The sequence below is a fragment of the Salegentibacter tibetensis genome, from assembly GCF_020164485.1.
Taxonomy (GTDB): domain Bacteria; phylum Bacteroidota; class Bacteroidia; order Flavobacteriales; family Flavobacteriaceae; genus Salegentibacter; species Salegentibacter tibetensis.
On the sequence record NZ_JAIQZA010000029.1, the window covers coordinates 1 to 53,808 of the forward strand.

General features: G+C 39.2%; 42 protein-coding genes. 25 read left to right on the forward strand and 17 right to left on the reverse strand.

The window, feature by feature from the left end:
* Positions 1–113: 113 nt before the first annotated feature.
* Positions 114–749, reverse strand: a complete 636-nt coding sequence (locus LB467_RS13960; protein WP_224474666.1) for a diheme cytochrome c-553 — start codon at positions 747–749, stop codon at positions 114–116.
* Between the two features lie 76 nt (positions 750–825).
* On the reverse strand, positions 826–1,656 hold the full coding sequence (locus tag LB467_RS13965) for a universal stress protein (RefSeq protein WP_224474667.1): 831 nt from the start codon (positions 1,654–1,656) through the stop codon (positions 826–828).
* A gap of 118 nt (positions 1,657–1,774) precedes the next feature.
* On the opposite strand from LB467_RS13965, the gene LB467_RS13970 reads away from it, so the two are divergent.
* The 3 genes from LB467_RS13970 to LB467_RS13980 all read left to right on the forward strand — a co-directional run bounded on the left by LB467_RS13970 (position 1,775) and on the right by LB467_RS13980 (position 4,823).
* Positions 1,775–2,230, forward strand: coding sequence for an RNA methyltransferase (locus tag LB467_RS13970; RefSeq protein WP_224474668.1), 456 nt, complete (start codon positions 1,775–1,777; stop codon positions 2,228–2,230).
* Between the two features lie 167 nt (positions 2,231–2,397).
* Positions 2,398–4,344 carry a M1 family metallopeptidase gene (locus tag LB467_RS13975; RefSeq protein WP_224474669.1) on the forward strand — a complete coding sequence of 649 codons (1,947 nt, stop codon included), beginning with the start codon at positions 2,398–2,400 and terminating at the stop codon, positions 4,342–4,344.
* Positions 4,345–4,499: 155 nt separating this feature from the next.
* On the forward strand, positions 4,500–4,823 hold the full coding sequence (locus LB467_RS13980) for a TraR/DksA family transcriptional regulator (RefSeq protein ID WP_224474670.1): 324 nt from the start codon (positions 4,500–4,502) through the stop codon (positions 4,821–4,823).
* Between the two features lie 126 nt (positions 4,824–4,949).
* Here the strand turns inward: LB467_RS13980 and LB467_RS13985 are convergent, their stop codons facing one another.
* Positions 4,950–6,389: a TonB-dependent receptor gene (locus tag LB467_RS13985; RefSeq protein WP_224474706.1), complete on the reverse strand. Its 1,440-nt coding sequence runs from the start codon at positions 6,387–6,389 to the stop codon at positions 4,950–4,952.
* A 36-nt stretch (positions 6,390–6,425) separates the two neighbouring features.
* A complete protein-coding gene (locus LB467_RS13990; RefSeq protein WP_224474671.1) occupies positions 6,426–7,970 on the reverse strand; it encodes a SulP family inorganic anion transporter in 1,545 nt (514 codons plus the stop codon).
* Positions 7,971–8,327: 357 nt separating this feature from the next.
* Here LB467_RS13990 and era point away from each other — a divergent pair, with 357 nt between their 5' ends.
* The 3 genes from era (at position 8,328) to LB467_RS14005 (ending at position 13,704) form a co-directional block, all read left to right on the forward strand.
* Positions 8,328–9,209, forward strand: a complete 882-nt coding sequence (gene era, locus LB467_RS13995) for a GTPase Era (protein ID WP_224474672.1) — start codon at positions 8,328–8,330, stop codon at positions 9,207–9,209.
* 317 nt (positions 9,210–9,526) lie between these two features.
* The gene (gene der, locus LB467_RS14000) at positions 9,527–10,834 is read left to right on the forward strand and encodes a ribosome biogenesis GTPase Der (RefSeq protein ID WP_224474673.1); all 1,308 of its coding nucleotides are present in this window, start codon (positions 9,527–9,529) and stop codon (positions 10,832–10,834) included.
* A gap of 104 nt (positions 10,835–10,938) precedes the next feature.
* Positions 10,939–13,704, forward strand: coding sequence for a TonB-dependent receptor (locus tag LB467_RS14005; protein WP_224474674.1), 2,766 nt, complete (start codon positions 10,939–10,941; stop codon positions 13,702–13,704).
* Between the two features lie 321 nt (positions 13,705–14,025).
* Here the strand turns inward: LB467_RS14005 and LB467_RS14010 are convergent, their stop codons facing one another.
* Genes LB467_RS14010 through LB467_RS14030 form a run of 5 tightly spaced genes read right to left on the reverse strand, consistent with a single transcriptional unit; the run spans position 14,026 to position 17,172 of the window.
* Complete coding sequence (locus LB467_RS14010) at positions 14,026–14,820, reverse strand: TPM domain-containing protein (protein WP_224474675.1); 795 nt, start codon at positions 14,818–14,820, stop codon at positions 14,026–14,028.
* Positions 14,821–15,261, reverse strand: coding sequence for a TPM domain-containing protein (locus LB467_RS14015; RefSeq protein WP_224474676.1), 441 nt, complete (start codon positions 15,259–15,261; stop codon positions 14,821–14,823). It abuts the gene before it with no gap.
* Between the two features lie 5 nt (positions 15,262–15,266).
* Positions 15,267–15,863 (reverse strand): LemA family protein, encoded by a 597-nt coding sequence (locus LB467_RS14020; protein ID WP_224474677.1) that lies wholly within the window; start codon positions 15,861–15,863, stop codon positions 15,267–15,269.
* A 2-nt stretch (positions 15,864–15,865) separates the two neighbouring features.
* Positions 15,866–16,195, reverse strand: a complete 330-nt coding sequence (locus tag LB467_RS14025; protein ID WP_057480627.1) for a MerR family transcriptional regulator — start codon at positions 16,193–16,195, stop codon at positions 15,866–15,868.
* On the reverse strand, positions 16,195–17,172 hold the full coding sequence (locus LB467_RS14030) for a M23 family metallopeptidase (protein ID WP_224474678.1): 978 nt from the start codon (positions 17,170–17,172) through the stop codon (positions 16,195–16,197). The genes LB467_RS14025 and LB467_RS14030 overlap by 1 nt, the downstream gene beginning before the upstream one ends.
* Positions 17,173–17,303: 131 nt before the next feature.
* Between LB467_RS14030 and alaS the strand changes: the two genes are divergently transcribed.
* The 3 genes from alaS to LB467_RS14045 all read left to right on the forward strand — a co-directional run bounded on the left by alaS (position 17,304) and on the right by LB467_RS14045 (position 21,819).
* Positions 17,304–19,913: an alanine--tRNA ligase gene (alaS, locus tag LB467_RS14035; RefSeq protein WP_224474679.1), complete on the forward strand. Its 2,610-nt coding sequence runs from the start codon at positions 17,304–17,306 to the stop codon at positions 19,911–19,913.
* A 52-nt stretch (positions 19,914–19,965) separates the two neighbouring features.
* Entirely contained in the window at positions 19,966–20,913 is a 948-nt protein-coding gene (locus tag LB467_RS14040) for a GSCFA domain-containing protein (protein WP_224474680.1), read from the forward strand.
* A gap of 291 nt (positions 20,914–21,204) precedes the next feature.
* The gene (locus tag LB467_RS14045) at positions 21,205–21,819 is read left to right on the forward strand and encodes a DUF4230 domain-containing protein (protein WP_224474681.1); all 615 of its coding nucleotides are present in this window, start codon (positions 21,205–21,207) and stop codon (positions 21,817–21,819) included.
* A 64-nt stretch (positions 21,820–21,883) separates the two neighbouring features.
* Here the strand turns inward: LB467_RS14045 and LB467_RS14050 are convergent, their stop codons facing one another.
* From LB467_RS14050 to LB467_RS14060, 3 genes are all read right to left on the reverse strand, one after another.
* Complete coding sequence (locus LB467_RS14050) at positions 21,884–23,638, reverse strand: aromatic amino acid hydroxylase (RefSeq protein ID WP_224474682.1); 1,755 nt, start codon at positions 23,636–23,638, stop codon at positions 21,884–21,886.
* A 134-nt stretch (positions 23,639–23,772) separates the two neighbouring features.
* On the reverse strand, positions 23,773–24,312 hold the full coding sequence (locus LB467_RS14055) for a DUF4136 domain-containing protein (protein WP_224474683.1): 540 nt from the start codon (positions 24,310–24,312) through the stop codon (positions 23,773–23,775).
* Positions 24,313–24,325: 13 nt separating this feature from the next.
* Positions 24,326–26,323: a urocanate hydratase gene (locus tag LB467_RS14060; protein WP_224474684.1), complete on the reverse strand. Its 1,998-nt coding sequence runs from the start codon at positions 26,321–26,323 to the stop codon at positions 24,326–24,328.
* Positions 26,324–26,428: 105 nt separating this feature from the next.
* Between LB467_RS14060 and LB467_RS14065 the strand changes: the two genes are divergently transcribed.
* On the forward strand, positions 26,429–26,881 hold the full coding sequence (locus LB467_RS14065) for a copper resistance protein NlpE (protein ID WP_224474685.1): 453 nt from the start codon (positions 26,429–26,431) through the stop codon (positions 26,879–26,881).
* Here the strand turns inward: LB467_RS14065 and LB467_RS14070 are convergent.
* Entirely contained in the window at positions 26,876–27,046 is a 171-nt protein-coding gene (locus LB467_RS14070) for a DUF5522 domain-containing protein (protein ID WP_224474686.1), read from the reverse strand. The two genes, LB467_RS14065 and LB467_RS14070, sit on opposite strands and share 6 nt — an antisense overlap.
* 32 nt (positions 27,047–27,078) lie before the next feature.
* On the opposite strand from LB467_RS14070, the gene LB467_RS14075 reads away from it, so the two are divergent.
* The 4 genes from LB467_RS14075 to hemL are packed head-to-tail and all read left to right on the forward strand — an operon-like array spanning position 27,079 to position 30,501.
* On the forward strand, positions 27,079–27,405 hold the full coding sequence (locus tag LB467_RS14075) for a hypothetical protein (protein WP_224474687.1): 327 nt from the start codon (positions 27,079–27,081) through the stop codon (positions 27,403–27,405).
* Between the two features lie 32 nt (positions 27,406–27,437).
* Positions 27,438–28,376 carry a 1-aminocyclopropane-1-carboxylate deaminase/D-cysteine desulfhydrase gene (locus tag LB467_RS14080; protein WP_224474688.1) on the forward strand — a complete coding sequence of 313 codons (939 nt, stop codon included), beginning with the start codon at positions 27,438–27,440 and terminating at the stop codon, positions 28,374–28,376.
* Position 28,377: 1 nt separating this feature from the next.
* Positions 28,378–29,205: a glucosaminidase domain-containing protein gene (locus LB467_RS14085; RefSeq protein WP_224474689.1), complete on the forward strand. Its 828-nt coding sequence runs from the start codon at positions 28,378–28,380 to the stop codon at positions 29,203–29,205.
* Between the two features lie 6 nt (positions 29,206–29,211).
* On the forward strand, positions 29,212–30,501 hold the full coding sequence (hemL, locus tag LB467_RS14090) for a glutamate-1-semialdehyde 2,1-aminomutase (protein WP_224474690.1): 1,290 nt from the start codon (positions 29,212–29,214) through the stop codon (positions 30,499–30,501).
* A gap of 426 nt (positions 30,502–30,927) precedes the next feature.
* Here hemL and LB467_RS14095 read toward each other — a convergent pair whose 3' ends face one another.
* On the reverse strand, positions 30,928–32,445 hold the full coding sequence (locus LB467_RS14095) for a GH3 auxin-responsive promoter family protein (RefSeq protein ID WP_224474691.1): 1,518 nt from the start codon (positions 32,443–32,445) through the stop codon (positions 30,928–30,930).
* Between the two features lie 108 nt (positions 32,446–32,553).
* Between LB467_RS14095 and LB467_RS14100 the strand changes: the two genes are divergently transcribed.
* Positions 32,554–33,348 carry a DUF2797 domain-containing protein gene (locus LB467_RS14100; RefSeq protein WP_224474692.1) on the forward strand — a complete coding sequence of 265 codons (795 nt, stop codon included), beginning with the start codon at positions 32,554–32,556 and terminating at the stop codon, positions 33,346–33,348.
* Positions 33,349–33,514: 166 nt separating this feature from the next.
* On the opposite strand, the gene LB467_RS14105 is transcribed toward LB467_RS14100, so the two are convergent.
* Complete coding sequence (locus tag LB467_RS14105) at positions 33,515–36,190, reverse strand: AsmA-like C-terminal region-containing protein (RefSeq protein ID WP_224474693.1); 2,676 nt, start codon at positions 36,188–36,190, stop codon at positions 33,515–33,517.
* A 167-nt stretch (positions 36,191–36,357) separates the two neighbouring features.
* On the reverse strand, positions 36,358–37,056 hold the full coding sequence (locus LB467_RS14110) for a queuosine precursor transporter (protein ID WP_224474694.1): 699 nt from the start codon (positions 37,054–37,056) through the stop codon (positions 36,358–36,360).
* Between the two features lie 106 nt (positions 37,057–37,162).
* Between LB467_RS14110 and folK the strand changes: the two genes are divergently transcribed.
* On the forward strand, positions 37,163–38,293 hold the full coding sequence (gene folK, locus LB467_RS14115) for a 2-amino-4-hydroxy-6-hydroxymethyldihydropteridine diphosphokinase (protein WP_224474695.1): 1,131 nt from the start codon (positions 37,163–37,165) through the stop codon (positions 38,291–38,293).
* A 128-nt stretch (positions 38,294–38,421) separates the two neighbouring features.
* On the opposite strand, the gene LB467_RS14120 is transcribed toward folK, so the two are convergent.
* Positions 38,422–38,988, reverse strand: a complete 567-nt coding sequence (locus LB467_RS14120) for an RNA methyltransferase (RefSeq protein WP_224474696.1) — start codon at positions 38,986–38,988, stop codon at positions 38,422–38,424.
* A 350-nt stretch (positions 38,989–39,338) separates the two neighbouring features.
* Between LB467_RS14120 and LB467_RS14125 the strand changes: the two genes are divergently transcribed.
* From LB467_RS14125 to mutS, 9 genes are all read left to right on the forward strand, one after another.
* Positions 39,339–39,773: a hypothetical protein gene (locus LB467_RS14125; protein ID WP_224474697.1), complete on the forward strand. Its 435-nt coding sequence runs from the start codon at positions 39,339–39,341 to the stop codon at positions 39,771–39,773.
* A 246-nt stretch (positions 39,774–40,019) separates the two neighbouring features.
* Positions 40,020–43,283 carry a S41 family peptidase gene (locus LB467_RS14130; RefSeq protein ID WP_224474698.1) on the forward strand — a complete coding sequence of 1,088 codons (3,264 nt, stop codon included), beginning with the start codon at positions 40,020–40,022 and terminating at the stop codon, positions 43,281–43,283.
* Between the two features lie 92 nt (positions 43,284–43,375).
* The gene (locus LB467_RS14135; RefSeq protein ID WP_224474699.1) at positions 43,376–44,797 is read left to right on the forward strand and encodes an amidohydrolase family protein; all 1,422 of its coding nucleotides are present in this window, start codon (positions 43,376–43,378) and stop codon (positions 44,795–44,797) included.
* Positions 44,798–44,915: 118 nt separating this feature from the next.
* The gene (locus LB467_RS14140) at positions 44,916–45,251 is read left to right on the forward strand and encodes a DUF4377 domain-containing protein (protein WP_224474700.1); all 336 of its coding nucleotides are present in this window, start codon (positions 44,916–44,918) and stop codon (positions 45,249–45,251) included.
* 163 nt (positions 45,252–45,414) lie between these two features.
* Positions 45,415–47,247: an ABC transporter ATP-binding protein gene (locus tag LB467_RS14145; RefSeq protein WP_224474701.1), complete on the forward strand. Its 1,833-nt coding sequence runs from the start codon at positions 45,415–45,417 to the stop codon at positions 47,245–47,247.
* Positions 47,248–48,031: 784 nt separating this feature from the next.
* Entirely contained in the window at positions 48,032–49,489 is a 1,458-nt protein-coding gene (locus LB467_RS14150) for an amidohydrolase (protein WP_224474702.1), read from the forward strand.
* A gap of 76 nt (positions 49,490–49,565) precedes the next feature.
* The gene (locus LB467_RS14155; RefSeq protein WP_224474703.1) at positions 49,566–49,847 is read left to right on the forward strand and encodes a hypothetical protein; all 282 of its coding nucleotides are present in this window, start codon (positions 49,566–49,568) and stop codon (positions 49,845–49,847) included.
* A gap of 10 nt (positions 49,848–49,857) precedes the next feature.
* The gene (locus LB467_RS14160; protein ID WP_224474704.1) at positions 49,858–50,817 is read left to right on the forward strand and encodes an ABC transporter ATP-binding protein; all 960 of its coding nucleotides are present in this window, start codon (positions 49,858–49,860) and stop codon (positions 50,815–50,817) included.
* Between the two features lie 123 nt (positions 50,818–50,940).
* Entirely contained in the window at positions 50,941–53,532 is a 2,592-nt protein-coding gene (gene mutS / locus LB467_RS14165; RefSeq protein WP_394371798.1) for a DNA mismatch repair protein MutS, read from the forward strand.
* The last annotated feature ends 276 nt before the right edge of the window (positions 53,533–53,808 follow it).

Sequence of the window (53,808 nt, forward strand, 5' to 3'; positions counted from 1 at the left end):
GCGCCTTCGCTTGCATTCAAAGGCGGTCATTTAATATGTCGCCGCCTTTCTTTTGAACCCTTCATCATTTATTTGGTGAAGGGTTTTTTTATACCTTAAAGGGAAGGAAAGCCTTATTGCAATTCAGCTAATGATTTTGGAGAGGGTACAATATTTTCTATCGGCTCCAGGCTTTTGAAATAAGTGTACATTGCTCGCAGATCGTCATCTTTTACTTCTTTAAAATTCTGCCAGGGCATTGGAGGTAGTAACATTCGACCATTTTGCAGTCCCTTATACTTTCCTTCTACCATAGCTCTTTTAAATTGCTCGAAATTCCAGGAACCTATTCCGGTGTCGTGGGGCGTGAGGTTAGCTGAATAGGAAATTCCCCAGGGCCCTACAAAGGCGGTTAAATCAGAATTCATCAGCATCCAACCATTTTCAAGCGCTTGTTTATCAATTTTTGGTAATTCGGTATTTGCCTGGAAACCTGAAAAGGCTAATTCAGAAATTAGTTCAGGGCCTCTTTCTCCCATTTTTTTTGGAGAATGACAGTCGTGGCAGCCCAATATTTCAACAAGATACTTCCCTCTATTTTCATATTCTTTTTCACTTAATTGTCTTTTTTGCTGTACATCGGCTATCACGTATTTTCCTATATTTTCTTCTTTGTTTTGTTTACAGGATAAAAAAAAGAATATTAATAGAATTAAACTGGAATAACGATAAGGGAATAGCTGGAAAACTGAATTTTTTTCTAATTTCATATTTCAATAGATTATAATTACTAAAATTAGAAAATCAGAAGAATAAAAAATATGGGGAGAATCTGGAGTTTTAGGTTTAAATTTCCCTGTTGATACTCAGTACGGGAAAATCATAATTATTAATTATTTCTTCAGTAATACTTGGGCTAAAAATGGTATTAAAGCCCGAACGCCTATGTGTTACGCTTGTAAAAAGATCGGGTTTTAATTTATTTATAGCCATACCAATTCCACGTGCCTCATTGTGAGCATTGAAGTATTGTATCTGTATGTTTTCTATGCCGCTTTTTTTTAAAAAAGTATCCGCTATATTATCAATTTCGTCGTTTTCTTTAAATTCATAAGGCGTATTTACATAAACCAGTTTAATATCAGTGGTGAACTTCTGCAGAATTCTGTATATCTTCTGAAATGGAATTAGTGATTTTTCTTTTAAATCGGTCGCAATTAATACCTTCTTTAGATTTTCAAAATCAAATTTATATTTGATGGCCAAAACGGGCACTCTAGAATGACGTATATGTTTCTGAGTATTTGATCCTAATATTTTTTCAAAACCTTTAGTACCGTGGGTGCCCATGATCACTAGTTCGTAATGATCTGGTTTTACATAACTTGTTAATTCATCCATACTGGTGTTGAAAATTAAGCTATGATCTGCCTCCACACCTTTTTCTTCCGCCTTTTTCTCCCAGATTTTTAATTGTTCCCTGGCATCATTAATCCGTTTTCTTGTTTCAGGATATTTTTTTTCTTCTTGTATGTTTAGTTTCGGCCAATCCACAGGGGTTTGTACGCTATGTAAAAAGCGTAAAGGAAGTCCCAGTCCTTTAGCCATTCCAATTCCAAATTCTGAAGCGTTAATGGCAGATTTTGAAAAGTCGGTGGGTATGAGTATATGTTTCATGATGCCGAATATTTTTATATAAAGTTAAAGGGCTTAGGTGTTAGATAAAATGATAATCATCAGGTTTAGTGGAGGAGAAATTCCGTAGAAAAATAAATTCTTTTATTTTTGACCACTTATGAAAGTAGATAACTTAGAACAGGGATTTTTCGGGATTGGTATTCAAAATGGGAAGACACCCGAAAATTTAGGTGTGCTCTGGCGATCTGCACAAAATATGGGAGCCAGTTTTATTTTTACTATTGGTAACCGCTATGCAAAACAGGCCTGTGATACTCATAAAGCCGTAGGGGCAATGCCTTATTTTCATTATAAAACTTTTAAGGAATTCTACGACCATCTACCAAAAGGCGCGATGCTGGTGGGAGTGGAACTGGCTAAGAATGCCGAACCTCTGGAGAATTTTTCCCACCCAAGGCGTTGTGTTTATTTATTGGGAGCTGAAGATCATGGCCTTTCAAATGAAGCTATAAAAAAATCTCATTTCCTTGTAAAGTTTCAATCGAGTTTAAGCCTTAATGTTTCTGTTGCCGGAAGCATCATTATGTACGACCGTAATTCTAAACTTCAATAGGATAAGAGGGTATTAAATTGAATTACTTGACCTTCTAAATTTTCTTAAAAACTAATTCAGGACTTTCTAATTAAATACCCTCTTTACCGTTTTATAAGCTGCATTTTGTCAGGATTTTTTAATCAGTTTGGTTAAATTAGCGCCTATTACAATAAAACCTTAAAAGAATGAGATATTTATCCAAAGCTATGCTTGGCTTCGCGGTTGCAGGAATGTTAACTACCGGTGCCAAAGCACAGGAGGTTGTGGGAAACAACCAGAATGATTTTAATGAATTTATGGATCGTAGCGGTAATATGTACCGCACGGCTTCAGGAAAGCCGGGCCCGGAATACTGGCAGAACGAAACAGATTATGAGATTGATGTTACCTTAAACGATGAAGATCACACTATAAAAGGCCAAATCACCCTAACTTATACCAATAACAGTCCACAGGAATTAGATTTTATCTGGATGTATCTGGAGCAAAATCGCTTTACTGAAGATTCTCGAGGTACGTTAACCACTCCAATTCAGGGAAATCGTTATAATGGAGATATTGATGGTGGTTATACCATTTCTAACCTTGAAGCGAAAGTAAAAAGAAGTTCTTCTTCAGATTATTTAATTAACGATACCAGGATGCAGGTTTTCTTTGAAGATCCTATTCCGGCAAACGGAGGTAAAGCCACCGTTTCTATGGATTTTGAATATAAAATTCCTGTAGACGGGATGGATCGTATGGGAAGACTTGATGTTGAAGACGGCACCATTTACGCATTGGCACAATGGTTCCCAAGAGCCGCAGTTTATGACGATGTAGAAGGGTGGAATATAGAGCCATATCTTGGGGCAGGTGAGTTTTATCTTGATTATGGCGATTATGATTTTAAGGTTACTGCCCCGGCCAGCCATATTGTAGTGGCTTCTGGAGAATTGCAGAATCCTAGACAGGTGTTATCTTCTACCGTTAGAGATAGAATGGATAGAGCTGCTAAAAGCGATTCTACCGTATACCTAATTAAGCCCGAAGAAGTAAACGATATGTCTTTGCGTGCAAAGCAGGAAGGCACACTTACCTGGCATTTTAAAATGGAAAACGCCCGGGATGTAGCTTTTGGTTCCTCAAAAGCATTTATCTGGGATGCGGCGAAAATAGATTTGCCCAGCGGAAAAAAAGCTATGGCACAATCGGCTTACCCTAAGGAAAGTGATGGGCAACATGCCTGGAGCCGTTCTACCGAATACTCTAAAGCTTCTGTTGAGCATTATTCTGAGAAATGGTTTGAATATCCATATCCTGTAGCTGTAAACGTTGCAGCTGATATTGGCGGAATGGAGTATCCCGGCCTTAATTTTTGTAGTTGGAAGAGTGAAGGTGCTTCCCTTTGGGGTGTTACCGACCACGAATTTGGACACAATTGGTTCCCAATGATCGTTGGCTCTAACGAAAAAAGATACGCCTGGATGGATGAAGGTTTTAATACTTTTATCAATTACTATAGTACACTGGAATTTAACGATGGGGAATATCCTGCAAGATTGGGTAAAACCAGGAATATGACTGGCTGGTTCACGAGCGAGCAAAGGGAAGGAATAGATACTTATCCAGATGTTGCTAACTTAAGAAACCTGGGGATGATTGCTTATTATAAGCCCGCTATTGGCCTATTGTTACTAAGGGAATATATTCTGGGGGAAGAGCGTTTCGACAATGCTTTTAAATCTTATATAAAAACCTGGGCATACAAACACCCTCAGCCGGCCGATTTCTTTAACCATATGGAAAATGTTTCCGGAGAAAACCTTTCCTGGTTCTTTAAAAAATGGTTCTACGGCACAGGAAATATTGACTTAGCTCTGGATGGGGTAAGGCAGTATGAAGGTAATTACATAATTTCTTTGGCAAACAATGGTGAAATTCCAATGCCGGTGAAAATGAAGATTTCTTATGAAGATGGTTCTACTGAAAATATAATGCTCCCGGTAGAGATCTGGCAACGTGGCGATACCTGGAATTACCTGCACCGTACCGATAAATCTATTGAGAATGTAGAGTTGGATCCTGATAAAATTTTACCAGATGTAAATTCAGGTAACGATGCCTGGCCAAATTCTTTTTACCAGGATTAATTGAAATTTAATCATTTCCTGAAGTAAAATACTTCAGATATGAATTTATATAGAAAGCTATTCGATTTATTTTGAATAGCTTTTTGTATTTTTAAACTATTCCGATTCTAGGTAGAGAGGGCTTTTTTCGGAATAAAATTAAAGAGTTAAAACAGATGGACAACCAGGAAGTTATAGATAAAATTAAAGCTGAAATTGAAAAAACTGAAGCGCAGATAATTCATTACAGGGAACTCACAAAACCAATTTCCCCAGAAAATGCGATAGGGCGTGTATCCCGCATGGATGCTATTAATAATAAAAGTGTCAATGAATCGGCTTTGAGACAATCGGAACAGAAATTAAAAGATCTCCATAAAGTTTTGGAAAAAGCCGGTAGTAAAGACTTTGGAATATGTGTGCGCTGTAAGAAACCAATTCCAGTAGGTAGGTTAATGATTCGGCCAGAAAGTTTGTTGTGTGTAAACTGCGCTCAATAAAATAAAAGAAGCTGTTTGAAATGGATTTTAAATCGCCTTTCTGTCCCGAAGTTTCGGGATATAGTTTGAAATAAATTCAGCTTGAGGAAATTAGACTTTTCAGACAGCTTCCTTATATAAGCATAATTATTTCCTTGTAAATAATTTTTTTTCATTAATCATTTTGGCGGTGTTCTCCGGAAGCATAGCTTCCCAATTAGTTTTTCCTTCTTGAATCATTTGAAAAACGTGCCTTGAATGGATGTCCAGTGTTGTAGGATCGTAATTTTTTATGTCCACAACACGTCCGTTATCTTTAAAATATTGATAAAGCTCATGCATTCTGGGATGCACCTTTAAATTCTCGCTGGTAATGATCTCGCCCGTTTCTTTATCTTTAAGTGGATAAAGGTATATCTTAAGCCTTTTAAAGAATAATTTTCCAAAAGCTTCTAAAATACCACCGCTTAAATGGCGGTAATATCTTTCATCAAAAATATCCTGAAGTGTGCTCACGCCCATAGTAAGCCCCATTCGCTCTTTGGTGTGCTGACTAAAATATTCTACCACTTTATAATATTCCTGGAAGTTGGAGATCATTACTGTTTGGCCCAAAGAACCCAGTAAATCTGCCCTGTCAAGAAAATCCTGTTCGTCTATTTCGTCTATTTTTCCTTCGCCTTTTAGATTGGATAGCGTGATTTCAAAAATAACTACTGTTCTTTCTTTATCTACTTTTCTTTCATTTAGAAAAAGCTCGAGCGATTCTTCATACATCGCCATATTTACTTTAGTCACCGGTCTAAAACTCCCGCGTAAGGTTAAAATATTTCTCTTATAAAGAATACTTGCTGGAAGTACATTATTACCATCAGGAGCAAACATAATGGCCTGGGTGATACCGTTTTTTAACAATTCCAGGCTCATTAAACGATTATCTACACCTCTAAAAGCCGGACCGGTAAAATTAATAGCATCAATTTCAATCTTATCTGTAGTAAGATGATCAAATAAATGTTTAAGCAGGTTTTTGGGGTTGTCATGGTGATAAAAAGCACCATAAATGAGATTTACTCCCATAACCCCCAGGCTTATTTGCTGATGAGAAGCATTGTTTTCGTGAAACTGCACATGCAGCACAATCTCACTATAATCTTCTCCCGGTCTGGTTTGAAATCTAATTCCCAGCCAGCCGTGGCCTTTATATTTTTTTGCCCAATCTATGGTCGCTACGGTATTGGCGTAACTAAAAAATAATTTATTGGGATGCTTAAGACGGGAAATACGTTCTTCTATAAGCCCCGTTTCGTAACGCATCATCCTGGTTAGCCGGTCTTCGGTAACATAACGACCATCATCTTCAATTCCGTAAATAGCGTCACTAAAATCTTTATCGTAGGCACTCAGGGTTTTAGCCACGGTACCAGAGGCATTACCCGCCCTAAAAAAATGGCGCACGGTCTCCTGACCGGCGCCAATTTCAGCAAAAGTTCCATATATATTTTCATTCAGATTAAGGCGCATTGCCTTGTTCTGCACGGAAGTTACTTCTTCAAACTTTTTTTCTCCTTCAGCAATAGTAGACATCATGTTTGTTTTAGTTGAAGTATAAAGTTAAGAAACTTAAGCTTTATCTACCGCAACTTTATATGAAGGATCTTCAAGAATATTAACTTCAATAATCGCATCGGCATTGCTCAGTAACCTTCGGCAATCCTGACTTAAATATCTTAGATGTAATTTTTTACCTTGTTTGTGATATCTTTCGGTAAGTTTGTTTAGGGCTTCAATACCAGACATGTCTACTACACGACTTTCAGAAAAATCTATAATTACTTGATCTGGATCGTTCAATACATCAAATTTATCATTAAAAGCCTGTACAGATCCGAAGAAAAGAGGTCCGTATATTTCGTAATGTTTCACGCCGTCTTCATCAATACGTTTTCTTGCACGAATACGTTTTGCGTTATCCCAGGCAAAAACAAGGGCAGAAATAATAACTCCAATTAATACCGCTAAAGCAAGGTTGTGAAGAATTACAGTTACTACAGTTACTAATACCATTACCAGAATATCAGATTTTGGCATTCTTCTAAAAGTTCTTAAACTGGCCCACTCAAAGGTTCCTACTGCAACCATAATCATAAGTCCGGTTAAGGCGGCCATTGGCAGTAATTCAATAACTCCAGATCCAAACATAATAAAGATCAATAAACTCACTGCGGCAACAATTCCTGAAAGACGAGCTCTTGCTCCGGAAGAAACGTTAATTAAACTCTGGCCAAGCATAGCACAACCACCCATCCCGGAGAAAAATCCTGAAAGTACGTTGGCTGTTCCCTGGGCGACACATTCTTTGTTCCCACTTCCACGGGTTTCAGTAATTTCGTCTATAATGTTTAGGGTAAGTAAACTTTCTATTAAACCAACCCCGGCCATAATTGCGGCATAAGGAAAGATAAGCATTAAAGTATCCAGGTTAATAGGCACCATTGGAATATGAAAAGGAGGGAAACCACCTTTTATAGATGCAATATCTCCAACTGTTTTCGTTTCTATTCCAAATGCAGCAACAATACCAAAAACCACTAAGATCGCTATAAGGGTAGCAGGAACTACTTTTGTGAGTTTCGGCAATAACCAGATAATTAGAATTGCGGTAATAACCAAACCAAGGTAAGTGTACATTGGCGCGCCAGTCATCCATTCCAGTTCGCCCGTTACTGGGTTTATAGCTTTAAACTGGTCTAATTGTGACATAAAAATGATGATCGCCAAACCATTAACAAACCCAAAGATCACTGAATGCGGCACCAGCCTAATTAATTTACCAAGTTTTAAAACTCCCGCCAATACTTGAATTAATCCGGCCAGGACTACGGTGGCAAATACATATTCCGGTCCGTGGGAAATCGCGAGAGCAACTATAACCACGGCAACCGCTCCTGTAGCACCAGAGATCATTCCCGGTCTACCTCCTAAAATAGAAGTAACCAAACCAACTACAAAGGCCGCATATAAACCAGTTAAAGGGGAAAGCCCTGCGATTAATGCAAAGGCTACTGCTTCGGGGATTAACGCCAAAGCAACAGTTAGCCCGGCAAGTACTTCATTTTTGTAATCTACTTTTTGTGAAAAATCAAACAAGTTGAAGATTTTGTTCATCAGAATATAGTTTTAAAAAAATATTGGAAAAGCGGATTTTTTCCGCAGAAAATTAATTTCAGGATATAACAGAAGAATGCACTTAACTACCTAGGGCGGAGTAAGTGGTGAGGATTGTATATTTCTTCTTTTCTTCATAAGAGCCGGCAAAATTAGTTAATTATTTTTAATAGAAAAGCTTGAGGCAAATTAAGTGTAAACTTTTAATAGTTTGATAATATGAAGGTGCCTGATTATCAAATTACTAATAAATTTTGTTAGAAAATTATCAGAAAAGCTATTTCAGAAATAAATTTAAATCAAAAGGAGATAACTGTTAGTGAATCGTCTTACCTTTGCAGTATAAAAATTATCACAATGGCACATAAAGCAGGATTTGTAAATATTATAGGGAACCCGAACGTAGGGAAATCTACCCTTATGAATGCTTTTGTAGGCGAAAAGTTGTCTATCATAACTTCTAAAGCACAAACTACCCGCCACCGTATTTTAGGAATTGTGAATGGAGAAGATTTCCAAATGCTTCTTAGCGATACCCCGGGAATTATAAAACCGGCTTATGAGTTGCAGGAGTCTATGATGGGTTTCGTGAAGTCTGCTTTTGAAGATGCCGATGTTCTGGTTTATATGGTAGAAATTGGTGAAAAAGAGCTTAAAGATGAAGCCTTTTTTAATAAGATAATTTCAACCGAAATTCCTGTTATTTTATTGCTGAATAAAATTGATAAATCAAACCAGGAAGAATTGGAAAGCCAGGTACAAATGTGGACTGAAAAAGTCCCCAATGCTGAAATTTTCCCGGTTTCGGCCCTGGAAGGTTTTAATGTGGCTGAAGTTTTTAACCGAATTATTGAATTATTACCCGAAGCTCCAGCCTTCTATCCAAAAGATACGCTTACCGATAAACCCGAGCGCTTCTTTGTAAATGAAATTATACGCGAAAAGATTTTAATGCACTATAAAAAGGAAATTCCTTACGCGGTAGAAATTGATACCCAGGAATTTTTTGAAGAAGATAAAATTATTAGAATGCGAAGCGTGATTATGGTAGAGCGTGAAACCCAAAAAGGGATCATCATTGGCCATAAAGGAGCGGCTTTAAAACGAGTTGGAGTGGAAGCCAGGAAAGATCTTGAGAAATTCTTCGGAAAACAGGTTCATCTTGAGCTTTATGTGAAAGTGAACAAGAACTGGAGAAGTGATCAGCGCCAACTAAAGCGTTTTGGATATAACGAATAATTATTCCTGAAGAAACATATAAAAACTTCGATTTTCCTTTTAGAAAACTTCCGTTTTCTAAGTTTCGGGTAAACCCGAATTTTTACACTAATTTTGCAAAATAAATAAAGAGACCATTATAAAAGTCTTGTTTTCGTCAAGCTAAACTTGTTTCAGTTTCTAATATGTTTTAACTATTAAAAAATTAGATCCTGAAATTAATTCAGGATGACGTATGAAAACTTTTTTGATCAGTCTTATGTTTAAGAATCAATTAAGTTTATTGGAATTAAATTCCAGTAAATACTCTCTCTTTGAGGGATTAAAGAATAAATATTATGGGCAATATTGTAGCCATTGTAGGAAGACCAAATGTTGGCAAATCTACTTTTTTCAACCGTTTAATTCAACGCCGCGAGGCGATTGTAGATTCGGTTAGTGGGGTGACCCGCGATCGTCATTATGGAAAATCTGACTGGAACGGGCGTAATTTTTCCCTTATCGATACCGGTGGTTATGTAGTTGGAAGCGACGACATATTTGAAGCCGAAATAGATAAACAGGTAGAACTAGCCATAGACGAAGCCGATGCCATTATTTTTATGGTAGATGTAGAAAGCGGCGTGACTCCAATGGATGAGGATGTTGCGGAATTGCTGAGAAAAGTGGACAAACCTGTACTGTTAGCCGTAAATAAGGTGGATAATAATAAAAGACTGGAAAACGCAGTAGAATTCTACTCGCTGGGTCTTGGGGAATATTATCCTATTGCCAGCACAAACGGTAGTGGTACCGGAGATCTTCTCGATGCTTTAATTGAAGCTTTACCTGTAAGCGAAGCCGAAGAAGAAACCGAACTGCCAAGATTTGCCGTTGTGGGTCGTCCCAACGCCGGGAAATCTTCATTTATCAACGCCTTAATTGGGGAAGAGCGTTATATAGTTACAGACATTGCCGGGACTACCCGCGATTCTATGGACACTAAGTACAATCGCTTTGGTTTTGAATTTAACCTCGTAGATACAGCCGGGATAAGAAGAAAATCCAAGGTTAAAGAAGACCTTGAATTCTATTCGGTAATGCGATCTGTTCGCGCTATAGAAAATTGTGATGTTTGCCTTGTAATCTTAGATGCCACCCGCGGATTTGACGGGCAGGTGCAGAATATTTTCTGGCTGGCACAAAGAAACCGAAAAGGAATTGTAATTCTTGTAAATAAATGGGATTTGGTGGAAGACAAGGAAACCAATACCATGAAAGAATTTGAAGCAATGATAAGGCGCGAAATAGAGCCTTTTACCGATGTGCCAATCGTATTTATGTCGGTTCTTACCAAGCAGCGTATTTTTAAGGCTATAGAAACTGCCGTAAAGGTTTATGAAAACCGAAGCAAGAAAATTAAAACCCGCGAGCTTAACGATATCATGCTTCCTATAATTGAGCAAAATCCGCCGCCGGCTTATAAGGGTAAGTATGTGAAAATTAAATTTTGCACACAATTACCTACCCCTCAGCCGCAATTTGCATTTTTCTGTAATCTTCCACAGTATGTGAGGGATCCTTATAAACGATTTATAGAGAACAAATTAAGAAAGGAATTTGACCTTACGGGAGTGCCTATTTCAGTGTATTTCAGAAAAAAATAATTTCCCTGTTAAACTTTGTAACAAATCGAGAGTCTAACTACCAATATAGTTAGAAAGACATTTTATTGTCTTGATTTATTCAATTTTTAACACCTATGCTCTAAATGAGAATTTTCCTTTCCCTTGCCTTGCTTTTCCTGGCAGGAAACCTAACAGCTCAAAATTTTGAAATTAATGGTAAAGTAACCGGCCCGCAGGGGGAACCGCTGGAATCGGCGACGGTTTACCTCGAAAAACCTGCAGATAGTAGTTTGGTAACCTATACTATTTCAGATAATAGGGGAGAATTTCAACTCACGGGAAATGGAGGGCTCGAAGTCACTAACTTACTCATCTCTTACGCAGGTTTTCAAACCCACAGCCAAAAAGTTGAGATAGATGAAGATGTTGATTTAGGTACCATAAAAATGCAGGTGGCCGATAATTCTTTAGATGAAATAACGATTACTTCTTCCCGCGCTCCGGTAACTATTAAAAAAGATACCCTGGAGTTTAACGCGGCTTCTTTTAAAACCCGTAAAGACGCGAATTTAGAAGAATTACTAAAAGAATTGCCGGGTGTAGAAGTAGCTACCGATGGAAGTATTACTGTTAACGGGACTCCGGTTTCGCAAATTAAGGTGAACGGAAAAGAATTCTTTGGTGATGATCCAAAAATCGCCACTAAAAACCTTCCGAAGGAATTAATTAATAAACTCCAGGTGGTAGATAGCAAAACCAGATCTGAAGAATTTACCGGGAAAGAAGGGGATGCTGAAAATAAAACCATCAACATAACTATAGATGAAGATAAGAATAGAGGTTTTTTCTCCAGGCTTACTACAGGCGGAGGAACCGATGATCGCTACGAATTAAGCGGAATTGGAAATTACTTTAAAAATGATATGCGGGTGAGTCTTTTGGCGAGTTCGAATAATATCAATTCCTCCGGGTTTTCTTTCGATGAAATTTATGATGCTATGGGCCGGAATGCTTATTCAATTTCCAGGAACAGAAGTGGAAATTTTAGCATTAACGGGAATAATTTTGGAACAGAAAACGGGATCACAAAATCTGATAATGCCGGGTTTAGTTTTGTGAACGAATGGCCGCAGGACACCGAGCTTTCTTCCAATTATTTTTACAGCCGGGCCGATAACATAACCGAAAGCAGAACTCAAAGAGAGAATATTTTACCAAATAGAAGGTTCTTTAATAATTCTGAATCCAGTGGTAACCGGGTTAACAATAATCACCGTTTTAATTTAGGTTTCGAGATTCAGCCAGATACGCTAACGAGAATTTCGGTAAGGCCAAATATTACCACCAATAACGGAAGATCTTCTAATCAATCTTTTACTGAATCTATTGAAGATGATGGAACTCCTATAAACACCGCTTTAACCGATAATTATTCTGAAGTACAAAGCGTAAATTTCTCGAATAGGTTAAATTTCACCCGAAAATTTGGTAAAAATGGAGGCTTCTATAGTGTAGGTTTCAATAACCAGAACAACACCCGTTCGCAGGACAATAATTTCTTTTCAGAAAGGGAGATTTATAACCAGGAAGGTGAATTGGTAAATACCGATTTGCAGGATCAGTTAATTTCCGAAGAAAATAAGGATAATAATTACGGGATTGATGTAAGCACCCGTTTTCCAATTACCGAAGAATTAATGCTGGATGTAAGTTATAATTTTGATAAAGAAGACGGTCGAAATGAACGATTGGTCTATGATGCTAATGCGGAAGGTGACTACACCTTCCTTGATGATGAATTAAGTAACGATTTTGTATCAGAATCTTTTAATCACCGGCCAAGTTTGGGACTTGCCTATAATGGGGAGAAACTAAGAGCAAGTGTTTCCGGAGGTTTTCAAAGTATAAGACTTAAAAATGAAGATCTTTTTACAGAAACTTCTATAGATAATACCTACGAAAATCTTTTTGCAAACGCTTATTTAAGGTATAGTTTAGCTCAGGGTAAATCTATTTATTTCAATTACAACAATTCCTGGGATGCACCCTCACTTACTCAATTGCAGCCGGTAACCAACACTATAAATCCGTTGAATATTATTACCGGTAATCCAGATCTTAGACCTGCTTTAAGGCATAGATTTTATTTCAACTTTAATAATTTCGATTTTAAAACCCGATCTGGTTTTTACGCATATTTAGGAGGAAATTTCACCGATGACCAGGTGGTAACCCGCAGCACGGTTGATGATGATTTGGTGAGAACCACTACCTACACCAATGTAGACGGAGCTTATAATTATTTTGGTGGAGGAAGTATTGATAAGACCTTTAAACTGGAAAATGAGAGTTCTATTAAAATTCGGGGAGGTGTTTATGGAAACTTCAATAAAAACATCGGGTTTACGAACGAGCAACGTTTCACCTCTAAAACCCTGAACCTAACTCCTAATCTAGGAGTAGAGTATAATTTCAGAGACTTGGTAACTATTGAACCGTTCTATAGCGTTGAATTTGTTGATGCTGAATACAGTTTCAATAATAGAGAGGAAAATTATAAAAATCAAAATATTTCTCTGGCACTTACCTCTTTCTGGCCGGATAAATTTGTATTAGGTAGTGATATTGCTTACCAGTCTATTGGAAATGCTTCTCCCGGATTTCAGAATTCTTTCTACCTATGGAATGCCAGTTTGGGCTATGAAATTCTAGGAGATAACGGAACCTTAAAAGTAAAAGTTTTCGATTTGCTGGATCAAAATATTGCAACCCGAAGATTTACAGGGGACGATTTTATCCAGGATACTCAAGAGCTTGTTTTGGAACAATACTTTATGCTGAGCTTTACTTATAAAATAAGCAAATTTGGAGGGAAAGATCCAAATAATAATAGGACAGGAAGAAGGTAAATAATAGCTCCCCTCCTTTCAAAGAGGGGAATGAATTCAGCAGAGCTGAAGAAAGGGGTGGTTGCCCAGAACTTATAAATTTAAAATAGACTTGGTAAGAAAAACTCCTCCGGCCGGTGGCCACCCTGCCCGACTTTGTCATTCAGGCGGGTTCCCCTTGAAAAAAGGGGAGGAGCTTTTATAAATTTCTAAAACATTTTTCGATTAGGTTTCAGCCCAAAAATCACTGCAAACTGATTTCCTGCCAACTGCATACTGCAGACTGAAAACTGCCAACTGAAATCGCTGCCAACTGCCAACTGGAATACTGCCTACTGAACCCTACCAGCTTCCACCGGCACCGCCGCCGCCAAAGCCTCCACCGCCGAAGCCGCCACCAAAGCCGCCTCCGCCGCCAAAACCTCCACCGGAACTGCCGCCGCCAAATGTACCGCGTCCTAGTGAGCTTAAGATAACAGCATCTAGGAATGTGCCTCCGGCACTCCTTCGGCCACCATTTCTTCCGCCTTTGTTTTTGTTGGCAAGAGAAACAATGATTACGAGTAGAATAATTCCCATTACAAGAAGCTGTACGGGAATCCCATCAGATTTACCACGTCTTTGTGGTGTACCTTTAAAAGAGCCGTCTAAGACCTGGAAAATAGCTGTAGTCCCTGCGTCCAGACCATTGAAATAACTTCCATTCCTAAATTCAGGAAGGATAATTTGTTCTATTATTTGTTTACTTCGTGCATCGGTTAGATACTCTTCGAGTCCGTAACCAGTGGTGATCCAAATTTTTCGATCATTTTCAGCTACAAGAATTAAAAGTCCGTTGTCTTTTTCGCTCTGTCCGATTCCCCATTCCTGAGCCCATTCTGCTGCGTAAACTCCTTCATATTCTCCCTGTAAAGATTCTATTGTTGCAATTACAATTTGGGTTGAGGTGGTATCAGCATAATTGATCAACTTCTGCTCCAGTTGACTTTCTTCCGAAGAAGATAGAATATCAGCTTCATCGTAAACGCTGGTTGCCTCTGATGGTTTAGGCGGAATATCGCGCTGTGCATATATAAACCCCGAGAAACCGAGGAAAAACAAAAATATTAGTTTGAATCTTTTAGTGAATTGTGGCATTTATCCTTTTGAAATTTCGTTGGAAAGTTCGTCCCGGGTATCTTCACTCCACGGGAAATGTTTTTTAAGCTGCTGGCCGGCAATTAGAATACCGTCTACCAAGCCTTGCTTAAACTCTCCTTTTTTAAATTTTTCTACAATAGCATCTTTTGTGCTTTCCCAGAAATTGTCTGGAACTACATCATTAATTCCTTTATCACCATAGATCACAAAATTATGATCATCTACGGCAACATAGATAAGCACTCCATTATCGTGCTTGGTGTTATCCATTTTCAGCATATGAAAAACCTCCATGGCACGATCAAAAATATCCAGATCGCCGGTGGTTCTTTCAAGGTGAACCCTTACTTCACCGGAAGTGTGGCTCTCTGCCGTCCTAATGGCTTCAATGATTTCCTCTTCGTCTTTTTTGCTTAAAAAATCTTCTACTTTACTCATCTCGTCTAAAAATCAAATTCAACATCGGGGGCGTTTTCTGCACCTTCTTCTGCTTCAAAGGTTGGTTTTCTTTCAAAACCGAACATTCCGGCAAAAATATTATTAGGGAATTTTCTAATGTAGGTGTTATATTGTCTTACCGCTTCATTGTAGCGGTTTCTCGCTACGCTAATCCGGTTTTCAGTTCCTTCTAATTGTGATTGTAATTGAAGGAAATTCTGATTCGATTTAATATCGGGATATCTTTCTACAGTAACTAATAGCCTGGATAATGCTGAAGATAGTCCCCCCTGTGCCTGCTGGAATTGCTGAATTTGCTGCGGGTCTAAATTTCCGGCATCAACATTTACAGAAGTGGCTTGTGCTCTTGCTTCAATAACATCGGTTAGAGTTCCGCGTTCAAAATCGGCTGAACCACTTACAGTATTTACCAAATTAGGAATAAGATCACTTCTTCGCTGATATGAATTTTCAACATCGGCCCAGTTCTTCATAACTCCTTCTTCATATTCTACCGCGGTGTTATTTACTCCTGCCGTAAGACTGTAAACAATAATGCCTAGAACTACGATAACTATAACCGGGATTAACCATTTTTTCATTTCTATAATTGATTTTTAAGATTGATTAGTTTTGCTTTTACTCCTTCCAACTTACGAATTATTTCAAAGTTGCTAAGGGTTTTGTGTTTTTCTTCTTTTAAATGTGTTTTTGCACCTTCAAGGGTGAATCCGCGTTCTTTTACAAGGTGATAAATAAGCTCTAAATTCTTAATATCCTCAGGTGTAAATTTACGATTTCCTTTTGCATTTTTCTTGGGCTGGATCACATCAAATTCCTTTTCCCAAAACCTAATTAGGGAAGTGTTTACCTTAAAGGCTTCTGCGACTTCGCCAATGCCGTAATATCTTTTGTCTGGTAAATTGAGGTGCATTAATCCAGGGATTGGTTTTCTTGTTGTGCTTTTTCCAGAACTTTATCAAATTCTTCCGGCGAAAGGTTTCCGTAGTAAAAATTAATCGGGTTAATTCGCTGGTCATCTTTAAAGATCTCATAATGTAAATGCGGTCCCTGGGACCTCCCGGTACTGCCTACGTAGCCAATAATATCGCCACGTTGAACCCGCTGGCCAACTCTCACATTATACTTATATAAATGAGCATAAAGACTGGTGTACCCATAGCCGTGGTCTACTCTTATGTGATTTCCGTAGCCGGTAGAGCGGTTATCGGCTCTTTCTATTCGGCCATTTCCAGTGGCATAAACCGGAGTGCCGCGAGGGGCACTGAAGTCCATTCCGTGGTGAAACTTTCTCACTTTGGTAAATGGATCTGTTCTCCAGCCGTAACCGGAAGCAATCCTGCTTAAGTCTACGTTCTTTACGGGCTGTATAGCGGGCACGGAAGATAATAAGCTCTCTTTTTCCTTTGCCAAACTTGCAATTTCATCAAGTGATTTAGATTGCACCACCAGCTGTTTGGTGAGGATATCCATTCGTTTGCTGGTTTCAATAATCAGTTTGGAATTATCAAAACCTTCCAGGTCTTTATAGCGGTTAATACCTCCAAAACCTGCGCGTCGCTGTTCTTCAGGAATTGGATTGGCTTCAAAATAAACCCTGTAAATATTATTGTCGCGATCTTCAATATTAGCCAGTACATTTTGAATCTGCCCCATTTTTTTATTCAGCAACCCATATTGCAGCTCCATGTTCTGAAGTTCGCGTTTTAGCGCTTTTTCTTTGGGGGTTACAATCTGCGGAATGTTTAAATAAATCACCAGTAAAAGAAAACCGGCCAGGAAAGATCCTAAGATACTAAGCAGTACAATCCCTATACGGCGGCCCTTTCGGCGCTCTATTTTTCTATAGGATTGCGTGTCGCTATCGTAATAATATTTAACCTTCGACATGAGTCAAATTTATGCTATTTTTGCCAACAATACTGAGCAATTACCGTGCTAAGTTTAGTCTGGTAAACGAACAAATATAGGAAATTGTTTCAGCAACAACACAAATAATAATTTTTGATTAGAGCAGTTAGATGAAATCTCAGGAAATAAGAAGCCAGTTTTTAGAATTTTTTAAATCCAAATCTCATAAAATCGTTCCTTCAGCGCCTATGGTGCTAAAAGACGATCCCACGCTTATGTTTACCAATGCCGGGATGGTTCAGTTTAAGGAATATTTTTTAGGAAATAGCGAGCCTACCAGTTCCCGTGTGACCGATAGCCAAAAATGCCTTCGAGTAAGCGGAAAACACAACGATTTGGAAGAAGTGGGCATGGATACCTACCACCATACAATGTTCGAGATGCTGGGCAACTGGAGTTTTGGCGATTATTTTAAGGAGGAAGCCATCAACTGGGCCTGGGAATTACTGACCGAAGTTTTTAAAATTACTCCTGAAAATCTTTACGTTTCTGTTTTTGAAGGAAGCAAGGAAGACAAATTAGGCTTAGATACTGAAGCTCTGGAACTTTGGAAAAAGATTGTTCCTGAAGACCGAATTGTCTATGGCGATAAAAAAGATAATTTCTGGGAAATGGGTGATCAGGGACCTTGCGGACCTTGCTCTGAAATTCATATAGATATTCGTTCTGAAGCTGAAAAAGCCAAAACACCCGGGAGGGAATTGGTAAATGCCGATCATCCGCAGGTGGTTGAGATCTGGAACCTGGTTTTTATGCAGTATAACCGAAAAGCCGATGGTTCTTTGTTAGAATTGCCTGCTAAACATATAGATACCGGGATGGGCTTTGAGCGTCTTTGTATGGTGTTGCAGGGAACACAATCTAATTACGATACCGATGTTTTCACTCCGCTAATTTCAGAGCTTGAAAAAATCACAAATTCCACCTACGGAAAGTCTGAAAAAACCGATATCGCGATCCGGGTAATTGCCGATCACGTGAGAGCGGTAACTTTTTCTATAGCGGATGGGCAGCTGCCATCAAATACCGGAGCAGGTTATGTGATTAGAAGGATTTTAAGACGAGCCATTCGCTACGGCTTTACCTTTTTGGATATTAAAGAGCCTTTTATTTATAAGCTTGTAGATGTTTTAAGCAAACAAATGGGCGAAGCATTTCCTGAACTCAAATCGCAAAAAACTTTATGCGAAAATGTGATTAGGGAAGAGGAGCAATCTTTCTTGAGAACTTTAGATCAGGGTCTTGTTTTGCTGGAAAATATAATTTCAGAAACCAAAGGAAAAACTGTTTCGGGAAAAAAAGCATTTGAACTTTACGATACTTTTGGTTTCCCAATAGATTTAACCGCTTTAATCTTACGCGAACGCGGATTTGACCTTGATCAGAAGGAATTCGAAGTTCAGCTTAAAGAACAAAAAGACAGGTCTCGTGCTGCAACCCAAGTTACAGCAGGGGACTGGGAAGAAATAAATGCGGTTAATGCTGAGGCTTTTGTGGGTTACGATCAGTTAGAGGCAGAAACTAAAATTGCCCGCTACAGAAAAGTAGAAAGCAAAAAAGGTGCTTTATTTCAAATCGTGCTTAGCCAAACTCCGTTTTATCCAGAAGGGGGTGGACAGGTTGGTGATAAAGGTTTTCTTCAGGATGCTGAAGGCAACAAGGTCGAAGTTACCGATACTAAAAAGGAAAATAATTTAATTGTGCATTTTGCCAAATTCCTGCCTAAAGATCCAAAAGCTGATTTTAAGGCGGTTGTAAACTCAAAAACCCGAGCTGCTACAGCGGCAAACCATACGGCTACGCATTTATTGCACCAGGCGCTTCGGGAAGTTCTGGGAACCCATGTAGAACAAAAAGGCTCTTTGGTGAAAGGAGACTATTTACGTTTCGATTTTTCGCATTTCAGTAAAGTAACTAAGGAGGAGCTTGAACAGGTTGAAAGGCTGGTAAACGAAAGAATTAACGAGCAATGGCCCTTGGAGGAACAACGAAATATTTCTTTTAAAGAGGCCGTGAATCAGGGGGCTTTGGCGCTCTTTGGTGAAAAATATGGAGATTCGGTTCGTGCTATTCGTTTTGGAGAATCTATGGAACTTTGTGGCGGAATACATGTGCAGAATACCTCAGAAATCTGGCATTTTAAAATTACTTCGGAAGCCGCGGTTGCTTCTGGAATTAGAAGAATTGAAGCGATTACAGGGGAAGCAGTAAAAGATTATTTTGCCAATCAGGATGAGGTTTTACAAGAAATTAAAGCTGAACTGAAAAATGCAAAAGATCCGGTAAAAGCGGTAAATACTCTGCAGGAAGAAAATGCCAGTTTAAAAAAGCAGGTTGAAGCTTTATTGAGAGACAAAGCCAAAAATTTAAAAAGTGAACTAAAATCTGAAATTTCAGAAATAAACGGTGTGAATTTCCTTGCTAAAAAAGTAGATCTCGATGCCGGTGGAATAAAAGATCTTGCCTTCCAGTTGGGAGATGAGTTTGAGAATTTATTTTTATTATTTGGGACCGAGCAAAACGGGAAAGCACTTTTAAGCTGCTATATTTCTAAAGATCTCGCTAAAGAAAAGGATCTGCACGCAGGAAAAATCGTAAAGGAACTGGGTAAATATATCCAGGGCGGTGGCGGTGGCCAGCCGTTTTTCGCAACTGCCGGTGGGAAAAAACCGGAAGGAATAAATGAAGCTTTGCAGGAAGGAGCATCTTATTTAAAATAAAATATTAGCCACACAGGTTGCTATTTGAGCTTGTGTGGCTCGCTTTACATTTATGGAATTCAGGACCAAAATACCTATAAAACAGGCTGAGCCTAAGATAGATTATGAATCTAAGCTTTTTCTCATTGGTTCCTGTTTTGTAGAGAATATTGGGAAAAAACTGGATTTTTATAAACTGCAGCATTTACAGAATCCCTTCGGGATTCTATTTCATCCTTTGGCTATTGCGAAGTTTTTTCAGAAAATAGCTGAAAATTCCTCTTATACAAAGAAAGATGTTTTTCAGCATCAGGAGCGCTGGCATTGTTTTGCTGCGCATTCTTCTTTGAGCAATCCCAATGCTGAGGTGTTGCTTGAGAACCTAAATTCTGCCTTGCAGAATGCCCGCGAGTTCCTTCAGAGGAGTTCACATTTGGTAATCACTTTAGGCACGGCCTGGAGTTATTTTCATTTAAAAACCGAACAAAGCGTTGCGAATTGTCATAAAATTCCGCAGAAATTTTTCAGAAAGGAATTGCAGTCCTCAGAAGAAATTCAGCGATCATTACAGGGGATTTTGGAAGATTTAAAGCAAATAAATCCTAACATTGAAATCATTTTCACCGTCTCTCCGGTTCGGCATATTAAAGATGGATTTGTGGAAAATCAGCGTAGTAAAGCTCATTTAATTAGTGCTGTTCATCAAATTAATGAAGAAAACGAAAATACCCATTATTTCCCTTCCTATGAATTAATGATGGACGAGCTGCGCGATTACCGTTTTTATGCTGAAGATATGCTGCATCCGTCCCAAACAGCTATAGATTATATTTGGAAAAGATTTACAGAAACCTGGTTTTCAGAAGCTTCGTTTTCGATTTTAAAAGAGGTCGAAAACATTCAAAAAGGCCTTTCGCATCGTCCTTTTAATCGCAACTCTGAAGCTCATCTACGTTTTTTAGAGAAACTGAAATCTCAAATTTCAACACTTCACAAGCGATATCCTCATTTGAGGTTTTAAATTAAATTATTGTCAAAAAAACTTTAAATTAACTTCTCACTTGACTTCATATCGAAATATTTCGTATTTTTATTTTAGAATTATTGATATAAGTCATTGATAACGAAAGGCTGAAAAGCCCGAAGGTTTTGATAAGTATCTTAATTCGTTTTCTAAAATTTGTTGGGGTAGATTTTAGAAATTTTAAAAACTTATGGACGGGTGGGGCCGTCCATAAGTGTTTTATAGCACCAATGTTTTCTTCAAGAAACCCTAAATCACAATCTTTGTATCTTTAGAAAAAATTGATAAATGAGAAATTTCCTTATTGGAGCCTTTTTAGTATTACTTGTTGTTTTTGGCATTCGCTATTGTGAAAATAGAAATAATGAAAGGGACCAGCTGGAAGAAAGCACGGCCCTTTTACAACAGCAAATAAAAAATGTAGGGAAGCTGGTGGTGACTGAAGGTACTTTCTCCCAGGTATATTCTTACAAAGATTCGAAGAAATTTTATCTTGATGTTTTTTCGGCCAGGAAAAAAGCGCTAATTGTAGTTAATGCAACGGCAACCGTGGCTTATGATTTAAGTAAACTGCAAACCGAGATTGATGAAGAAAATAAAATTGTACGCATCACTTATATCCCTGAGGAAGAAATTTCCATCAACCCAGAGATAAAATATTACGATGTTACACAGGATTACCTAAACCAGTTTGATGCCGAAGATCATAATAAAATAAGAACCCGAATTGAAAAATCTATCAGGAAGAAAGTAGATGCTTCTTCGTTAAAATCCAATGCCCAAAACAGGCTGATAAGTGAACTGCAAAAGATCTATATTCTAACCAGTTCTATGGGGTGGACGCTTCAGTATAACGACCAGAATTTTAAGGATTCGGAAGAATTACAAAAAATAAAACTTTAATTTAATTTACTCGGGGCTTATCGAGGGTAATATTTTTTTAAATAGCTCCTGGTATTGCCCTGAGTTAGTTAACTAATTGCTCATCAATAAGGTTAATTCCACCTTCAATTAAATGAGAAATATCCGGTCGTCTGGATTTTACATCCTGTAGATGGTTTAATACTTCTTTAGTAAGTTTTTCATCTTTCTTAACCGTTAATTCGTAGATTTCTACAGAAAGCAACCAGTCTTTGGGATGGTGTTTTTTTGCCAGGTCAAAAGCGGCGTTTAGCGAAAATTTTGCGTCTTTTCCTTCCCTAATATTTCGAACGGAAGCATAAAGGGAAGCCAGTTCTTCGCGTTCCGGAGTTTTTTTGCTTTTTATGGTAGTACTGGAAGTTTTATGGGTAATTAAATCGAAAGAAAGATTATCGGCCGGGCCGGCAAATGCCGAAATAATTTCTTTGCCAATGGCCATATCATATTTGCCCCATTCGGGTTTAAACAGAATTTCGTCACCATAAGTTACGCTGCAATCTTTAAGGCTAATCAGAATGATTTTTCCCTGTAAATTTCTGGTTCCGGTAATGATCTCACCTTTCACTTTTATTCCGCCTTCAAATTCAAATTCAATCTTTTCGCCTTCGTAAATATCGTAAGCCCTAAGATCGCGCGGACTCATATCTTCTATCGCGAGATTAATTCCTTTTAAAGATCCAATTGGTGATCCAAAACCTTCAGGATGGTCTTTTACGCTATGCCCAACCAGTTCTTTTTCACGATGCGAAAGCGCGGTTTTTCCCGAAGTTTGGACATAAATTGGTTTGCCTTCATGTGAAATTACTTTTGAAAAATCTCCCGAAATCTGTAACCCGGTACTCAATTCAATTGTTCCGAGGTTTTTGGAATCAATCAATTTTTGAATTCCTTCCAGACCGCCTTTTCTTAAGGCCATTTTGTTGGCAAATTCTTCTAATACAGAACTTAAATGAGCGAAATCTGGGGTTACATAAAGCTGAGGTTGAGGTTTGGTGATATCAAACTCCTGTTTGCAGGCTTCTATGGAATATGGGATCTTCTTTACCTTATCTGTCATGCACCAGGCGCTTTCTCCAATAGAAGAAAGCAAGCCGGCGCCGTAAATTTTAGGATTTTCCAGGGTGCCTATTAATCCGTATTCAACGGTCCACCAGTGCAGGTTTCTAATTTGTGCCATTTCAGAAAGTTCGCTGGCTTCATTCTGAAGTTTGTCAACTTTCTTCTCAGCCGCTTCAATTTCATCTTGTGGCGTGTCTTCTGCTTCTTTAATAATAGAAAGATGCCTTATAGCCTCATATATTTCGTAATCCCTTCCGCTGGAAATCGCTTTACAACCAATTTCCCCAAAACGTCTCAAATATTCAGCATATTCAGGATTGGCAATAATAGGAGCGTGGCCGGCACCCTCGTGAATAATATCGGGGGCCGGGGTGTATTCTATATGTTCAAGCTGGCGAATATCACTGGCAATCACTAAAACATTAAAAGCCTGGAATTCCATAAAAGCAGCCGGCGGGATAAACCCGTCTACAGCCACAGCAGCCCAACCGATTTCCTTTAAAATTCGGTTCATTCCATACATATTTGGAATGTGATCTATAGAAATTCCTGTTTGTTTTAAACCATCTAAATAAGAATCGTGCGCGACTTTACTTAAATAATCTACATTTTTACGCATAACATAACGCCAAACCGCATGATTTACCGGGGTGTAATCATCGTAATTCTGTGGTTTTATGTATTGCTGGAGATGGGCCGGTAAACGGTCTAAAATCGCGTTAGATTCAATTTTGTTTAGCATAACTGTGATTGACTAAAATTCAATATAAAGATAAGAAATTAAGCTGAAATTCATAAATTCTTAATCAAATGCGCTTAAAAATAAAAATGCCCCTGTTTAAGGAGCATTTTCGTTCAAAAAAATCTGTGGGGCAATTAATCGATTTCCGGTGGATACTTTTCAAGTATCTCCTGAACAATTTCGTTTATTCTTTTCTGTTTTTTATCAACATCTTTGGCCAGGGCAGCGGTACCCATTCCCTGCCAAACCAATTCTTTTCCGTCTGCATCTATTAAATCTATATAAAGGGTGCCATCGCTGGTACGGTTTACTGTATTAAAGCCGGAACCCCAATACCATGGGTGCCATCCCCAGCCGTATCCCCAGCCCATCATATTGTTCTGGTAAATATTAATATTTTCAGTGGTTTTGGTGAAAATACTTACCAAAAGATCCGGGTCATCAGATTTTGTAAAACCTTTACGTTGCATTTCGCTTTCAATAGCCCGAAGAATACGTTTTTTATCCAGATCAGAGATTTCGGCTTTATCTATTCCCGGTTTAAAAAATGCAAAAGTTTTATATTGGTTAAAATCCACTTCTCTATCGTAATCAGAAGCAACTCTTACACTACTGCAGGAAGTTACCAAAACAGCCAGCAGAAGTAAGACCGGTGTAATTTTCAAGACTTTCATAAAATAATAGTTTTTAGATGTTAGTGTCGAAGAGAGCCGGATCTACCAGATTCGGGATGGTTACTTTTAGCTTTGGTTCCATTTGCATAGCCCTTTTTGCAGCGAAGACTGCTTCTTTGTTCCGGGCCCAGCTTCGGCGGGCAATTCCATTGTTAACATCCCAGAAAAGCATAGATTTTAAGCGCTCTTCCGATGCTTTGTTTCCTTCAAGAATCATACCAAATCCACCGTTAACAACCTCGCCCCAGCCAACACCACCGCCATTATGGATGCTCACCCAGGTAGCTCCCCTAAAGCTATCCCCAATAACATTTTGAATGGCCATATCGGCTGTGAACTGTGATCCGTCGTAGATATTTGAAGTCTCACGATAGGGTGAGTCTGTCCCCGAAACATCGTGATGATCCCTTCCTAAAACCACCGGACCAATTTCATCTTTCCCAATAGCATCATTAAAGGCTTTGGCGATTTTTACGCGACCTTCGGCATCGGCATAAAGAATTCTGGCCTTAGAACCCACCACCAGTTTATTTTCGCGAGCACCTTTTATCCATTGAATATTATCGGCCATTTGTTGCTGAATTTCCTCCGGGGAATTCCTTTTAAGTTCCTCTAAAACTTCAGTGGCAATCTTATCGGTTTTATCCAGATCTTCTTCTTTTCCTGAAGCACAAACCCATCTAAAAGGCCCAAAACCATAATCGAAACACATAGGCCCCATAATATCCTGAACGTAGCTTGGATATTTAAAATCTTTACCGTTTTTAGCAAGAATATCTGCGCCGGCCCGTGATGCTTCCAGTAAAAATGCATTTCCGTAATCAAAGAAATAGGTGCCTTTGGCGGTATGTTTGTTAATGGCTGCGGTTTGTCTTTTCAGACTTTCCTGAACTTTCTTTTTAAATTGTTCAGAATCTTCAGCCATCATTTTGTTAGCTTCTTCCAGGCTTAATCCCACCGGATAATAACCACCTGCCCAGGGATTGTGCAGGGAAGTTTGATCGCTGCCCAGGTCGATATAAATATTCTCTTTGTGAAAATATTCCCAAACGTCAACGATATTTCCCTGAAAAGCGATAGAAACTACTTCCTTATTTGCTTTGGCCTTTTTAACCCTTTTTGCAAGTTCTGAAAGATCTTCAATAACTTCATCTACCCAGCCCTGGCTGTGGCGGGTTTGGGTGGCCTTGGGGTTTACCTCAGCACAAACCGTGATACAACCGGCAATATTCCCGGCTTTGGGCTGTGCGCCGCTCATTCCCCCAAGTCCCGAGGTAACAAATAATTTTCCTTCCAGGCCTTCACCCGATTTTGATATTTTTCTTCCGGCGTTTAATACCGTGATCGTGGTGCCGTGCACAATTCCCTGTGGACCGATGTACATATAGCTCCCGGCCGTCATTTGACCATATTGGGTTACACCCAGCGCGTTGAATTTCTCCCAGTCATCGGGCTTCGAATAATTAGGGATCATCATTCCGTTAGTTACAACCACTCGAGGCGCATTCTGGTGGGAAGGGAACAAGCCCATAGGATGCCCGGAATACATTACTAAGGTCTGGTCGTTCTCCATTTCAGCTAAATACTGCATGGTAAGGAGATATTGCGCCCAATTTTGAAAAACCGCACCGTTCCCGCCGTAAGTAATCAGTTCATCTGGATGCTGTGCCACCTTGGGGTCCAGGTTGTTTTGAATCATTAACATAATCCCTTTTGCCTGGATGCTTTTTCCGGGATATTCTTCGATATTTCGGGCATATAGCTTATAATCGGGTTTGAAGCGGTACATATAGATCCTCCCGAATTTCTCTAGCTCTTCTTTAAATTCAGGTAAAAGTTCTTTGTGATGCTTTTCGTCAAAATATCGCAAGGCGTTTTGAAGCGCTAATTGTTTTTCTTCAGTATTTAAAATATCCCTGCGTTTTGGCGCGTGATTTACCGAAGCATCGTATTCTTTTTTAGCAGGAAGTTCACCGGGAATTCCCTGTAATATTTTTGCTTTAAAGTCCATTTAATTTCTGTTTGCAATAGGTTTTAATAATAGGAAGAAATGTTAAATTAAGAAGTTTTAAATTTCATTTTCTATAAATTTAAGGCTCTTTTAAAGATTTAAATTATGAAATCTATTGTAATTCTACTGGTTGTTTTTTGTCTTGTTTCTTGTAAGGATGAAGTAAAAACTTCAGAAATAAATTCTACCGAAAATAGAGAAATCACTACAGATAATGGGCACAACTCCCGGAATTCGCTGGATTGGACCGGAGTTTATGAAGGTGTATTGCCGTGCGAAAATTGTGATGGGATTGAAACCAGCATTCAGTTAAATAAAAACCTGGATTATGTGCTTTCGCAGCATTATTTGGGCAAGGCAGAAGCTGAAGAAAATAATCTTAACGAAACGGGGAAATTTGAGTGGAATAAACAGGGAAATACCATTAATCTGGGAGAACGACAAAAACTTTATTTTAAGGTGAGTGAAAACTACCTGCTGCAGGTTTTTAAAGACGAATCTAAAGTAATGGGAGATTCTGCTATGAAGTACAGGCTTACCAAAACCAATAAATTATAAGTGTTTTCCGGTTTTTTTGTCGAAACCATATGGGCAATGCCGGCAACCGCTTTCACAACAATAGCCTCGTTTTAAATGATATTGCTCGGTAAAGCAGCGATAGCCCTCCGGTGTTGTGTAGTAATCGCCTTCTTCTACCGGGATTCTTTTTTTGAAAAAACTCATAGTGCAAAAATACAATTTCTTAACTTCCACACGTGATTCTAATCGTTAACAAATATCTCCTGGGAAAATCATTTAAAGGTGTGAGTTTATGGCCTTTTGTGATCCTTAAGAATATAGAGCTTAAGGAGGATGTTAACTTTATTAACCACGAAAAAATCCATCTTAGGCAGCAAATTGAGTTGCTTATTATTCCTTTCTACATTTGGTATTTCACTGAATACCTGTTTCGTTTAATTTATTATAAAGACAGGTTTCTGGCTTATAAAAATATAAGTTTTGAGCGCGAGGCTTACAGCCAGGAAATGAAAGAAAATTATTTGCACGAACGCAAATTCTGGGCATTTCTACAGTTTGTTTAGGTGGCTCAGAGCATAATTCTGATATTTGCAGTATGCCGAATTTTCCAAAATTTTTTATTGAAATTTCTTCTGAAAATCAGTTTGTCGCTGAGTTTTCCGACGGAATTTCTTTATATCTGAAACGCGAAGATTTACTGCATCCTGAAGTTTCCGGGAATAAATTCAGGAAATTAAAATATAATATTGCTGAAGCATTGGAACAAAATCGGGAAACGCTACTGACGTTTGGCGGTGCTTTTTCCAACCATATCGCAGCTACCGCAGCTGCCGGGAAACTTTCCGGTTTAAAAACCATAGGAATTATAAGGGGTGACGAATTAGGTAAAGATTTGGGAAGGACTTTAGAGGTGAATCCCACGCTGCGGTTCGCAGATTCCTGCGGAATGAAATTCAAATTTGTTTCCAGATACGATTATCGAGAGAAAGAAAGCCTGGAATTTCAGCAAAAATTAAAAGAAGAATTTGGTGAGTTTTACCTGGTGCCTGAAGGAGGAACTAATCAATTGGCGGTAAAAGGTTGCCAGGAGATTTTGACTAAATATGATAAAGAATTTAATTTTATAGCTGCTTCAGTAGGAACCGGTGGAACACTTTCGGGCTTGATCAATGCTACAACCGATAATCAAAAAGTTCTCGGTTTCCCTGCTTTAAAAGGTGATTTCCTTTTAGAGGAAATCAAAAAATATAGTTTTAAAGAGAACTGGGAATTAATACCAGACTATCATTTTGGCGGTTATGCTAAGGTAGATTCGGAATTGATAAATTTTATTAATAATTTCAAAAAAAAATATCAAATTCAGTTAGATCCGGTATATACGGGAAAGTTAGTTTTTGGTATTTTTGAACTCATAAAAGATGGTTGCTTCCCTTCCGGAAGTAAGATCCTGGCAATTCATACTGGAGGTTTGCAGGGAATTTCGGGAATGAACGCACTTTTAGAAAAGAAAAAATTGCCCTTAATCAATAAGTAATATGAAACTCAACCGGTTTTTAGTTTTAATGTTTTTGGCAGTTTTCGCTATTTCCTGCGGAAGCAAGAAAAAAGTGGTTACCACTAAAAAGGAAGCAGAAAAAAGAGGCGTACTTTCTGAAAGTCCGCGGGAAACCGACAGGGTTAGGATTATCGAAGGTGAGCCTAAACTACCACCGGTAAACCCCAGGTTGTATACGGTAAAAGATTACATTAGGGATTTTTCCAGCATTGCGATGGAAGAAATGCGGCTCTATAACATTCCTGCGAGTATTACCCTCGCCCAGGGTATTTTAGAATCGGGTGCAGGAAAGGGTGACCTTACGATGCGGGCCAATAATCATTTTGGGATTAAATGCCACGACTGGAAGGGTGCTCGTGTTTACCACGACGACGATGAGCGCGGTGAATGTTTTAGAAAATATAAAGATGCCCGTTATTCTTACCGGGACCATTCCCTCTTTCTAACAGAAAGAAAGCGTTATGCTGAACTTTTTGATTTAGATAAAGACGATTATAAAGGCTGGGCGCGCGGCTTAAGAAAAGCCGGTTATGCTACAGACAGGCGTTACCCTGATAAATTGATCAGCTTAATTGAGCGCTATGAACTTTATCGTTTTGATGGAGATGTTTTAAAACGCCCCTCCCCGAGTTATACCCACACTCCTGAATCACCAGAATCGGTTACTTACAGGGTGAAAAAAGGCGATACCTTGTACGGCATTGCAAAACAACATAATATGACTGTAGAAGAATTACAGCGATTTAATAACTTAAGGGATACCAATATTTCCGTTGGGCAAATGTTGGTGATTATCTCTCCAGAATAAAAACTTATGATCTATAAAAGAAGTAGCGAATTGTTCGCTTCGGCACAAAAAGTAATTCCCGGTGGCGTAAACTCCCCGGTAAGAGCTTTTAAAGCAGTGGGCGGTGAGCCTGTTTTTATTAAACAAGCCGAAGGAGCCTATCTGTATGATGAAGACGGAAATAAATTAATAGACTATATAAATTCCTGGGGGCCACTAATCTTAGGTCATGCTCACAAACCAGTTATTGATGCGGTAATAGATATTGCCAAAAAAGGAACTTCTTTTGGGACTCCAACCGAGATTGAAACCCAAATCGCAGAACTGGCGGTAAAAATGGTTCCAAATATCGATAAGATAAGGATGGTGAATTCGGGGACCGAAGCAACCATGAGTGCGGTTAGGCTTGCTCGTGGCTTTACCGGAAAGGAGAAGATCATCAAATTCGCCGGTTGTTATCACGGGCACAGCGATTCTTTTCTAATCCAGGCCGGTAGTGGTGCAATTACTTTTGGAACCCCAAATAGCCCGGGAGTTACAAAAGGCACGGCAAAAGACACTTTGCTTGCAAAATATAATAATCTTGAAAACGTAAAGTCTCTAATTGAAGCCAATAAAGGGGAAATTGCCTGCATAATTATCGAGCCGGTGCCTGGGAATATGGGATGCATTCCGCCAAATAAAGGCTTTTTGGAAGGCTTGCGCCAACTTTGTGATCAAAACGATATCTTATTGGTTTTTGATGAGGTAATGAGCGGATTTAGGCTTGCTGCCGGTGGCGTGCAGGAAAGATTGGGTGTGAATGCCGATATAGCTTGCTTCGGAAAAGTTATTGGCGGTGGTTTACCGGTTGGTGCTTTTGCTGCTCGAAATGAAATTATGGATTACCTTGCTCCGGTTGGACCGGTTTACCAGGCGGGAACTTTAAGTGGAAATCCTTTGGCAATGGCCGCCGGACTTGCGATGCTAACCGAGTTAGATAATAATCGTAGTATTTTTGAAAGTATAGATAAGAAGACCGCTTATCTTCACGAAGGCATAGAAAAAGTGCTTTCTGAAAATAAAGTCGCACATACCATAAACCGCGTAGGTTCCATGATTTCCATTCATTTTGGGGAAGAACCGGTTGTAGACTTTGAATCTGCGGCTAAATCGGCGCGAAATGGAATTTTCAATAAGTTTTTCCACGGAATGCTGGACAACGGAATTTACATTGCTCCAAGTGCTTTTGAAACCTGGTTTATAAGCGATGCACTTTCCTACGAAGATTTGGATACCACTATTGAAGCGGTTGATAAAGTTGCTAGAACGCTTTAATCCCTCATTGAGGGTTTAATTCCCCGAGGCTTGCCTCGAAATTATAAAATAGTTTTCCAATTCATACCTCGTGGGCTTGCCCCGAGGTTCCTGGTTTTAGAAACCTCACAGGTTCTCAAAACCTGTGAGGTTTACTCTTTAACGTCATCTTGAATTTATTTCAGGATCTAACCTGTTTTAATTCTATCATCTTAGATCTCCGAATAAATTTCGGAGCAAGCTCTGAAACCAGTTCAGGATGACGACTTCAAGAACATTTGAAAAGAATTACCCCTCCGGCCTATGACCACCTCCCCTCGAAAATAAGGGGAGGAGCTATTTGAAATGTTCTATTTTAATTTAAATGTTGACTGCTCAACCACTCCTTTCCTCTGTAAAATCTGAATTCATTCCCTCCTTGGAAAAGAGGGAGCCATTTATTTAATACTAAGAATGGTTCATCTCCAGCAACTCTTCTACATAATCGCGGGAATTAGAAAGTCTCGGGATTTTATGTTGCCCGCCTAATTTATCGTTTTTCTTAAGCCAGTCATAGAATAGTTTCTCCCGGGCCTGATGGATTTTCGGCATATTCAGCGTCATATTATTATAGCGTTTCGCTTCATAATCACTGTTTACCTGTTGTAGCGCTAAATCAAGTTCAACCCTGAATTTCTCAAAATCTTTCGGCGGGTTCTTAAATTCAATTATCCATTCGTGAGCGCCTTTTTCCTTTCCTTCCATAAAAATAGGAGCCGCGGTATAATCTACAATTTCACAATTAGTAACCAGGGAAGTCTTTTTTAGTGCTTCTTCAGCATTTTCAATAATTAATTCTTCCCCGAAAGCGTTTATATGATGCTTGGTTCTGCCGGTAACTTTTATTCGGTATGGACTAATAGAAGTAAACTTAACGGTGTCACCTATCTTATAGCGCCATAAACCCGCATTTGTGGTAATTACCACGGCATAGTTCTTTCCAGTTTCGACTTCAGCCAATGGAATGGCCTTTTCATTTTCGCTTCCGTAGCTATCCATAGGGATAAACTCGTAGTAAATGCCGTAATCCAGCATCAGTAAAAGTTCTTTGGAATCGTTCTGATCCTGGCAGGCAAAAAAGCCTTCCGAAGCATTATAGATTTCATAAAACCTAAAATCTTCTTTGGGTAAGATCTTTTGATATTGCGGGGCATAGGGATCAAAACTTACCCCGCCGTGAAAATAAACTTCCAAATGTGGCCAAACCTCAAACAGGTTTTCCTTGCCGGTAGTTTCTAAAATATTATTCAGTAAAACCAACATCCAACTGGGAACACCGGCAAGACTGGTTACGTTTTCTTTAATAGTTTCGTCTACAATCGCCTGCATTTTTAGTTCCCAATCGTTCATAAGGGAAACCTCATTGCTTGGCGTGCTACTGAATTCTGCCCAAAAGGGCATATTCGCTATAAGAATTGCTGAAAGATCGCCGTAAGCCGTGCCGTTATTTTTGTAAATTTCTTTACTGCCGCCTAACCTTAAACTTTTTCCATTAAAAAGCTGCGACTGCGGATTATTATTCAAATACATACAAAGCAGGTCTTTACCCGCATTGTAATGACAATGCTCCAGGGAATCTTCACTAACCGGGATAAATTTGCTTTTTGCACTAGTGGTACCACTTGATTTTGCGAACCATTTTATTGGTGTGGGCCAAAAAATATTGGTTTCTCCCTGGCGACTACGTTCAAAACAGGCTTCGTAATCTTCATATTTTTGAATGGGAACCCGGCTTGCAAACTGGCTATGGTTTTTGATTTCAGAAAAGTTATATTTTCTGCCAATTTCAGTATTTTTTCCTTTGGAAATCAGGTGCCTAAGCAGTTCGTGCTGCACCTCGTGGGGATATTTTATAAACAACTCCATCTGGTGAATTCGCTTCTTTAGGAACCACGAAGCAATGGAGTTTACTAATGGAATTGGCATTATTCTTTATATCTTTATCGCTGACAATGCTTCAGCTGGTTGGCTGGCTAAAATTAATTTAAACTTCGAAGCTTACAAATCACTTCGGTTAAAAATAGGGAAAAAAAGATGAGATACGAAGGGGTGTTTAGAAAAATGAAAACGGAAATCACCGATAAGGTGCAATATTACCTCATTTTTGAAGACGATTTTATCAATATAAATCAAATTCTCGGAAAAAAAATAAGCCTTAATTTTCTTCGGTTTCAGTGTCTAAACTGCGGATTGCAGAAAAAGATATTCCGTCAGGGTTATTGTTACGATTGTTTTACTTCCATCCCGCAAGCCGGGGATTGGATTATGAGTCCGGAGTTGAGCAAAGCACATTTAGATGAAGAAGACCGCGATCTGGATTTCGAAAAACAGGCCCAGTTGCAACCTCACGTAGTTTATCTGGCTAACTCCAGCAATGTAAAAGTGGGGGTAACCCGAAAAACGCAAATTCCCACGCGTTGGATAGATCAGGGTGCGCACGAAGCTATTGAAATAGTGGAAGTACCTAATAGGTATCTCGCCGGAATAACCGAAGTAGCTTTAAAGAGTCACGTTTCAGATAAAACCAACTGGCGAAAAATGCTTACCAACGAGGTTTTAGATTTAAACCTTGCTGAAGAACGGGATAAACTAAAGAATTTTATTCCTGAAGAAGCTAAAGAATATTACCTGCCCGATAGAAAGGAACTGGAAATTGAATTTCCTGTTTTGGAATTTCCGAAGAAAATAAAAACCCTGAATTTGGGTAAAAATCCTTTCTACGAAGGTGTTTTAAAAGGAATTAAAGGACAATACCTAATTTTTGAAGACGGTACCGTTTTTAACGTCCGCGCCCACGAAGGCTTTGTGGTAGAATTGGGAGTGAGGTAAAGATTTATAAACGTCATTACGATCCCGATGCTAATTGAGAGAAGTAATCTCTACATCGGTCACCAGTAATTTACAGATTGCCACGTCGACTGCGTCTCCTCGCAATGACGAAAAAAAACAAACCCTCACAATTTCCAAAAGTAATGGGAAACTGTGAGGGTAACTTTTAATTACTAGTTGTATCTTTTTTCTGAGTTCTGTTTTTCAAGATCCCGCCTAAAATATTTCTGGCGGCATCTTTAACTTCCTCTTCCTGTGTTTTAGGTGGTTGTTCAGTTTGAGGAGTTTCGGTTTGTATAGAGTCCTGTGCCGCGGTGGTGTCGGTTTGCTGTTGCTGCTGGTTTCTTCCCGTTTGTTTATTAATAATATCCCTAATTGCATCCTGGCCGCGCTCCTGGAGGTTTTCTTTTTGTTTTGCAACAATTCGCTGGGTAAGATTGCTAACCGCCTGCTCCATGTTTATATTGATCTGCGGATTTTGAAAAGTTCCTTTTAAACCTATAGGCAGAGCTACTGTCATATTTTGAATTTCATCCCCACTTAACCTGCTAAGTGCATTGCCTACCTGGCTGCCTAACATTCTTGCCGGAACATCAAGATTAAGGTTATAATTCATGTTCATATCAAAACCGTGACTACCGGAAACCTGAACATTTACACCCTGTACATTAAAGTCAAAAGGTTCAATTTGCACCATCCCATCGCTAAATGTCAGACGGGTTTTAAGTTTATCCAGGTCAATGTCTTCCAAGTTAATAAAGTTCAATTGCTCGTCTAAACGTGAAAGCAAGGCTAATTTTTCAGGATTTACCTCTGCAGTAAGGATCTCTGCAAGTGCATTACCGGCAAGGGTAGATAATCGCGGGGTAAGGTCATCATTTAAATTCCCGTTTAATTTAAGATTGGTTTGTAATTTACCTTCCAGTGCCTGGGCTACCGGTGCCAGTCCCTGCAGCATTTCCAAACCGTTAAAGGATTCAGCGATATTTAGCGCGTTTAGCGCCAGGTCCATATCAAAAGTTGGAGTAGTTCCTTTGGTAGAAACATTCCCTTCCAGGGCGATATTTCCGCCGAAAATATTGGTAGTAATGTTTTGAAGGGTGGCGGTTTCATCACGTAAAATAATGGTTCCTGTGGCGTTTTTAAGTTCCAGGTTATCATAGATCACGGTGTTTACATTAAACGCCAGTTCAGTATCCAAAAAGGAAGGAATTTTCACCGCTTCTTTTTTAGTTGCTGTAGAACTTTGGTTTGATGTTTCCTCGGTTACCGTTTCAGTTTCTGCAACCATAAAATCGTTAATGGCAAAAACATTAGAATTTACATTAAAGATTCCTTTTAAATTCTGTTCGGTGAACAAGAAGCCTATCAGGTTTTCTATATTTCCGGAAGCCGTAATATCGGTTTGGCCGGTAGTAAGTTTTAATTCCGGCACACGAACATTACCCTGATTAAAATTCATTGTTGCATTAGCGATCTTTACTTCGTTAGGAATTTCAGGCGATTTATAACTGAAATTTCTAATGCTGGCCGTACCGCTACTTTTTACATTTTGATACTGCTCCTTTTCAATAGAATTCATATCAAACTGAGTGGTAACATCAGCGGTTAGGATTCCGTTGAGGTCCTGTTCAAGTTCTAACGGATAAGCCTGTTCAAGGTTAGCTAAGTTTAAAGTACCCTTTAAAGCCATGTCCACCAGCATATTTCCCATCAGGTTTTTTACGCTTCCGTTGGTGGCAAATCTGTCCTGATCTATTCTGAAGGTCACATTATCAAAAGTAAGATAGGTGTCCTCTAATATTCCGGTTTCATTTAAAATCTGAAGATCAATGTTAATGTCTTCTACACTTTTAGGAAGATCGGGATATTTAAAAGAGGCGTTATTAGAACTCACCTTAATATCCATTTTCGGGATATAAGTATCATCTACAATTCCCTGAATTTTTCCGTTTACGATGAAATCGCCATTAGTTTCAACGTTTTCAATGTTTTTGGCGTAGGTTGCAGGTATAATCGCCAGAAAATTCTTAAAGTCTGAAGAAGGTGTCTGGAAGCTTAAATCTATCTCATTATTGTCTTCATTCACCTGCACAAATCCTTCAAAAGTAAGCGGCAACTGATTAACCATCGCTTCATTTTCCAGGAACGTATAACGCATATTCTCCAAATCCATTTGAATTACCGCATCAAGGGAAACGTGGTTTCGGTTTAGGTAATTTACACCATCGTAATCTAAAGAAACCAGCGCGGTAGATTCAGTATCCAGTTCGCTTTCAGCTAAAGAAAAATCACCTGTTCCCTGGTGGTTCAATTCTTCTACATCCAGTAAAAGTTTCTGGCCTTCATCTAAATATTTCACCCGGGAATTATTGATCTCGTAATGCTTTAAATCGAAACTAAAGCCTGTGGAGGCTGAATCGGTAGCAGTAGTAGTATCTTCAATCGCGATATCGTAATTGGCATTTCCCAGGGAATCTACTCTAATATTCAGGAAAGTATTATTGATCTTAATATCGTCCAGAACTTTCGGCTCATTGGCACCTTTGAATAATTCTTTAATAGACATTTCAAGTTGTAGTTCTTCCCCAACGGCAAGCGTGTCACCTTTAAAAGGTTCGTTATTTATTACACTGAAATTTTCAATAACCACCGTAGCCTGAGGAAAACTCCTGAAGAAGCTAAGACTGATATCGCGGAATTCTACCTGTGCATTGACGCTCTCATTAGCAGTTTTACGTACATAATCTTTTATTTGCGATTCAAATAAAAACGGGGCGGCAACAAGTATTACTACCATCACGAGCAATACAATGCCAATTATTTTAAATGCTTTTTTCATCTTTTTATAATTTTATCCCAATTTTGGAATTAGGCACAGGCTTATAATAATGTTCCTCCCGATTTAATCGGGACAAGTTGTGTTTTGCCAATTTTTGGGTCCAGCAGCATGCTGGTTTCATTTTTATATTATTTAACCAATTTGCTAATTAGCATGGTTTTTTAAAGTTAATCATATTTTAATTCTTCGCCCTGCTTCAGGTTAAAGCGTTTCCTAAACGCAAATACCGAAGCATAGAGCAGGGGCGTATCTAAGGCGGCTACAATTACTTTAAACAGAAAACCGCTAAGTAAAAGGCTGCCAAATAAATCCCATTCAATTTTATTAAAACTACAGAGCAAAAACAAGACCGAAAACGTATCTACAAACTGCGAAAGAAATGTAGAAAAATTATTCCGCAGCCATAAATGTTTTCCTTTGGTCAACCTTTTCCAAAAATGGAATAAATGAATATCTATATACTGAGCCAGTAAATAGGCAACCATAGAGGCAAAAACAGCAATGGTGGTAGCGCCAAAAACCTTTGTGAACAAGGCATTGCCTATGGGTGACCATTCGGTAGCTGGTACTGCATCTGCGGTGTAAATAATCAACAAGGAAAAGAACGAGGCAAAAATTCCTGTAGTCACTACCTGGTTGGCTTTTTTCTTTCCGTAGATTTCACTGATAATATCGGTGATTAGAAACGTGATGGGATAAGGTAAAATTCCTACAGAAATCTCGAAAGTGTAAATCCCGAAAAAATCCCAACTAAAAAATTTCTGAAATATTAGGTTTGAAACTACTAAAGAGGCGATAAAAAGCCCTGCCAGGATTAAATAAATACGCTGTGCTGTAAGTTTGTCTTTGAGTAATAGTTTAGCCAAATTTATTTTTTAAGTCTTACCCCAAAATTAGGGGTATGTGATTTTGTTTTACTTAATTTGCTGTGAAATTTACAGGATAAGCTTTAATAATTTTTCTCCATTCAGTTTGAATTCCCCAAAAATAGTACATATCGCGCTGGGAAGCAATGTGGGCAACCGCTTTGAACTTCTGCAAAACGCATTGCATAAAATTTATTTAGAAATTGGCGAGATACAACAGGTTTCGCAGGTTTATGAAACACCCGCCTGGGGTTTTAGCGGACACTCTTTTTTAAATGCCTGTCTTGCTGTTTCTACAAGATTTTCTGCGGAAGAAGTTCTTAGGAAATTATTGAAGATTGAAACCGAAGCGGGCCGGGTTCGCTCTGATGTAAAGAATTACCAAAACCGAAGCCTGGACCTGGATATTCTGCTTTTTGAGAATGAAACTTTGAAAACCGAAAATTTGGTAGTTCCACATCCCGAGATGCAAAGCCGAAAATTCGTGTTGCTACCTTTGGCTGATATCGCAGCAAAAGAAATTCATCCCGTTTTTAAGATTTCTATCGAAAAATTACTGAAGCAGGTTGAAGACGATTCTCAAATAAAAGCTATCCCTGAAAAGCTCGAAATCCCTCAAAAAGCCTTCAATCTTAATAAACTGAATTACATCGCGGTGGAAGGAAACATCGGTGCGGGGAAAACCAGTTTCTCAACCATGGTTTCCGAAGATTTTAATGCAAAACTTATCTTGGAAAGGTTTAAAGACAACCCGTTCTTGCCGAAATTCTACGAGAATAAGGAGCGATATGCTTTTCCGCTGGAGATGTCTTTCCTGGCCGATCGCTACCAGCAACTTTCAGACGATTTGGCGCAGTATGACCTTTTTAAAGATTTTGTAATTTCAGACTACGATGTATTTAAGTCGCTTATTTTTGCAAAAATCACGCTGCAAGAAGATGAGTATGCTTTATATCACAAGCTTTTTCATTTAATGTACAAGGAGATGGTAAAACCCGATTTGTACATTTATCTCTACCAAAATACTGAAAGATTGCTGGAAAATATCAAAGCCCGTGGTCGCGATTATGAGCAAAATATTCAGCCCGATTATCTGGTAGAAATCAACAAAAGCTACCTAAATTTCATCAAGACTCAAACCAATATGAGGGTGCAAATTATAGATATTTCGGGTAAAGATTTTGTAAACAACCGCGCCGATTACCTGGCGATTTTAGAGGAGATAGAAGCTCGCTAAAATCCCCCTGGCCTCCAAAGACCGAGTAATCTTTATAAAATTTCCTACAAGGTTTCTAAAACCTTGTAGGTGTATTTTAACTTAAATGAATAATAGAAGGAGGTTTTAGAAACTTTTAAAAGAAAAATTTAATGGCTCATATAAGATTGCTCTCTGTTATTTTGGGAAATTTTGCAAAACAAATCCCATAGAACAACTCCCACGCTTACCGAAATATTTAAGGAGTGTTTAGTGCCAAGTTGGGGGATTTCGATAATTCCGTCACTGGCTGAAACCACTTTTTGTTGCACGCCTTTTACTTCGTGTCCAAAAACCACGGCGATCTTTTCTCCTGACTGGGCTTTAAAATCGTTTAGCATAACCGAATCTTCTGCCTGCTCGATAGCAAAGACTTTTGTCTGCTCTTTTTGTAGTTTTTCAACCACATCCAGCGTATTTTCAACATATTCCCAGGCTACGGTTTCAGTGGCGCCTAAAGCGGTTTTTTGAATATCTTTATGGGGTGGCTGCGCGGTAATTCCGCAGAGGTAAATTTTTTCAATTAAAAAAGCATCGGCGCTTCGAAAAACCGAGCCAATATTATTCAAGCTTCTAATATTGTCCAGCACCACGATAATGGGTGTTTTTTTAGCTTCCTTAAATTCCTCAATAGATTTACGGTCCAGCTCGTTGTTTTTTAATTTTCGGTTTTCCATAACAGCAAAAATAAGAAGAATGTGAGGGAAAAATAATACTCGATATAAAAGATTTCCTGCAACGAGTTGAGTGCCTTTTACCTGTATTAAAACTATATGCTTCCCTAGGGAGATAGGGGATAAATGATTGATGTGCAGATTTTTTTTGGGAAAATTTTAGCGGTTGCTTTGGCTAAACTTTATAAAAAAATATGCTGTTATCACTCTCTTCTTTATTATCTTTTAGTTGCTTAGAAATAAGCGGTTTACCACTTCGATTATATCGTTCACACCCCCGTTTTATAAGTTCCAGGACCCGGCAACCAGGTGCTCCTGTATCATTTTTATTAATTATTAAACCCTGTCCTGTTATGAAAATTGCACAATTTACGTTTATTGTAATCGCGCTGTTGAGCTGCAATGTTTTGCTGGCCCAAAACCCCGAAAATGACCCGGTGGATTCATCTGATCTTTACCAGATTGAATATTATAAATTCACCTCAGATAAGACTGAGGAAGCTAAAAACATTATTGATAATTATTTTAGACTTGCTCATAAACTGGCTGGAATTCCCAGTCCTGTTATGGAGATGCAGTTAACCTCTGAAGACTATAACTATATGGCCGTCTGGAAACTGCCTATAGGTAAGGACCATTTGAACTGGCAATCCTCTCCTGCAAATCAGGATTGGTATAATGCTTTACTCACTGTAGCGGGCAGTCAGGAAAAGGCGAAAATGATTATTGAGAAATATGACTCCTTTATTAGCGCTTCTAAAACAGAATTTGCACGAAAATCCAATTAGAAACTGTTTTTAATATAGTAAGGGTTGTCTGAAAAGGTCTAATTTCGTCAAGCTGACTTATCAACACCTTAGATCTCCGATTAAATTTGCGGAGTAAGCTCTCAAATAAATCCGCCAGATCGGACGGGCAGGTTCAGGATGCCGATTTAAAAACTTTTTCGACATCCGGTTTTTTCTTACATGCTATTGAGTCTGGATTTTCAGGTTTTAATTTTATATTAGGGGATTCAAAAACATGTTTTTTCTATGAAAACTTACTTTTATTCTCCTCTACTTATTTTATTTTTTGTGTCTTTTGGCCTTATGGCCCAGAATATCAATAAAGAGGATACCCGGCTGCTCTCAAAGCCGGCTATAAGTGATACTCAAATCGCTTTTATTTATGCTGAAGATCTCTGGGTGGCAAATAAAGATGGTTCTTCACCAAGAAGACTTACAGTAGATGATGGGATTGAATCCAACCCTATTTTTTCGCCAGACGGAAGCTTAATTGCTTTTAATGCAGAATATGACGGAAATACAGATGTCTACGTAGTTTCATCTGAAGGCGGTATTCCCGAACGTTTAACCTGGCACCCAGGGAGTGACCAGGTGCGCGATTTTACCCCGGATGGTTCTTCGGTTCTTTTCGTCTCACAGCGAAGCGTATTTACAAACAGGTTTGCTAAACTATTTGAAGTTTCTGTAACTGGTGGCCAGGTTAAAGAACTGGAGATTCCTAATGCATTTTGGGCAGATTATTCTGAAGATGGGAGGTACATTGCTTATACCCCTCTTTACGAAGTTTTCAATCAGTGGAAATATTACCGTGGGGGCACGGCTTCTCGTATCTGGATCTACGATACAAATGATCACTCTGTTACAGAAATTCCAAAACCTGAAAGCGGGAGTAACGATACGAGGCCTCAATGGCTGGGAGATAAAGTGTACTTCAGAAGTGATAGAAATGGGGAATTCAATCTATATAGTTATGACATGAATTCCGAAGAGGTTACTCAACATACAAATTATGAAGATTTCCCGGTGCTGGATCTTTCCGCCGGCGATAATGAGATCATTTTTGAACAGGCGGGTTACCTTCACACTTTTAATCCTGCTAATAATAGCACCACAAAACTACAGATAGGCATCGCGACAGATCTTCTTGAATTGCGACCACGTTTTGTAAAAGGTGATGAGTATATACGCAGTGCTTCAATTTCTCCCACAGGAGCCAGGGTGGTGATGGATTTTAGGGGAGAGGTGGTTACGGTGCCCGGCGAGAAAGGGGATGTTGTGAATATCACTTCTACCCCGGGTGCACATGAAAAATATCCCGTTTGGTCTCCAAATGGGAAATTCATCGCCTATTTTAGTGATGAAAGTGGTGAATATGCTCTTCACGTCCACGATCAAAGTGAACAAAAGGAGCCACAGAAATTCGAACTTGACGGTACCGGTTTTTATGCCTATCCGCGCTGGTCGCCAGACAGTAAAAAAATTAGTTTTGTAGATAACGGACGTAACCTTTATGTGCTCAATACAGACTCCGGCCGGGTAACAAAGGTATCTGAAGATGAACGCTACATGCCGGGGGTTTTCAGGGATCTGTTTGGTAGCTGGTCTCACGATTCAAACTGGATAAGTTATACGGTAGTAACAGGAACAAGCTTTGAACAGGCGTATGTATATTCTCTTTCTGAAAACAAATCCTATCCTATTTCAGATGGCTTTTCCAGCGTTTCCAGCCCGGTGTTTGATCCCAGCGGGAAATATTTGTACATGCTTGCTTCTACAGATGCCGGTCCCGTTGTGAACTGGTTTGATCAATCTAACCAGGATATGGAAATGACCAGTTCTATCTACCTGGTCACTTTACAAAAAGATGTTGAATCTCCCTTTGCAAGAGAGAATGATGTTGAGAAGATAGAGCAGGCAGAGAAGGAAGAGGAGAAAAAGAAGAAAGCTGAAGAAGAAGACAAAGAAATCAAAGCCCCTGACCTTAAAATTGATTTTGATGGGATAGAAAACAGGATTGTGGATATTCCGGTTCCTGCAGGGAAATATGCATTTTTAAGTTCACCAAAGGAAGGAAATCTGTATTATTTATCCTATCCTCCTCACGTGCAAAACAAAGGTACTTTAAATATGTATGATCTTAAGGAAAGGGAGAATAAGGAAATAATGCCTGCAACTTCCTATGAGATTTCAGCAAATGCTAAGATGATACTTTATAAGGCAGAAGATAAATGGGGAATAGCTGAAATTGAAAAGATCGAGGAAAAGCACCCTCTTAATACCGGGGATATCCAGGTAAAAATTGATCCTTTAGCAGAGTGGCCAAACATTTTTAATGAGGCCTGGAGGGTTAACAGAGACTATTTTTACGACCCTGGAATGCACGGGGTAGACTGGGATGCGATGAAAGAAAAGTATGAGCCATTTATAGATGATGTTGCATCTCGCAGCGATCTCTATAGGGTGATGGAATGGATGTTTAGTGAACTTGGAGTGGGGCATCACCGGTTTTCCAGCAGGGGAGATAAACTTCATTCCCAGGAATCTATTAAGGGTGGTCTTTTAGGTGCAGACTACAGTATTGAAAACGACAGGTATAGGTTTAAAAAGATCTATGGAGGACTTAACTGGAATCCTAATTTGAGATCCCCTCTTACCGAGCCGGGAGTTGATGTGCAGGAGGGCGATTATATCCTGGAGGTTAATGGTAGAGAGTTAAAAGCTGATGATAATATTTATAAATTCTTTGAAAACACTGCCGGTAATATCGTAATGCTGACGGTGGGTCCCAATCCTAATATGAGAAATTCGCGAAAAGTGAAAGTAACCCCCGTAGAAAATGAAGGGGCTTTGAGAAATCGCGACTGGGTAGAAGGTAATATTAAAAAAGTACATGAAGCCACCGACGGCAAAGTAGCTTATGTGTATGTACCCAATACAGCCACTGCGGGACATGAATATTTCAAACGCTATTTCTTTCCGCAGGCGAATAAACAGGCTATCATCGTTGATGAGCGTTTTAATGGTGGAGGCCAGCTGGCAGATTATGTGATAGATATCCTTAAAAAACCAGAGCAGGCGCATTGGAGATTCCGCTATGGAAAAGATCTTAAATCGCCAAGTGCTTCAATACAGGGGCCTAAGGTGATGATTACAGATGAAACTGCAGGTTCCGGTGGGGATTATTTACCGTGGATGTTTAGAAAATTTGATTCAGGCACTATCGTAGGGAAAACTACCTGGGGAGGCCTGGTGGGAGTTCTGGGTTACCCGGAATTTATAGATGGCGGCTCTGTTACCGCACCAAACGTGGCTTTTTATACTGAAGAAGGTTTTAGGGTGGAGAACGAAGGAGTGGCTCCAGATGTGGAGGTAGAACAGTGGCCGGAAGAGGTGATTGAAGGTAAAGACCCTCAATTGGAAAAAGCCATTGAGATCGTTCTAAAACAACTGGATGAAAATCCTCCGGCTGAAGTGCCTTCCCCGGAATACCCGAAAAAGGGGAATAATTAGCAATCTGATTTTAAACCTATTTTTTTAACAGAAGTTTCTAGACTGGTAATTAATCGGTTTCAGAGAAAAGAATACATAAATACAAACAAAAAATGACAAAATTTTCACCCCTTTACCTGTTTTCAGTTTTACTTTTTTTCTCCTGTAACAATAATAGTAAAGAGTCTTATGACCTTGTAATTTCCAACGCTTCTATTATAGATGTTGAAAATGATAAAGTAATATCAGGACAAACTATTTTTATTTCTGAAGATGAAATTGTTGAAGTTGGCGATAACCGCGATAAGGATTCTTATACCTCAAAAGAAGAAATTGACGCTCAGGGAAAATTTGTAATGCCAGGGCTTTGGGATAATCATGTTCATTTTAGGGGAGGCGACACCTTAATTCGGGAGAATAAAGATTTACTGCCGTTGTTTCTAGCTTACGGGATTACCACGGTTAGAGATGCCGGCGGTGATATAACTCCCAGTGTTCTGAAATGGAAAGATCAAATTGACAAAGGAGAATTAGACGGGCCAACAATTTTTAGTTCGGGTCCCAAACTTGATGGTGATCAACCCGCCTGGCCGGGATCCATAAAAGTTTCAGATTCGAGTGATATTGAGGCTGCACTGGATTCTGTTGAAAAACTGGAGGTAGATTATGTGAAAATGTATGACGGAAATCTTTCTGCAGAAAATTACTACGGAATTATAGAAGCAGCTGAAAAGCGCGGATTAAAAACCACCGGGCATATGCCAATGAGCGCCGATTTTATGAAAGCGATATCTCTTGGCCTTGATGGTGCCGAACATATGTATTATCCGTTAAAAGCTTGTTCTCCCGCTGCAGACAGCCTTACAAAACTTAATCTTGGCTATGGAATGATAGAGCCTTTAATCGATACCTACGACCCGGAACTTGCCGATGAGGTTTTCGCAAAAATGAGTGAAGAAAACGTATTTGTAACACCGACGCTTTATATTGGAAAAACCCTGGCTGAAATTTTGGAAGTAGATCATCAGCAGGATTCTTTGTTAAATTATATTGGTTCGGGAATTGAAAAAACCTATCAGGGTAGAATTGAAGGCGCAAAACGAGCAAAAGCATCGGGTAGTAAGATGCGTGAAAAAATGGAAGAAATAAGCACTAAAATGATAGGGCCTATGCAAAATGCCGGTGTAAAAATTTTAGCTGGATCAGATTGCGGGGCGTTTAATTCTTATGTGTATCCAGGGGAATCTTTGCACGGGGAATTGAGTGCTTTAGCGGGAGCAGGTTTAACGAATGCTCAGACATTAAGAACTTCTATAGTTAATGGTCCGGAGTTTCTTGATCTTGAGGATAAATATGGTAGTGTGAAAGAAGGAAAAGTTGCCGATCTCTTACTGCTTGAAAAGAATCCTTTGGAAAACCTGCAGAACCTGCAGGAGATTACAGCGGTAGTGAAAAATGGGAAGGTGATTAACCGCGAAGATCTAAGGAATATGCTTCAGAGTGTTAAAAGACAAAATGGTTTGGAAAATGAATAGCCCCGGTAGTGATTAGCCACCGGGTAATATTTCGGAGCTGAGATTTTGAATATAATAGGGGAAATCCCCCACTCCGTGAATCATACAATCCCTTATCTTTAGTTAAAAAGAGAGTGTTATGAAACAGAATGGACTTATGGGGTTGGTATTTTTACTTTTTAGCTGTAGTTTAAGTGGAGAGATAAATGGAGTGGTAGATATGGTTGTGAATAGCTATACCGAAGAATGTGTGGGCGAAATGGAAGGAAATTGCCTTCTTGTACAGGAGGGCGACCAAATAGGTACAGAAGACTGGAGTCTGTTCTATTATGAAGACAGTATAATAGGTTTCGATTATGAGCCCGGTTATATTTACCATTTAAGGGTAAAGAAGAAGAAAATAAAAAACCCTCCTATGGATGGCTCCTCAATCTCCTACAGATTGGTGAAGATAGTTTCCAAGGAGAAGGTTTAGATTGTTATAAATCAACCTTATTTGAGGGAATAATACGGTGATTTCTGCAACTTATTTCAGGTTAAATATTTAGCCTTTAGTCTTGTATCCTGGGGCTTTACTCTTATTTCTTATTATACCTGAATTTTTCAAATCTTGCTTAACTTGCAAAGAAAAAACGCACTTGCCAAGATCCAGGAAATCATTAGAAGCCAATAAAGTTACTTTTCGGGGGAGTTTTGCATCCCTAAAATTTGTTCCTCGTTTTTTTAAAGAAATCAGGAAAGTAAATCCTTTGCTGTTTTATGCTAATTTACTGGCCAGAACCGTAAATGCAGTGCTACCGGTAATTATCCTGTGGGTAGGTAAATTAATTATTGACGAAGTAGTTTTACAAATTTCCGCTGAAAGCCAAGATCTGGATAGATTATGGTTGTTGGTGGCGGTCGAATTTGGACTTGCGATTTTATCAGATCTAATGAGCAGGGCGATTAGCCTGAGTGATGCGTTATTAGGCGATCAATATGCTATTGATACTTCTGTGCGTATTATTAAAAAAACTTCGGAATTAAATTTAGATCAGCTGGAGGATTCCGAATTTTACGATAAGCTGGAACGTGCCCGCCAGCAAACCACAGGCCGGGTTGGACTTATGTCTAACATTCTTACCCAGGGCGAAGATCTGGTGGTTATTTTTTCTCTTTTGGCCGGAGTTGTGGCTTTTGAGCCCTGGCTTATCATTTTACTGGTTGTTTCGGTAATCCCGACTATAATAAACGAGATAAAATTTAGCGGCACCAGTTATTCCCTGGCTAGAAGCTGGACACAGGAACGCCGCGAACTGGATTATTTGCGTTATGCCGGCGCCAGCGATGTGACGGCAAAAGAGGTGAAGTTATTCGGACTTTCAAATTACCTGGCAGCTCGTTTTAAAAATCTCTCCGACACCTATTATTTAATGAGTAAAAAACTGGCAAAGCAACGTGCCGGGTGGGGCTCTTTATTTAACGTGATTGGTACGGGCGCTTATTATGGCGCTTATCTCCTAATTGTATTTAGAACCGTGGCGGGAATTTTTACGCTTGGTGATCTAACTTTCCTTGCGGGATCCTTCAATAGGCTACGCTCTAAATTACAGGGATTTTTTACCCGGTTTACGGCAATTACTGAAAGCGCGCTTTATCTTCAGGATTATTTTGAATTCCTGGATCTTAAATATTCCGAGGAAACTTCGGAAGAAAAATTATCGCTTCCGAAGAAAATCAAAAAAGGATTTGAATTTAGAAACCTTGGATTTAAATATCCAAAATCTGAAGCCTGGGTAGTGCGAAATATTAATTTTGAATTAAAAGCAGGTGAAAAACTGGCTTTTGTGGGAGAGAATGGCGCCGGCAAAACCACGCTCATTAAATTGTTACTCCGTTTTTATGAACCTACGGAAGGGGAAATTCTGCTAGACGATATTCCGGTAAAACGATATGATCAAACCCAATATCAGCAGTATTTTGGAGTGATTTTTCAGGATTTTGTGAAGTTTGAATTGACCCTTCGGGAAAATATTGCGATGGGTGAAATTGAAGAAATACAGAATCAGCAGCGTATAGACAGCGCTGCTGAGAAAAGTCTGGCCAATGAAGTGATTTCTGAAATGCCGCGAGGTTACGACCAGCAATTAGGAAAACGCTTCAAGCAAGGCAAAGACCTTTCGGGCGGGCAGTGGCAGAAGATCGCAATTGCCCGGGCTTATATGAAAGATGCTGAGGTTTTAATTTTAGATGAACCCACATCTGCCTTAGATGCCCGCGCAGAAACCGAAGCTTTCGACCGGTTTATTAAACTAACCGAAGGTAAGACTGCTGTGATTATTTCGCACCGCTTCAGTACGGTAAGAATAGCTGATAGGATTATGGTTTTAAAGAATGGTGCCGTGCTGGAAATTGGAACTCACCAGGAGTTGATGCAGAACGATAAGCTTTATGCAGAATTGTTCAACTTGCAGGCGCAGGGCTACCAGTAAATTAGCTCAGTGGCAAAGAAAGTCTGGATCTTAAGTAAAGTATTCTGAGCCGGATAAATATCTTTATGCTTATCCGTTTAGAAACCTAAAAACAGTTTTTGTCACCCTGAGACCCGTGATAAAAAATTTTATCTAGCGGAGGGAAATGACAGATAAATATGATCTTACTGAATTTTTAATTAAGCCTGAAATAGATTAGTGTTCTGTTCTTTTTCCATTGATGAAAAAGAACCAAAAAATCTAGGCTTACGAAAATGGATCTAAATTTTTCGTTCGATGTCTAAATTTTCTGAACTCGCGGGAAAAGTAGGAGTAACGAGAAAATGACGTTTCGCTCAAACAGCATAAAATTTAAACGACATCTCACTTCTAATTTCACGATCAATTTTCGATAGGCCGCTTATATTTCTATTGTGTATTTATAACTATTCCTATAACTTTCTAATAAATAATAAAATCTATCTCTGTCAATGGTAGCCTTTCGACTTCGCTCAAGACAAGCTTTAGTCGAAGGGTCAAACAAAAACGTCTCGCCTGCCCGCCAGTACCTAGTCGGGCTGGTGCTCGACGTAACACTTTATTTCAATTTTACCTTCTGGGTCTCTTCGCGGATATACAAATATCTTTCTTTAAAATGCTGTTTAATACGAAAAAATTAGCTTTAAGGATTTCATGGAGGCAAAAGGACTGGTTTTTAAGAAAAATATTGAGTTATTTTGTATATTGGACTTCAAACAAGCGACAGCCTATTAATCCTGCTTGTAAAATTAAATACCTTTCCTTTATGAAGAAATTTCAATTACTGCCTGTATGGCTTTTATGCGTCTGCTCTATTAGTGGATTTAGCCAGGAAAAGCTTTCAGAAACAAAACAAAAAATTGTTAAAACCGTGGAGACCCAGGAATCTGAACTGATTAGCTTGAGCGATGAGATCTGGGCATTGGCCGAGACGGCCTTTGAAGAAAATGAATCGGCAAAGTTGCTTGCAGACTATGCAGAGAACGAAGGCTTTACCGTAGAGCGCGGTGTAGCCGGAATACCAACAGCTTTTGTTGCAACTTACGGCTCGGGAAAACCAGTTATAAGTGTACTCGGAGAATTTGATGCCCTCCCGGGAATTTCCCAGAAAGCCGAACCTGAAAAATCACCCCTTCAAGAAGGAGCTGCCGGCCACGGCTGTGGGCATAACCTGTTTGGCGTTGGAAGCCTGGGAGCTGCTATTGCCGTGAAAGAATTGATAGAAAGTGGAGAAATAAGCGGGACAGTAAAATTTATTGGCACACCCAGTGAAGAGAAATATTTTGGGAAGATATGGATGGTGAGAGAAGGAATTTGGGATGATGTAGATGTAAATATAAGCTGGCATCCTTCTGCTTCTACTAAAGCCGATGTACAGAGTTCCCTTGCATTGGTAGATTTCTTAGTGGAATTCTCCGGTCAGGCAGCCCACGCCTCTGCCGATCCCTGGAACGGTCGCAGTGCTTCAGATGCGCTGGAACTTTATACCACCGGGATAAATTATTACAGGGAACATGTGCAGCCAACAGTGCGTATGCATTACCACATCCAGGACGGAGGCCAGGTAGTAAACGTGGTGCCCGATTATTCCAAGCTTTGGGTGAGAGTGCGTGATACCAAACGCTCCGGAATGATGCCGGTCTATGAAAGGGTAAAAGAAATGGCACAGGGAGCAGCTATAATGGCAGATGTTGAGGTAGAAGTTTCTTTAATTTCCGGAATCTACGAAACCCTTGTCAACAGGGCAGGCGGAGAAATTATGCAAAAGAACCTTGAGCTGCTGGGGCCAATAGAATATACCGAAGAAGAGATTAATTTCGGGAAAAAAATTCAGGAAGGTACTGGCAAAAAACAGGTAGGGATGGACAGTGAAATAAAACCCCTGGAAGAAACAAAGGAACATCCCGGCGGAGGTTCTACAGATGTAGGGGATGTTAGCTGGAACGTTCCAAACATCAACCTGGGCGTAACTACCGCGCCAAAAGATACTCCATGGCATTCCTGGGCGGTTGTGGCTTGTGGCGGTATGAGCATTGGCCACAAGGGAATGAGCTATGCGGCCAAGGCAATGGCAATGACTATGGCAGATCTTTTTCAAAACCCAGAGCAGGTAGAAAAAGTAAAAGCTGAGTATATAGAACGTAAGGGAGATGAAGTTTACGAGGCCATTATCCCACCGGGACCACCACCAATCCCCAACACTTCTGCTGCAGCAGGAAATTAGAAAAAAATATTTTCATTAAAAAACCTGTCCTTTTAAATAAAGCGACAGGTTTTTTATTTTTAGGTATATTGAAAAAATGAATTTAAACCATTATGCAATTTTTGGAACCGATTTTTCTGTAAAAGAGAGATGGATGCAAGAACTTTTAGAGGAAAAGGCTCCGGTTGAATTAGGAGAATTGCAGGGAAAAAAAGGCCTGCTGTTTTCAGAAGTGATTTTAAATGAATTTATAGCTGAAGATTATAGACACGGGAATTCAGCGTTAATTCAAAATGAAAATCGCTCTTTCTTTAAGAACATTTTCAAGTGGGGAAAAAAGAAAAGCTTTTTTAAAGTATTTATTAAACCAAAAACCTGATTTCCTGGTTTTGGACAACCCTTTTGATAGTCTGGATAAAGATTCAGTAACTGATTTAAAGGCGAGACTAAAGCAAATTTCAAAAACCACCACTATTATTCAGGTTTTTAATCGAAAAGAAGACTTATTACCTTTTGTAGGTTCAATTTTGAAAGTCGAAGACGAACAGCTTGTAGAAATTATTGAGACTTCAGAATTTTTGAAAAGTCAAAAGGAAACCAATTTTTCCAAAATAAAAACTGTTCCGCCTGCACCGGAAACTTTTCAAGGAATTCCGGAAGTTTTAGTGGAGATGAGAAATGTTTCAGTTAGTTATGAGGAAAAACCGATTTTAAAAAATATTACCTGGCAAATTAAAAAAGGTGATTTCTGGCAACTTACAGGGTCTAACGGTTCCGGGAAAACCACCCTGCTTTCTATGATCTATGGTGATAACCCCAAGGCTTACGGCCAAGATTTGTACTTGTTCGGAAACAAAAAAGGCAGCGGTGAGAGCGTGTGGGAAATCAAAAGGAAGATCGGTTATTTTTCTCCAGCGCTTTCCGAGCTTTTTAGCAGAAGAAATACTGTATTGGAAATGCTAATTTCAGGTTTAGTAGATAGCGTTGGGTTATATCAAAAAACGAGTGACAAAGAAGTCAGGTTGGCCAGAGAATGGCTAAAAGCCCTGGGTATGGAGGGTAAAACGGGAAACATTTTTACAGATTTATCTGAATTGGAGAAAAGAATGGTTTTGATTGGCAGAGCTATGATCAAGCACCCGCCTTTGCTAATCTTAGATGAACCCACCACCTCACTGGACGATAAAAGTACACTTGAAATTACTTCGCTTATTAATCTTATTGCAGAAAAAAGTGAAACCGCAGTAGTTTTTGTGTCGCATAGAACAGAGAAAGGTTTGCAACCAAAAACTGTTTACCGTTTAATTCCTTCAAAGAATGGATCAAAAGGGGAAATACTCGTAGAATAATTGTGGAAAAAAATGAATAACTTCCAGAGATAATTTTCCTTTAAAATATGGGATTCTGTACTTTAGCGGGAAATAAAATTAAAAATTTTGGCAGCCAAGAAATCCCCTAAAGTTACTCCGTTAATGAAACAATACAATGCCATTAAGGCTAAGTATCCTGATGCCTTGTTGTTGTTTCGGGTAGGTGATTTCTATGAGACTTTTGGGGAAGACGCGGTAAAAACCGCACGGATTTTAAATATTATCTGTACTAACCGTAATAACGGGAGCGAGCGGACTGAGTTGGCTGGCTTTCCGCATCATTCTTTAAATACTTATTTGCCAAAACTGGTAAAAGCAGGGGAGCGGGTGGCCATTTGTGACCAGCTGGAAGATCCTAAAATGACCAAAACCATAGTAAAGCGTGGCGTGACCGAACTGGTAACTCCCGGTGTGGCTTTAAGCGATGAGGTGCTTCAGAGTAAATCGAATAATTTCTTGTGCGCTATTCACTTCGGAAAGAAAATCTTTGGGGTTTCATTTTTAGATGTTTCCACGGGTGAGTTTCTTACCGCGCAGGGAAATTCAGAATATATAGATAAGTTACTTCAGAATTTTAGTCCCAGTGAGGTCTTGATCCCGAAGAAAAATAAGAAGGATTTTAAGCAAATTTTCGGGGAAGATTTTCATACATTTTACCAGGAAGATTGGGTTTTTAAACAGGACTTCGCCTACGAAACACTAAATGAACATTTTCAAACCAAATCTCTAAAAGGTTTTGGCGTGGAACACCTGGAAGAGGGGATTATCGCCTCGGGTGCGATCTTGTATTATTTAGCCGAAACCCAGCATCGAAAGCTGCAGCATATCACGGCGATAAATCGAATCGCAGAAGAGGAATATGTGTGGATGGATCGCTTTACCATTAGAAACCTGGAGTTGTATCATTCTAACGCTGCCAACGCAGTGACTTTGCTGGATGTGATAGACAAAACCATTTCACCAATGGGCGGAAGGCTTTTAAAACGCTGGCTGGCGCTTCCTTTAAAGAACGCCGATAAAGTAAAAAAGCGGCACGAAGTTGTTGGATTTTTACTGGAGACCCCTTCAGTTTTAGCTGAAATTCAACAAAACATCAAAAAGATTAGCGACCTGGAACGACTTATTTCTAAAGTCGCCACGGGAAAAGTAACACCGCGGGAGGTACTTCAGCTTAATCATTCCCTGCAAGCTGTTATTCCAATAAAAGAACTTGCACTAAAAAGTAAGAACGAAGCCATAAAAGTGATTGGTGATAATTTACATTCCTGCGAGGTGCTACGAAGTAAAATTACCGAAAGCCTGCACGAAGACGCCCCGGTAAATATTTTAAAAGGAAATTGTATAGCTGAAGGTTTTTCGGAAGAGCTTGACGATCTTAGAAAGATAGCTTTTTCCGGGAAAGATTATCTTGATAATATGCTCAAACGGGAAACTCAGAATACAGGGATTTCTTCTTTGAAGATTGGTAGCAATAACGTGTACGGCTATTATATTGAAGTCCGCAACACACATAAAGATAAGGTTCCAGAAAGCTGGATTAGAAAACAGACTTTGGTTAACGCCGAGCGCTACATTACCGAAGAGTTGAAAGAATATGAAGCGAAGATTTTAGGTGCTGAAGAAAAGATTTTACACCTGGAACAACAACTTTTTGGCAAGTTGGTGATCTGGATGAATGATTATATTCAGCCGGTTCAGCAAAACGCTCAGCTTATTGCCCAATTGGATTGTTTATGCTCTTTTGCGCAGCAAGCTAAAACAGAAAATTACTGCAAACCTGATATTGAAGAACACCACGACCTGAATATAGAAGAAGGTCGCCACCCGGTTATTGAAAAGCAACTGCCCATTGGGGAAACTTATGTGACCAACAATGTCACACTGGACAGGGAAAACCAGCAGGTAATTATGATTACCGGGCCAAATATGAGTGGTAAGTCGGCTATTTTGCGCCAAACAGCGCTTATCGTCTTAATGGCTCAAATGGGAAGTTTTGTGCCGGCAAAAGCGGCTAATATCGGTTTGGTAGATAAGATCTTTACTCGTGTTGGCGCCAGCGATAATATTTCTATGGGTGAATCTACTTTTATGGTAGAGATGAATGAAACCGCAAGCATCCTAAATAATATTTCTAACCGTAGTTTGGTGCTTTTAGATGAAATTGGGCGCGGAACCAGTACTTACGATGGGATTTCTATTGCCTGGGCTATAAGTGAATATTTGCACGAACATCCTGCAAAACCTAAAACCCTTTTTGCAACGCACTACCACGAACTGAACGAAATGTGCGATACTTTTGAGCGGATAAAGAATTTTAATGTTTCGGTAAAAGAGTTAAAGGATAACGTACTATTTCTTCGGAAGCTGGTTCCCGGAGGCAGCGAACATAGTTTTGGGATTCACGTAGCCAAAATGGCCGGAATGCCGCAGCAGGTTTTGCACCGCGCTAATAAGATTTTAAAAAAGCTTGAAAAATCGCACAAAATGCAAGATTCCGGGGAAGTTTTAAAAAAGTCGGCGGAAGAAGAAATGCAGCTTAGTTTCTTTAACCTGGACGATCCTATTTTACAGGAATTAAAAGAGGAGTTGCTACATATAGATATTGATACGCTTACTCCTGTAGAAGCTTTGATGAAACTGAACGAGATTAAAAGAACGCTGGTAGGGAAGGAAAAGGCTAAAGCGAAGGCTTAGCTTTACTTAACATTTGTCATTGCGAGGAAGGCCATAGCCTGACGCGGCAATCTGTTCTTTTAAACTTCTACTTCTTGCTAAACAGCTAGTTATAATGGTATTACTTTAGCAGGATTTTATAAAGATGATTTTTTATTTCAGATTTTTTTTCATTGTTGTCCGGTAAAACCGGGATTTAAATTATTCATCAACTTAAGTTGTTGATATTGAGATGTCATATTTCTGTTTTTTAAAAGTAAGCCCCCTTTATCTCTGGGAATAGAGAATTCTGATATT

Coding starts and splice junctions, on each gene's coding strand:
- LB467_RS13960 (WP_224474666.1), bottom strand. CDS start 749: ATGAAATTAGAAAAAAATTCAGTTTTCCAGCTATTCCCTTATCGTTAT.
- LB467_RS14085 (WP_224474689.1), top strand. CDS start 28,378: ATGAAACTCAACCGGTTTTTAGTTTTAATGTTTTTGGCAGTTTTCGCT.
- alaS (WP_224474679.1), top strand. CDS start 17,304: ATGAAATCTCAGGAAATAAGAAGCCAGTTTTTAGAATTTTTTAAATCC.
- LB467_RS14010 (WP_224474675.1), bottom strand. CDS start 14,820: ATGCCACAATTCACTAAAAGATTCAAACTAATATTTTTGTTTTTCCTC.
- LB467_RS14140 (WP_224474700.1), top strand. CDS start 44,916: ATGAAACAGAATGGACTTATGGGGTTGGTATTTTTACTTTTTAGCTGT.
- LB467_RS14065 (WP_224474685.1), top strand. CDS start 26,429: ATGAAATCTATTGTAATTCTACTGGTTGTTTTTTGTCTTGTTTCTTGT.
- era (WP_224474672.1), top strand. CDS start 8,328: ATGGCACATAAAGCAGGATTTGTAAATATTATAGGGAACCCGAACGTA.
- LB467_RS14050 (WP_224474682.1), bottom strand. CDS start 23,638: ATGCTAAACAAAATTGAATCTAACGCGATTTTAGACCGTTTACCGGCC.
- LB467_RS13975 (WP_224474669.1), top strand. CDS start 2,398: ATGAGATATTTATCCAAAGCTATGCTTGGCTTCGCGGTTGCAGGAATG.
- LB467_RS14100 (WP_224474692.1), top strand. CDS start 32,554: ATGAGATACGAAGGGGTGTTTAGAAAAATGAAAACGGAAATCACCGAT.
- LB467_RS13980 (WP_224474670.1), top strand. CDS start 4,500: ATGGACAACCAGGAAGTTATAGATAAAATTAAAGCTGAAATTGAAAAA.
- LB467_RS14025 (WP_057480627.1), bottom strand. CDS start 16,195: ATGCACCTCAATTTACCAGACAAAAGATATTACGGCATTGGCGAAGTC.
- LB467_RS14040 (WP_224474680.1), top strand. CDS start 19,966: ATGGAATTCAGGACCAAAATACCTATAAAACAGGCTGAGCCTAAGATA.
- LB467_RS14055 (WP_224474683.1), bottom strand. CDS start 24,312: ATGAAAGTCTTGAAAATTACACCGGTCTTACTTCTGCTGGCTGTTTTG.
- LB467_RS13990 (WP_224474671.1), bottom strand. CDS start 7,970: ATGAACAAAATCTTCAACTTGTTTGATTTTTCACAAAAAGTAGATTAC.
- LB467_RS14120 (WP_224474696.1), bottom strand. CDS start 38,988: ATGGAAAACCGAAAATTAAAAAACAACGAGCTGGACCGTAAATCTATT.
- LB467_RS14135 (WP_224474699.1), top strand. CDS start 43,376: ATGACAAAATTTTCACCCCTTTACCTGTTTTCAGTTTTACTTTTTTTC.
- mutS (WP_394371798.1), top strand. CDS start 50,941: ATGAAACAATACAATGCCATTAAGGCTAAGTATCCTGATGCCTTGTTG.
- LB467_RS14020 (WP_224474677.1), bottom strand. CDS start 15,863: ATGAAAAAATGGTTAATCCCGGTTATAGTTATCGTAGTTCTAGGCATT.
- LB467_RS14155 (WP_224474703.1), top strand. CDS start 49,566: ATGAATTTAAACCATTATGCAATTTTTGGAACCGATTTTTCTGTAAAA.
- der (WP_224474673.1), top strand. CDS start 9,527: ATGGGCAATATTGTAGCCATTGTAGGAAGACCAAATGTTGGCAAATCT.
- LB467_RS14095 (WP_224474691.1), bottom strand. CDS start 32,445: ATGCCAATTCCATTAGTAAACTCCATTGCTTCGTGGTTCCTAAAGAAG.
- hemL (WP_224474690.1), top strand. CDS start 29,212: ATGATCTATAAAAGAAGTAGCGAATTGTTCGCTTCGGCACAAAAAGTA.
- LB467_RS14030 (WP_224474678.1), bottom strand. CDS start 17,172: ATGTCGAAGGTTAAATATTATTACGATAGCGACACGCAATCCTATAGA.
- LB467_RS13970 (WP_224474668.1), top strand. CDS start 1,775: ATGAAAGTAGATAACTTAGAACAGGGATTTTTCGGGATTGGTATTCAA.
- LB467_RS14150 (WP_224474702.1), top strand. CDS start 48,032: ATGAAGAAATTTCAATTACTGCCTGTATGGCTTTTATGCGTCTGCTCT.
- LB467_RS14125 (WP_224474697.1), top strand. CDS start 39,339: ATGAAAATTGCACAATTTACGTTTATTGTAATCGCGCTGTTGAGCTGC.
- LB467_RS14045 (WP_224474681.1), top strand. CDS start 21,205: ATGAGAAATTTCCTTATTGGAGCCTTTTTAGTATTACTTGTTGTTTTT.
- LB467_RS14130 (WP_224474698.1), top strand. CDS start 40,020: ATGAAAACTTACTTTTATTCTCCTCTACTTATTTTATTTTTTGTGTCT.
- LB467_RS13965 (WP_224474667.1), bottom strand. CDS start 1,656: ATGAAACATATACTCATACCCACCGACTTTTCAAAATCTGCCATTAAC.
- LB467_RS14060 (WP_224474684.1), bottom strand. CDS start 26,323: ATGGACTTTAAAGCAAAAATATTACAGGGAATTCCCGGTGAACTTCCT.
- LB467_RS13985 (WP_224474706.1), bottom strand. CDS start 6,389: ATGTCTACTATTGCTGAAGGAGAAAAAAAGTTTGAAGAAGTAACTTCC.
- LB467_RS14005 (WP_224474674.1), top strand. CDS start 10,939: ATGAGAATTTTCCTTTCCCTTGCCTTGCTTTTCCTGGCAGGAAACCTA.
- LB467_RS14015 (WP_224474676.1), bottom strand. CDS start 15,261: ATGAGTAAAGTAGAAGATTTTTTAAGCAAAAAAGACGAAGAGGAAATC.
- LB467_RS14105 (WP_224474693.1), bottom strand. CDS start 36,190: ATGAAAAAAGCATTTAAAATAATTGGCATTGTATTGCTCGTGATGGTA.
- LB467_RS14080 (WP_224474688.1), top strand. CDS start 27,438: ATGCCGAATTTTCCAAAATTTTTTATTGAAATTTCTTCTGAAAATCAG.
- LB467_RS14070 (WP_224474686.1), bottom strand. CDS start 27,046: ATGAGTTTTTTCAAAAAAAGAATCCCGGTAGAAGAAGGCGATTACTAC.